Raw genomic sequence first — 57,671 nt, forward strand, 5'->3', positions numbered from 1 at the left:
TCTTCACCCACATACATGATCGGCTTCATTTTTACTTTTTGTTCATTGAGCAATTCGTAGATTATCTGTGATGACCCCACATCCAGGCCTCTGGTCGCATAAGCGGTCACCAGCAGTTTTGGTTCCAGTTCAATTTCCCGGCCCAGCAAGACCTTTTGAATATTACCGCCGGAAAGCAGACTGACAGCATGATTCTCAATCGCCGGCGTGGAAACATTCAGCCGCTCAACCAAAGCTTCAGCCTTATCCCGGGATACTTCCCGGGAAATGCCCATGCCTTTTTTGTTACGGTAATCCTTCAATAAGACATTATCGATAATATCCATGGAGGAAACCAGACCCATCCCCAGGCGGTCCTCTGGAACAAAGCTCAGGCTGATCCCCATTTGACTGATTTTCTCAGGATTCTTGCCGACGATGTTTTCGCCTTCAAAAATAATTTCGCCTGATTTAAGATGGTAGAGCCCGGCGATCCCTTCGCATAGTTCTTTCTGGCCACTGCCGGCAATTCCGGCGACGCCAAGAATTTCCCCAGCATAAAGATCAAAGCTGACATGATCCAAAATATGAACCTTGTTCCGGTCGATGGCAGTGATATCTTTAACTTCCAGACATTTTCCACCCCGCTCCACCGGAACATAGGGAACATTAAGTTCCATCATATCACCAACCATCATCCCGGCCAGTTCCTGGGGGGTGGTTTCTGCTTTGTTCACCGTCTGAATGGTGGTTCCTTTTCGCATAATCGTAATCCGGTCGCTGATTTCCATGACTTCTTCCAGTTTATGGGTAATAATTATCACCGAACAACCGGTTGCCACCATTTTTTTGACGATCTCAAAGAGGTTCTTAATTTCCTGAGGCGTCAATACCGCGGTGGGTTCATCCAAGATTAATATATCCGCACCACGATACAGAACCTTGAAAATTTCCAGGCTCTGCTTCTCCGCAACTGACATTTCGTAGACCTTTTTATTGGGATTAATATCCATTCCCAATTGAGCAATCAATTTCCCCATCTCATCTAAAATCTTTTTCTTGTTTAAAAAAGGGGTTGTTTTACGACTGCCGGCGGCAACGTTTTCCATGGCCGAAAAAACATCAACCAGTTTGTAGTGCTGCGGCAACATCCCAATACCCAAATCCAGAGCAATCTTGGGGGAACTGATGTTGACCAGCTGCCCCTTCACTTCGATCTGTCCTTCATCCGGCATATAAATGCCATTTAAGACATTCATCAGTGAACTTTTACCAGCTCCGTTTTCTCCCAATATGGCATGTACTTCTCCCTTTTTTAATGAAAATTCCACATGATCCAGGGCTTTGACTTTACCAAAAACCTTTGTGATGTTTTCCATTTTAACGACATAATCATTGTTCATGTTTTCACCTTTACTAAAAATAGCGGACAGAGCCCAAAGGCTCTGTCCGTTATACTATTTGTACTATTTTAAACTACCAACAACATTATCAACAAACCAGTCCATACTTAACAGTGCTTCATCGGTCATCTTAGTTCCGGCCGATACAATAACTGCACCAGTCTGATCTTTTAGTTCACCTGAGAAAATATTCAGCTGTCCAGATTTAATGGCGGCTTCGGCGGTGTCGACTTGTGCTTGTGCAGAGCCTGGAGCTAATGCTGTCAGGTCATCCAGTAACACAATTCCATCATTCATTCCACCCCAGTATTGCTGAGATTTCCAGGTTCCGTCAATAACAGACTGAACCGAATCGGTGTAGTAACCGCCAAAATCCCAAAGCGGTGCGGTCATATATACTTCTGGCATGGTTGTGGCCGCACTTAAATCATAACCAATGGATAATTTACCCGCTTCTTTAGCGGCTTCCATGGTTGCTGTTGAATCCTGATGCTGAGCTGTTACATCACAGCCTTGTTGGATCAACGCTTCGGCAGCTGCTTTTTCAACGGTTGGATCATACCAGGTGTTGGTCCAGGAAACATTAACAGTTGCTGCCGGATTTACTGATTTTACACCCAATGCAAAAGCGTTGATTCCACGGATAACTTCTGGAATCGGCATTGCCGCTACATAAGCTATTTTATTTGTTTTGGTTGTTAAACCAGCTACAATACCAGAAAGGTAACGGGGTTCTTCAATTTTTCCAAAGTAAGTTCCCATATTATCAGATGTCATATAACCTGAACAATGTTCAAATTTTACATCCGGGAATTCTTCAGCGGCTTCGACCATTCCATCCATGAATCCATAACTGGTTCCATAAATGATGGTACATCCCTGGTCAACCATATCTCTGATCGTCGAAACAACGGCGCTTTTTTCTTCAGGCACGTTTTCTTTAACGATGGTTTCGACTTTGCCACCCATATTTTCAACCATTTTTGCCCGACCATTGTCGTGTGCCTGTGACCAGCCACCATCATCTGCCGGTCCGACATAGATAAACCCAACCTTGGTAACCTCATCTTTTTTAGATGTCGATCCCGAACTACATCCTGCAACGCTTACAACCACTAAAATCAGTGCAAGCATCAATACTCCCAATCTTTTTTTCATTCTCTTCCTCCTATTTCTAATCTGGTTTAGCACTGTTAATAAAAACAGTCCTACCCACATTAATATTCTAACTAAAAAACAGCTAAATTGCAATCTAAAAAAAGTTGAATAAATCAGCCACCTAAACGATGTTTTTATTGCAATAAACCGGTATATTCGGTATTATTATTATGTAACCGAGGTGAACCAGATTCTTCACCCTGTTAAATGGAAGTTTGTATTGAAAGGAGTGTCATTTTGAAAAAAGAGAAGAAAAGCAAGAAACCGGATATCAAAGAAGTCAAAGATTCGAAAAAAGAGACCAAAAAGAAAAGTGCTGCTGAAGAAAAAAAAGTAGGGTCGGTTCCTAAGAAAGAAAAATCAACCATGCCGAAATTGGTTCCGCCTGATTCAGCGGTTGATCATACTGCACTTAAGAAACTGATGATCGATTCTGCTGTGCTTTATCAGAATATTCTTGTTTTGCCCCAGTCCTTTACCGTTAATGAAGCGACCTATTCTTTATATCCTTCTGAACTGAAAGCCCTTGATATGATCGGACAATTTTCAGGTATTAATCTGACCCAATTAGCCAACAAATTGGGGATTTCGAAAAGTGCCATTTCAAAGTGCACCTCCAAACTGCTGGAAAAAGAACTGATCGGAAAAGAAAAATCCCCGGTCAATGTGCGAGAAGTGGTTTTCACCCTGAGACCGGATGGGCAATCTATTTTTGACCAGCTGGAAAATGTCCACACCAATCTGTTCGAACCTTTTAACAAGTCACTGGACGGATTCTCGAATCAGGAGATCAACGACCTTCACCGCATGTTTTTAAGCATTCAATCCAGTCTCACTGAGATTATTGATAACGTCTGAATTAACACGAGCCACTTGTTGTCGCACAACTACCGTACCGACCAATTGTTAATCTGTTGTTCGCTGCGGGATCGGACAGGCTTCGCCGTGTTCGCCCCGATGCGTACAACATGATGTAACAATTGTCGGTACTACTTTATCTGTTGCGAAAACTGGTGGCTCTTTTTTTGATCCATGTGTCCCGTTTTATAATGCTTCCTGGGTTGCAATTTCTTCCTGATTGCCGAAGGTTTCGCGGGAGTATATTTTTTTCTCATAAATTTTTGTCCCCGGACGTTCCAGGGCGCCCATTAAAAATTGGTAGTAGGCCCCCGGGGTGACGATGTTTCCCGTGGCCGGTTTTTCAAAACCGGTGTTCTCAAAAAGCGAGTCGGCAACCTTGACACAATTGGTATTAAGGGCAAAGTAGGTTTTTAACGGACCCTTTTTAAATTTATAAAACCGGGCCCCAGTACCCTTATAGATAATATCTTCAACCCCGGTGTAATCATCCGCTTTCAGTAATCCCTGCTCAGCCAATTGGGTATCGCAAAACCATTCAACCATATTTTCCTGAAAGCGGCTATAATTATCCTTGATGATTGCCAGTTCTTCATCGGTGAAGGCAACCTTAAAGGAGATCAGCACCTTCCCATCATTGAGAACCGATTTTCTTAGATACCGATCCTTGTCACAGATAAAAAGCACGCCATCACTCATAGCTCCGCCTAAGCGGTAGGAGTGACCGTCAAAATTTCCATAGGAAATGGCTTCATTGCCAAAGATCAGATCCACATGCCCAAATGCTTCCATGAATTTTTTGGACAAATGAACCAGAATTTCCACGTTCATGGGATTAATTCCAGCTTTCTCGGGAATCATAATTTCCTGGGATAGAACATAGGCATTAGCATCTTCAGAAGCAATTTTATTATCATATTTTTTTAGTAAGGTCATCGGAACAAAGGCTCCCAGTAATGAAGGCAAGGCTATCCGCATTTTGCGCTGAAATTGTTTAGCTGTCTTGCTCATTTTTTCCTGTGTTTCCTGATCATTAAAAGCGTCAAAGACTAAAGTCACCCCATACCAGACCAGGTAGATTCCGGCGACTATCGCGAAACTGGCAGTCTTAAAATAGCTGTTAATAAACAGATAGATACCGAAAATAAAACTCAGCAGACCACTAATAAAGTAGAACCCGTAATTGGGAACGCCATCCCGCCAATAAGTCACTGCCGAAATTAATTTGGCAAAGCTGTTAATTAATACATAGGCGGCAAAAATATAGGGAATCAGCTCGGCGACGGTTAATCTGAAATAAAACAGCAACAGCGCAAAAATCAAATTGACCGCTGCTCCGAATATTTTCATCTTTTTGCTGTCGCCGTGAGCTTTGAAGAACACTGAAATAAGGTTAATTCCGGCAAAAACGACCAGGGCCGCCATTAACAAAACCACAATTTGTTCCACTGAGGTTCTGGGATGGATGATCATATAAATACCAATCCCCCCGACGCCAACTCCGGAAAGTGTCCCCAGAAATTTTTTTATATTTTTCTCATTCATTTTATCACCCTTCCCAGTGACTGTATTTAGTCTGCTCTCCTTGACCAGACGCAGACGACAAGATGTTTCTTGGCTGATCGGATCTTATCGGTGCCAACAGTTTTTTACTGTTGGTAAACCGCTGCATTCTGCTCATTAGCCGGGCTATCTTCCTGTATCCCGTAACTTTCCAGTTTCAGGCGCATTTGTTTTTCGTCTACCGGACCTTTTTCGATTTCATAGCTGATGACACATATCGCCGGCGAACATTGGTTTAATTCAGTGAGGAAAGCCATGAATGTTTGATCACTTCCAGAACAGACCACCGCAAATTCACAGGTCGCTAAATACTTACCGTCCGGCCCTGCAATTACTTTCTCTTCATTTGCTAAAAAACCTGCATCGATTCTCGTTCCCAGCCGATCATCAATCTGGATATCGGCTGAACCAAACTCCAGTGAAGTCAGGCCGACCTTTGCCGATTCAGCCATTTTTGCCACCGCCTCATACAAGCTGACGGTATCCAGACTTTCCGGCAGATTTCGCTGGTTATCATTCAACTGCTCACCAATTGTATTAAGCTGCTTTAAATAGGTTTCCTCAGTCATTTCGTCCGGCAATTCCAGATTATAGCGTACTTTTTCTACCAGTATCAATCTATTCTCGCGATAAGTTTCATATTTGGGGATCACCAACAAGGCGATCAGAATGACAATCAAAGCCCCAGCGACAATTGCCTTCTCAATCCTTATTTTTTTATTTTTCCGGTGATGCTCCATCGTTTTGGAGGCTTTCTGATCAAATCGCTCCATTTTCCCGCTCTCCTCTTATACCTCAGTCACTTGAATATCTAATGTAAATTCCCACACTTCTTCCCCAATTACTGGTTTATAATCAGCCGCTGTTCCCTCTTTTTTATTGGTGTTAACCATATTAATCGCTTTAAAAATATCCAGGCCAGCGAGCTTTTCTTTGAATTCCATAATCTCTTCTTGCTTTTGTGTTTCTCCCGAAATAATCAACCGCCCATCCTCAAAATTATAGTTTGAAAGTCGAACCCCAGCAGGCAGGACCTTGTGAATTTCGACCATCGTTTGCAGTGGCTGCTCTTTTCTTTTGCTGATGGATTCCAGGATAAGCTGACGATGTTCCAACACCGCTTTTTGATGCGAAAGACTGTCATAAATAACCTGATAATCCGATTTGGTTTCGATTATTGCTTCCAACTCTTCGATTTCATTCCGGCAACGCAGATCCAAATAAGCCAAAACCCCATAAATCATCAGCACTCCCAGAACTAATCCAAGAAAAATCATTTTGCCATTACTTTTGGGCTCACTTTCTCGCTTCTTTTTTCCCGGAACAACCGGCAGTAAGTTCATTTCCTGCTTCATAGTAATTTAACACGCCCACTGTTCTGAGCACTTTTTATCAACCCACATACGCAGGGTGTAATTAAACAAAGTTCGGCTTTAGAGATCAATCTGGGAAAAATCAGATCCTCGTTCTCATCCAACAGAAAATAAGTTGGTTTTATTTCTTTGTTCGTCCATCGCTTTAGATATTCCAGCACGCCACGATGCAGGCTTTCTCCCCCCATTAGATAAATGTTTCCATTTTCTTCGACTTTTTCACCGCCCAAAGGAGGCAGTAATATTTGCTTGGCCGTTTTAATAATCTGTTGCAGATAAGCTTCCCCATCCCAATCTTTTTCCAACCTGATCCGATGATTTTCGCTGAGTGAATCCCCCTGAAAATAAAAGAATCGGGTGCTTTCTTTTCCCATATCAATGATCAGCGTTTGCTGATCCGCGGTCTGATTGATCAGTATGTCAAATGTATAAAATTGAGGAATAATTGCATTTAAACCACAGCCGTTCTGTCTGAAAATTCTTGTGCAATAACCCAAAAACGTTTTTCTTACCGCCACGCCCAACACATCCAGATTTTTGTCATTCATGCCCAGGTATTCAAGCCATTGAGTACGCTCCCGGGCCAAAAAATCGATCCGCCAATATTCCATATTTTCTGATGTGAGCTGCTGCATCTGCCAAAAAATGGCATCTTCCACCTCAGCAATCGTCATCATCGGAAAGGTAAATGTTTCAACCATCATTTCCTGATGGTTGATTAATAGGATCACCTCATCGTTACGGCGATGTCCTCTTAACAGCGATCGCAAAAAACCCCTGGTTTTTGGTTTCTTATTCGAATCGACGTTAGACCAGATTTGTTCCAATGTCTTTTCAATCCGAAAATCCTTAATTTGCACCATTCCTGACTCATCTATACTCCCAACAACCATTTTTGTCAGTGCTTCACCCAGATCGACAACCCAGAGCTTTTTACTCTTTTTCAAAGGATCATACCCCTCCCAACATTTTCCAGTTAAACCTCACAATCTGACCCGACGGCGCTCCTGTCACTTCAGACCGTAATTCTATTTCACCACTAAACGCTTTTTGATAGGTCCGAAATTGACTTGCTACTTCCACAAAACGCAGCTTTTCTGATGTTTTATAAACTCGGATCTCATAATACCCCCCGTTTTCATCTAAGACCTTACCATTTGTGCCCTCATAATTGACATCTTCTTCCAACTCAGCCTGAAGAATAGCCATGGCATTTTTTCCCGTCAGAATGCATAACTCATAATCCTGATTTAAGATATTTGCCTCGAGTTCGGCCGTGCTCCAGGTTAAAATAGAACCTGCCGCTGCGGCCAGAATAGCAATGACGACCAGAACCAGAGGCAGAACAAATCCCTTTTGATTCAAGCTCAGTTTTTTCATACAAATTCCACCGTTCTCCCGTGAAAAATCGTTGTCTCCCGGCAATAGATCGTTCCATCAATGGTCAGATGATATTTTAATATGATTTCCTGATGGGGTCCCAACGTCATCGCGAAATATTGAATACCATCAGCAAATTGACTACTCTGGCCTTTTCCGATCGGATTCAAGCCATCTTTATAAACCTTGTATCGTCTTAAATAACCACTGCTGTATAGATAATAATTATAGTAAAGATCAGGGCTTTCCAGATCCTGAAGATAAACCCGGCCATTCTTAAAATAAATTTTTTCCGATTTCAGCACCTGTTTTTGAAAATACAGCTCCAAATAACGCTCGGTGTAAAATAATTTTTGGTTGGTCTCAGCCTTTTGACTGATTGTATTGGTATAGATCAAACCCGATAACAGCAAACCAAGCACCAATGAGACAACCATTAACGAAGTCAGAACTTCAATAAGCGAAAAGCCATCATTTTTTCTAAATCCCCGTTCACTCATTCGGCCTCCAAAATACCTTGATATGGAATCGTTTATCCAAACTGTTCTGACCCTGATGTGAAATCTCAAGCTTATACAAATTGATGTAACTGTCCTTACTTACTTCTTCCAGTCGATAGTCCGGATATTTGCTATTTAAGACCCGGGTCACTCTTTCTGCGAGGCTTTCAGTTGATGTCTCCTTTAAACTGAGATTAATTTCATCGGCAATGCTATTAATCTCGACTGACTGTTCGAAAATATTTTTGGATACCATCTCTGTTTTTATGGCCATTCCGTAAAGCCCCAGAATTATCGCCAGACCAAATCCGCAAACCGCAATGGCAATAATCGCTTCAATAATGGTATACCCATTTCGCGACTTTGTGATCTGCCGGAGCCCAGATTTGATACTATGGTTCATTTAAGTAAATCCTTCCATTTCCCAGTTGAACAATTATTTTTCTGATCATCCCATTATGCCCCTGTAGACTGAGCGTCCCAGCCCGGGAAACCGTTCCATGATCGTAAAAGATCAATACATCTCCGGCCGTATAATCGCCGGCAAAGGTCATTGTTTCGACCGGAATATAATCGCGATGAATCACCCCGTTGATGGTCCAGATAATCTGTATCCCTGCATCCCGAAAGCGGACCTCTCTCCGATAGCCATCCATAATCGATTCATTCTGATACTGAAGTAATGCATATAAAATCTCTTCACACTCAGCTTCATAGGCCGCCTGGCTTAAGGGATCTTGGCTCGAAAAACCAGTGCTGAGCAAGGTCAGGGTGAGCAGCGATAAAATGGCGAGTGCTACCAGTAGTTCCAGCAAGGTGTACCCTGTTTCCTTTTTTAAACACGCACGATTCAACACCGCCATAATTTTCGAAATGTGTGTACTCGTTTTCATATGAGTCAGTCTATCCCTATGAACCGGCTTCTAGCGTAATCTTTTCCGTACTGGGCGTATAGACGAAAATTTTCCCCTTGCTAGCCGGCTTCAATTCCGAATTTTTTAGATACTTGACACGATTCAATTCAGTTACCAGTTCATTAAAGGTATCTATCCCGGCAGGCAGTTCGCCTTTTTCGGCCTGATACAGCTCAACTGCACTTTCAACAATACGGATATTAGCCTGATCAGTTTTTTCCTGAGAATTTTCGAGAACACCAGTGAATCGTGGAATAGCCAACGCCGCCAGGGCACCCAAAATTGCGATCACTACAATCACTTCCATCAGCGTAAAGCCCCGAACATTAATCAGTCTGCCGATCTTTTGTTTGTCAACTGGTTTGCTTTTACTACCCACTTCCAATCTCCTATCTCTTTTTACTTGATACTATCACGATTGGAAATTAAAAAAAAGAGTAAATATTTAGATTATTTACTCTTTTTTCTTCATCGACAGTGGCTATCGCTCATAAATCCCAGGCTTCTTTTAAAATCCCGATTCCCGTATAAATCTGTTCGTCCGTTAATGAACCATAGCCCAATAATACCATGCTTTTATAATTATCGGGCAAACCATGAATAAAGTAGGGTGAAACCGGATAAACCCGGATGCCCAGTGCCAGGGCCCGGCGATACATAGCTTCTTCGGTCAGGCCATTATCAAGCTGCACCAATAAATGATGACCGGCATTTTCACCGGTTATTTTGACTCGACGGCCCCATTGTTTTAAGGCATTCATTAAGACAATGCGCTTGGCCTTATAAATCTTTCGCATTTTATTAACATGTTTTTCAAAAATCCCACTGGCTATAAAAGCGCCAATCATTTTTTGTTCCAGACTGGAAACCGGCGAGCTGATAGCATCAGCAGTTTCCCGATAAGCCCTCAGCAATGCCTCCGGTAAGACCATATAGCTAATCCGGAACGATGGGGCAATCGATTTAGAAAAAGTACCGATATAAATCACCTTGCCATTGTTGTCAATACTCTGGAGTGACGGCAGGGGCTTTTCATTGTAGCGGAATTCGCTGTCGTAATCATCCTCGATTATATAGTTTCCCGCTTCTTGATTGGCAAAATTCAGCAACCGGATTCGTCGATCGATGGGCATGCTCATGCCCAACGGAAACTGATGGGATGGCGTTACATAAACCGCCACATTGGAATAAGCTTGCATCGGTTCAATTTGAATCCCCTTTTCATCAATGTCGACCGAAATAACCGGGTTCCCCATTTTTTCAAAAATATTATATGCCTTCAGATAAACGGGATTCTCCAGCACGACTGATTTATTCCGTCCCCAGAGCAGCCCCAGGATTTGCAACAGATGATCTGTACCTGACCCGATGATAATTTGTTCTTCGGTACAGCGCACCCCCCGGGAGCGATACAGTAAGTCCACCAGAGCCTTTCTCAGCTCCATCTCACCCTGGATATCCGGTTTATTCAATAAACTGCTATCATATTCATTAAAGGTTGACTTGAATATTTTGCGAAAGGCTTCGTAGGGAAAAATACGCTGGTCAATGGCATTTGGTGAAAAATCAATGCTTATCGCTGCAGCTTTTTCTGTTTTAATAATGGGGGGAGGGGTTCGATCTTTTTGTTTTAATAAATAAGTGTCGATCTGGCAAACAAAATAGCCTCGTTTGGGAATGGCCTCAAGGTAACCTTCTGCCACCAATTGGCCATAGGCCGCATCCACCGTGTTCACACTGACCGCCAGATGACTGGCCAGACTTCGTTTGGATGGCAGCTTTTCTCCATATTTCAAGTTACCAGCAGTTATTTCCTGCTTAACAAATTCATATATCTCTACATAAAGAAAGGTATCCTTATTTTTAAACGGTATTGTAAGCATTGCTCCTCCTTATCTGAACCTATAGTTTTTCGACGAACTGACGCTTTGTATAGGTTCAATTTTAACATATAATAAGATAATTTAAAATAAGGAGATTCCAATGCAAATAAAACAAAAGCGGGTTGCCGCTATTCATGATATTTCCTGTGTCGGCCGATGTTCCCTGACCGTCGCACTGCCGATTATCTCAGCCGCCGGGTTTGATACCAGCGTTTTGCCTACCGCCGTTCTGTCAACCCATACTGGTGGTTTTGAAAATTTCACCTATCGGGATTTGACCGATGATATCCGCCCCATTTCTGATCACTGGCAATCTCTTAATCTGGAATTTGACGCTTTGTATAGCGGTTTCTTAGGCTCATTCGAACAGATTGATCTGGTTGCCCATCTCTTTGACACCTTCCAGTCAGAAAAAAATCTGACTCTAGTGGATCCGGTGATGGCCGATCACGGCGAGCTCTATTCTATTTATACCCCCGAAATGGCTAAAGGTATGACCACGCTCTGTGCCAAAGCCGATATCATCGTCCCCAACCTCACCGAGGCCGCTTTCCTGCTGGATGAACCCTACGTGGGCGAGGATTATGATCAAAACTATGTGGAAGAATTATTAGTCAAACTGTCTCAGTTGGGTTCCAAAAAAGTGGTGGTTACCGGCATTTCATTTGACCCCTCCCAATTGGGGGCTGCCACCTATGACACCGAAACGAGAATCTTTGACTATGCTTTCAATGACCGGGTATCTGATTATTTCCACGGTACCGGCGATATTTTTGGCAGCACCCTTCTTTCCGGGCTGCTAAACGACTTTAATTTAAAAGAATCCACGCAGATTGCTGTCGATTACACCAGAGAGTGTATTCTAAAAACAGTGGAATTGGGTCAGGAAAAACGCTATGGGGTCTGTTTCGAACGGGCCATTCCCTACCTGATTAAGCGGTTGGGATTGTAGGGCAAGGGGCACTGCCCCCTTCGTCATCTTAATCACCCAAACTTTTATTCATCGCCCAGCTCTTCGCGCTTCGCTTCCAGCTTTTCATTAATCAACGCATAGGAATAACCCCGGCCCATCAGGCTCTTTTTAATCTTAAACACCAACTCTTTTCCAACTGCGCCTTTATTACTGTGGGTACGCCGATATTTTTCATAATCCCGGTCAAATTTTTCGCTGAGTTTCTTTTTTTCAAATACCAGCTCATCTTCTGATAATTCCAGCGGTTCGTCTTCCAATACCAGGCTTCTAATGATCTCAAGAACCATTTCGGTAGGGTAACCCATTCGTCCCAACTTATCATACAGCTTTTTTTTCTTCTGCACTGAAGTTTGTCCCTTTAACACCCGCAGATTCTTTTTTGCTACCATCTGACAGCATTGATATTCGTCTTCCTTTGAAAAAAGATCTTCCAACGAAAGCAGCAGATCATCGCTGATCCCCCGTTTTTTTAAATCCTGAGTCATCCGCCGGGAACCATAGTAATTGAGATGACGATTGTTTTCGACATAGTTTTTTAAATAAACCACGTCATCAATATATCGGTATTCACCAAGCTTTTTCATCACATCGGTGATTATGTTATCATCAACATTCTTTTTTTTCAGATATTCAACCATTTCACTGCTGGTGCGGGACTTAAACGACAGATATTTTACCGCCATATCCATCGCTTTCTCCCGGGTGATTTCCGCCATCTACTCTTTCCTCCTAAAAAAATCACCCGCCTAAGTCAACAACTGCGGCATTGATAATGACTACCCAGTAACGACATCAGTACGGTAGTATATCGATAACCTCAATCTTGAACCGAAGCCGGTGATTGATCGTTTTTTTATTTTGTACGTGCTTTTAGGGTCGCTAGCATCGCCGCAAAGTCCTTCGTTTCGGATAGCGGCACCATTACCTCCACACATTTTAACTCGCTGATATTTTTGTTGCTATTAATATTCTGGTAAGCATCAATCAGGCCCTGAGCCTCATCCAATGATGTTACTGTCCCTAATTTTTCACCATCCATCATAATAGCGGCACCATTTACAAAAAGCTCAATACCCTTGCTGTTTAAAACATTAACGCAGGTATCAAAATCCATGGGGTTTTCGACCCGGGCCGGAATCAATTCAAACCCATCACCCAAATGAATATTGTCGTAATTGTAGCACGCCGTCAGATTGTTTTCAATCCGCTCAACCGCTGATTTAAAGACACCGGAAGTCTGGACATAGCCAAGACTTTCACCATGATAAAAAACTTCATAACCTTGAGTTTGGGCACTGACAACCCCGACTGATGTCAAAATAAACAAAATCATGATCGTGACAATACTACTACGCTGTCTTTTTCGTTTCCGCCGTATTCGTCGTTTTTCTCTTTCAATCTTTACAGTCTCATCCATTTATTTACCTCTTGTTATTATTCGTTACGTTTTCGTTACATAATGATACCATATCTAAATAAGTTCTGCAATATTTTTTGCAAAAAAAAGGCACCGTTTTTACGGTGCCTAAGACTGCGCATATAACCCAGTATCAACAATTTGCCGATCAGCCACATACATATTAGAATCTATAGATAGTCGCCGGAACTGATGTTGAAGTAATTACTGATCGGCTGGGCCTCATCATTGACCCGCACTTCAAAATGAACATGATTAGCAGTGGACGATCCGGTAGATCCCATGCCGCCGATCCGCTGACCCTGGGTAACAGTTTGGCCTTCCGATACATCCACTGAACTAAAGTGTCCATAAAGAGTCGAAAAACCGTTACCATGGTCAATGATTACGCATTTGCCATAACCACCATACCAGCTGGATAGCGTGACTGTTCCCGATGCTGCCGCATAAATAGGGGTCCCTTCGCTGTTTAAGATATCAACCGCTGCGGCCCGATAATGGTTGCTGTAATATCCGCCATCATAATCCCTGAGAATTTCTCCCACGCGACCGCTGGCCGGAAGAATAAACTGGGCCTGCGGAGTTTCCGCTGCCGGTTCTTCCGCCGGGGTTTCTACTGCAGGGACTTCAACTACTGGAGCTTCAGCTACCGGTTCTGCTGGGGTTTCCACTACAGGGGGTTCTACAGGGGGTTCTGCTGGGGTTTCCACCACTGGCGTTTCCATCACCGGTGTTTCCACCATTGGGGTTTCGTCTGTAATTTCCTCCGCCTGAACTTCCTCAATGACAGCATCTACTACAGGTGATTCAGCTGCCGGTACCTCAGTCGCCGGCGTTTCAACAGCAGCAGCCGGGATTTCTGTCACAGTATTGACCGGGGCTTCCGCCGTTTGATTCGCTGCAGCACTGGCGGTAGTTCTGACTGGCTCGTCGATGGGTTCTTCTTCGACCACGATCTCTGCCGATGCCGTTTGAATGGCATCAGTCTGAGCCACTGGTATCTCTTGCGGAGCAGCCGCAACGGATGACTCAACATTGTTAACTCTGGCTACCTGAACGTCAGGATCTTCACTCTTTTCCTGGGTTCGTATGGCAGTAATGACCTGAGTAACTTCTTCGGTTGTTAGAAAATCCGTTGATCGGGCCGCGCGTATTTCATAATCGCTGCCTTCCCTGTTTCTTCTGCCGCTTTTACCGTCATTCGTTTCGCTTACAGCCGCTTCCAATACACCCAAACAGTCCACATAGCCAATGCTGGTTCCTTTGTAAATAACCTCATAGGCCCGGGTTTGAGCATCGACAACACCTGCTCCTGCCAATACTAAAAAAGTACAAACCACCACTGCGGATCCCCGCAGTTTAAATAGCCGTCTTTTGTCTTTGTTTAAAGTTTCTCCGTGATTGACATGTTCAATCTCTACGAATTCATCATGTTCAACTTGTTGGGTCGACCAATTAAATCGGTACTTTTTTAATCTTGCTCGGATTTTTTCAAAAAAATTCTGAGTTTTTTCCATGCCTCTCCTCCTCGTTACATTTTATTTACAATTATGATACCATATGGTTTTATACTTTACAAGTAGTTTGTATTCTTAATCGCTTTTTTATCTACATATGGTATTCATTTCATAAATCAGGAAGAAAAGTAGTGTTACTAAAAGTTGCTTCAACTATTCGCCGTCATTCCAACCCAAAACTTTAATTAATCGTAATTCCGAATAACCATAGGCACTGGCCGGGTAGTTAATTCGATCCGTCGTATTGGAATTGATCAGATAATCCGCCATGTTTCCGTCGCTATCTTCAATCACATCGGTAACAATAACCGAGTGGAGCCAATCCCCATTATGGCCATATTGCAAAACATCGCCAATTGAGCCGGAAAAGATATTGTCATCAACAACCGCTGCCAGTCCATAACCGTCATTTTCACTGGCATAACTGTAAAACTCCGCCACCCCTGTCCAGGCTGGGCTCCGACCCGAGTCTGATTCGTCCAGATCGACTTCTTCGCCGTACCATTTCCATTGGGAATTGTTGTCACCATCACTATCCATGGGGATTCCTCCGGCCCAGAGGCACTGAGAGATGTAGTTATTGCAATTGCCACCGTAGCTATCATAAATACCATAGTCATCATTTCGAACGACTTCAGTCGGATCTACCCAGGACATCGCATAGTCCACCGCCGCCTCCGCATCATAGTCATTATCGGTTTCGGCTACCCAGCTTTCCCCATCACCTGAATTGAAATCGTCCTTTTCCCAGGATAATTCTTCAATAACTGCCAGGGCCTCGCTGAGCAATTCGTCAGCCACATCCTGGGGATCGTCATAGCTGTCAGCAATGGCTTCTTCTAGCATCAGAAAGCTATCTTCTTCTTTATAATGCTCAGTTATCACATAGCCATTGGCTGTTTCGGTCAGATAAAAGGTATGGGCAATCCCGGCACTGGACGAATCGACATCAGGAATAAACGCAAAATTGACCGTATGATCTTCCAGCAACACCACTTCAACCTCATCAGACTCCGCATCAACACTTGTCACGGTCAAACCACATTGATAGTCAGTCATCTGTAGATCGTTTGTCTGGTTTTGCCGCAATTGGATCAGATAATCCATAGCACTTTGGTTAATCCAGGCATTTTCGCTGGAGGGATCCGCAAATAACCCGGTGATATCGACCGTTTCCAAATTGGCCATGGCCTGAAAATAGGATTCAAAATATTCATTGATCGGTTCAAGCATGGCATCATCCAAGTTTTCATCACTATCCCGAAGTTTTATGACACTACTCGTTTTTACATTACCGCTCTCAGGTTTAGCGTCAAAAATGCTCCCGGTACTGGTGGCGATAGCATATGAATTTGCCGTTACACCCACACAAACAACTCCCATTGCCATTAGGGTCATCAGCACCAGGCCAACCATTGTTCTTCTTCGTTTGTGCCTGATGGCTTTCTTTCTTCTTATCATTTTTCGCACCTCTTCAGCATTTGTAACAATTATATATTCACAATGTGTATTTTTTGTGAACAAACCATGAAGATTTAGAACTAAAAATAATTATCTTATTGGTAATTTACCACCGAACCCTTAAACTCCGACAAAAATTCAAAAAATAAAAAAAAACAGCTTTCGCTGTCATCTTTTAAGTGGTGGTGCCCAAAGGCGGAATCGAACCACCGACACGAGGATTTTCAGTCCTCTGCTCTACCGACTGAGCTATTTGGGCATATATAATTTTTTTTAATTAAAAGCAAAAAAATATGGTGGGCCTTCAGGGGCTCGAACCCCGGACCTACCGGTTATGAGCCGGTTGCTCTAACCAACTGAGCTAAAGGCCCCCAAGTAATTTTAAAAAAAATGGTCGAGGTGAGAGGATTCGAACCTCCGGCCCCATGGTCCCAAACCATGTGCGCTACCAAACTGCGCTACACCTCGATACAATACTTGACTATTATAAATGTTTTTCTACTCGTTGTCAAGGACATTTTATCTTTTTTTCTTTCAGACACTGTTTATCTTTGACGACTTGCTTATTATAGCACGATCAAATACTCTAATGCAAGTCTTTTTTTCACAAAAGAATCAAAAATTTGATTCTTTTGTGAAAAAAGTTAAAATCCCGCTATTTTTCCAGAACGGTAGCTTTAGCAGTATTTTTTTCTTTTTCCCGGCGGTTCAGAAGACCCTCGGCCAGATTAACCGTCCCACTGAAAATTCTAAGCAGGGGATATATATCCAGGATGGTAATTCCCAGAACAATAAACATTGCAGGCAAAAAATCCTGGATCGGTGTCAGGAAAAATAAATCTTCCAGGAATAACACACAACATAAGAACGAAACGGTCATTGCAAAGAATAGTGCCCAGCGTTTATTATCCAGTGGCTGGCACACCCGAAAAAGAATAACTAAGCCAATCAAACCGGTGGAAATCACCGCCAGAGTCGAAATCTGCTGATGATCCAGGGGCAGATAAGCACCGACGATCATGATCATAACGACATTGAAGACTACTGTTAACGCGCCTGGCAGCGATTTTTTCAGAACCTTTTCCAGGAAATTTCCCGTGATCCGGTTCTTATTGGGTTCCAAAGCCAGAAAAACAGAAGGCGCACCAATGGTCAGCGCACTGATCAAGGTCAGTTGAATTGGTACAAAGGGATAGGCCTCATTGGCAATAATTACGATAATAGCCAGCATCAGCGAAAACATAGTTTTCACCAAAAACAGTGATGCTGCCCGGGTAATATTATTAATGACCCGGCGCCCTTCCATCAGAACCCGAGTAAAACTGGCAAAGTTGGAATCAAGCAAGACCAGCTGGGATACCTGACGCACCGCGTCGCTGCCTTCGGCCATGGCGATACTGCAGTCAGCTTCACGTAAGGCCAGAACATCATTGACCCCATCTCCGGTCATGGCCACGGTATGCCCCTGACTTTTAAGGGATTCAATCAAAAGACGTTTCTGTCCCGGAGTTACCCGGCCAAAAACCGAATATGCCTGGGCGGCATTGCAAACATCCTCATCATCAGTGAGAGTGGAAGCGTCGACAAAATTGTCCCAATCCAGCAACCCTGCCCGGTGAGCGACTTGGGATACCGTAACTGGATTATCACCGGAAATAACTTTGATCTCGACCCCCTGGTTCCTGAAAAACTCCAGGGTTTTTTTAGCTTCCTGGCGAATTTTATCCCCCATTGGCAGCAATGCCATGGTGCTGATATTGTCTGGCAGACTGCCATCTTCTTTAAATGGTTCCGGGGCAAAACCCAACATTAAAACCCGGTTGCCTTCGCTGGCATACCGTTCAACTTTTTCTTGAATTTCGTCGTAGCGATCTTTTAAAATAAATTCCGGTGCCCCGATTATGTAGGTTCCCTGCTCCCCAAAAAAAGCGCCGCTCCACTTCCGCTCTGACGAAAAAGGAATCACCCGATCACATTGCCATTTGGGCGCTTCGCCCTTACAGCTTTCACTGAGAGCCCGAAAGGTGGCATTATCATCTTTTAGATTGGCAATCAAAGCCCGGATCGCCTGAACGGGATTTTTGTCATGACAAATGGTTTCCATTGATAGAACTTCCATATTGCCTTCGGTGATGGTTCCGGTTTTATCCAGACAGAGCATATCCACCCGAGCCAGGGTTTCGATGCAATATAGCTCCTGAACCAGGGTCTGATGTTGTCCCAGGCGGATTACGCCAACGGCCAGCGCCACGCTGGTTAAGAGCACTAACCCCTCTGGGATCATCCCGATCAGAGCCGCCACCGTTTGGGTAACGCCCGCCTGAAGCGGCAGCCCCTGGACAATCAGTTGTTTGTAAAGCAGCAGCAGACCGAGGGGAACAATCACGATGCTGATGCTTTTCATGATAAAAGCCAGGGCATTCATAATTTCTGAATTTGGTTTTTTGGCGACCTTAACGGCTTCAACCAGTTTCGAGGCATAATTTTCCAGACCCACCTGAGTCACTTGAACCGTGGCCTGCCCAGATACCACGAAACTGCCGGAAAGAAGGGTGTCCCCAATATATTTCATAATCGAATCCGACTCACCAGTAAGCAGCGATTCATTGACTTCCAATTCCCCTTTTACCACCCGAGAATCCGAAGGGATCTGTTTGCCGGCTTTCAAAACCAAAATATCATCCATAACTATTTTTTCAAAAATGATTTCCTGAGGGTTGCCGTCCCGTAATACGGTAACATGGGGTTGCGAGATCAGTGAGAGCTTATCAATGGTTTTTTTGGCCTTAATTTCCTGAACGATGCCAATAAAAGTATTAATGATAACAATGTTAATAAACAGAAGATTTTGAAATGATTGAACAAAAATAACCATCAACGCCAGAATGATGTTAAGCATATTAAATAAGGTTAAACTATTATCTTTGATAATTCTGCCAATGGTTTTTGTTTTGGATTGGGGTTGGATATTAACCTTTCCGGCCGCTACCCTTTCTTCAACCTGGGCTTGAGTAAGTCCAATTTCTAGGTTGATATTATTTTCCATTGATTCCTCCCGGTAATTTATTCACTGGTGCGATTATATCACCACAATCTTAAAATACCTTGTAGCGACCCATGTCCTGGAATACCGATCGTGAAATATACAGCAAACGTAGTACCGACAATTGTTACATCATGATGTACGCATCGGAGCGGACACGGCGTAGCCTGTCCGATTCTGCGCGCAGGCAACGAGCCATTCACAAGCTTGCTTGTAGTTGGCGACTGCCCGCGACCAATGCGAAAGGAGCAAAGCGGATTTCGCATGGCGCAGCGAACAACAGATTAACAATTGGTCGGTACGGTGGTACGGAATCAAACCTCGGTTTTCAGACAAAAAAAGAAGCCTGCCCCAGGGGCAAACCTCTTCATATGTGTAGTATTAATATTTTTTGCTATGCCAGACTTTCTCTGACCACTTGATTAACAAGCTTTCCGTCAGCCCGACCTTTAATCTTCGGCATCAGGGCACTCATAATTTTTCCCATGTCTTTTGCGTCAACTGCGCCGGTTTCTTGAATTGTTTCAGCCACAATTACTTTGATTTCATCAACCGTTAATTGTGTAGGAAGGTAGCTCTCGATGATGGTTATTTCTTCGCGAGCCTGCTGGATTAAATCGTCTCTTTGAGCTTTCTCAAACTCAGCCAGGCCATCCCGACGTTGTTTGAGCTGTTTTGCAATAATTTCCAGAATCTGGTCATCTTCCAATTCCACTTTCTGATCCTTTTCGACTTGTAAAATAGCCGCTCGAATCATGGTAATGGTAGATTTCTTAACCTTATCCTTGTCCTTCATTGCTGTTTTTAAGTCAGCCTGTAATTGATCCTTTAATGCCAATTGGTCACATCCTATCTTTTTTTCATCTTTCTTTTTCTAGCTGCTTCTGATTTTCTTTTTCGCTTTACGCTTGGCTTTTCATAATGCTCTCTTTTGCGAATTTCAGACATAACCCCAGCCATTGCTGTTTTTCTTTTAAAACGTCGCAATGCACTTTCGAGTGTTTCATTTTCTTTGATTTTTACTTCAGACATTTTCAACCCCCCCCTCTAATCCGTTGCTAATTTCCGGTACTGTTAATCAACATGGTATGAGTCAAACTATATTATACGCATTATTTCTTGCGCTGTCAATTATTTTTCAACCGGGAGGCCATAATAATGGTCGGCCACCTAATAAATGATAGTGCAGATGGGGTACGGTTTGATTTCCGTCCTTGCCGCAATTATTCACCAGCCGAAAACCGGTTGCGGCAATCCCCGTTTTCAAGGCAATCCGATTGGCTACCGTATGGAGATGACAGATAATATCATTTCCTGCCGGAACGGATAGAATTGAATCAAAATGTTCTTTGGGAATAATAATCACATGAATCGGGGCCTGGGGGGCAATATCGTTAAAGGCGATGATCAGATCATCTTCATAAACCACATCGGCGGGAATTTCCTTATTGACGATCTTACAAAAAATACAGTCTTGGGACATATCTTCCTCCTAAATTATAGAATCTCCGATTAACTTGTCAGCATATCGACTACTATATGATACCCTAACGCTGATGATTCTACCATTGATTTTTTCGTCGGTCACGAGAAAAACCGGCACATAATTTTTGGTATGGCCTTCATAACCGGCTGCATCGTTGGTTGCTTCAAATAGAACCTCAGCAATCAGGCCATCATTTTTTTTGATAAAGGCCAGCTCCAATTCCCGGGACAATTCTGAGAGCTCATGACTGCGGGCATTCTTAAGGGTTTCATCGATCTGATCAGGGAACGCAGCGGCTTTGGTCCCGGTCCGCCGGGAGTATTTAAACACATGGATCTGGTAAAAACCTACTGCCCTGGCAAAATCCAGAGTCTCCTGAAATTCTGCTGTGGTTTCACCGGGGAAGCCCACCATCATATCGGTAGTAATGGCAGCTAATGGGAAAACCGCCCGGATTTGATTGACAATCTCCAGGTATTCAGCCGTCGTGTAACGGCGGCCCATCCGTTTCAGCACCGTATCACTGCCGCTTTGCAGGGACAGATGAAAATGGGGGCAAAAGCTTTCCAGCCCAGCCAGCCGCTTAAGCCGCTGGGGCGTAATAAATTTGGGTTCCATCGATCCCAGTCGAATCCGTTTGAGTCCTTCAATCCCATCAAGGGCTTCAATCAGGTCAATCAGGTCCGTCTTACTCACATCGGTACCTGTTTGATCCACCCCGTAAGAGGCAATGTGAATACCAGAAAGAATCACTTCCTGATAGCCCATCTCAACCACCCGGTTCACCTCGTCGATGATCTGTTGCTGGTTGCGGCTTCTGACCGGCCCTCTGGCAAAGGGGACAATACAATAGGTACAGAACTGATTGCAACCTTCCTGGATTTTGATAAAGGCCCGGGTTTTACCCTTAACCTCAGAAATCATCAGCGGTTCAAAGATCTTTTCATCCATAATATCTGAGACAAAATCCCGCTGGCTGAGATCCTGAAGGTGGGCATCAATATAGGCCAGGATATCGCCCCGATTTTTAGTGCCAATCATCAAATCCACTTCGACTATTTTTTCGACCTCATCCGGGGCTACCTGTACGTAACAACCCACCGCACAGATAATCGCATTGGGGTTGATCCGCTTGGCTTTTCGCATCATTTTCCGGGATTTCTGATCGCCCAGATGGGTCACCGTACAGGTATTGATGACATAAACATCGGCAACCTCGGAAAAATCGACAATAGTATAACCAGCTGTCTCAAAAATCTCCATCATCGCTTCACTGTCATAGGTGTTGACCTTGCAGCCCAGGGTCATAAACCCGACTTTTCTTTGCACATTATTCATCCTTCTTGTATACACCTCACTTCCAGAAATTCAATTGGCTGAGCACCACCATGCCCGCGGTTTCCGTTCGTAAGATCCGCCGGCCCAGGGTTACGCTGATCACCCCTGCTGCTTTGCAGGCCGCCACTTCCTGGGGATCGAAGCCCCCTTCGGGACCAATGATGACTCCAATTTTCAGCGGTTTATCAGCCCCCTGGCTATTTTCAAATTGTTCCAGTGCCGCCTTCAGGGTCAGCATGTTTTCATCCTCATAGGCTAAAAGCATCAAATCGTAATGGTCAACTTCCGTCAAAATAGCCATTAAGGTTTGGGGTAACCTGATCGCCGGGATAATCCCCCGCTTGGACTGTTTAGCCGCCTCGTAGGCAATTCGCTGCCAGCGTTCGATTTTTTTATCTTTTTTGTCCTTGATCTGGGAAATCGTCCGCAGCGAAGAAAAAGGCACGACCTCATAAACGCCCAGTTCCACGCCCTTCTGGATAATCACTTCCATTTTGGTGCCCTTGGGCAAGCCCTGAAAAAGCGTGATAACGAGCTCCGGTGTTTCGCCCCGGGAGGGGTATTGCCTGATAATGCTACCGGAAACCGTCTGATCTCCGGGGCTGTTCAAGACCACCTGATAGTCGGTGCCCCGGCCATCACAAACCTCAATCTGATCGTCTTTTCCTAACCGTAGGACTTTGGTGATGTGTTTAAAATCCTCCCCGGTAATAACGATGGATGCTTCTGCAATCTGATCGGGTTCCACAAAAAATCGATGCATACTAGTCCCTCTTCTGGGCGACCACCCCAACCCATTCACCCATTTGCTGAACAAAAACAATCTTGAAGTTTTCCGCTTCCAGGGCATTGAGTACATCCGCCAAGCGGTCGATGATGATTCCCGATGAAATAAAAATCCCGTTTTCTTTCAGGTAGGGTTTGATAATGCTCGACAATTCCACGATCGCGGCGGCCAGAATATTGGCCACAATGACATCGGCCTTTTCATCAATGACATCCAACAGATTTCCTTCGCGGATTTCTACCATCCCACCTAATTCATTAAGCTCGGCATTTTCCCGGGCAATTTTAACCGCCAGGGTGTCAAAGTCCACCGCTACCACTTTTTTCGCTTTCAATTTTCCGGCAATCAATGACAGCACCCCAGTACCGCAGCCGATGTCCAGCACCACATCGCCGGGTTTGATATACTCTTCCAGTTTAATGGCACAGAGTTGGGTGGTTTCGTGAGTTCCAGTGCCGAAGGCCATTCCCGGGTCAATATTGATGACAATCTCGTCACCGACTGGAACGTAGTCTTCCCAGGTCGGTTTGATGACAATGCTTTTGCCGACCTTGGTGGGTTTGTAAAACTTTTTCCAGGAGTTGGCCCAGTCTTCCTCTTCCACTTCCGTAATCATCATCTCACAGGCACCGGGATCAAGACCAAAGGTGGGCAGCATTTTTACTGAGGTAATCAGTTTATGTACCGCTTCTTCTGTATCTTCCACCTCACTGAAATATCCCCGCACAATCGAAACATTGGGATCTAATTCGAGAAGTGATTCATCCACAAAATTAACCTTGGGATCTTGTTGAATTAAAAGTGCATCCTGCAATGTCTGAATGGCCACGCCATCCGCCCCCGCTTCATAAAAAGCATTGACCACCGCTTCCTCAGCTTCCAATGTTGTTGTGATTTGAACTTCTTTCCAAAGCATTCCCTTACCTCCAGTTTAATCGTTGTGGTATTATACCACTTTTTCCGCATGTTTAACAATTGATCATTATAACTCATCTTGCTTATAAAAGAAATAGATTTTTTGAGTAATTATTGATACAGAAATTTTTTGTTAGCTTTCTGTAAAATATCGTTAATGGATGTAACGGGTTCCAGTTTAATGCTATAATGAATTTAATTAACATCAAAATACACATAGAAAAGGTGACACGATGGAAACTGAAAAAAAGAACCGCTCGATACAAGAATACGTTCCTGGCAAGCAGGTAACCCTGGCCCATATTATTGCCAAACCCAAAAATGATATCTATATTAAATTGGGCCTGGACGACGAAGCCGCTGATGCCATTGGTATCTTAACCATCACTCCCAGCGAAGCTGCCATTATCGCCGCTGACGCTGCCACTAAAGCCGCCCCGGTTGAAATCGGATTCCTGGATCGTTTCAGCGGTTCCCTGGTAATCACTGGTCGGGTCTCTGATGTGAAAGCAGCCGTCACCGAAATCCTTAATACCCTAAACCATATTTTAGGATTCGACATTCCTAAAATCACCTACTCTTAATCTATGGCAAATAATCGAAAACGGGTGGCCTTAATCGGCAAAATCGGCAGCGGAAAAACCACCCTGATGCAGCGGCTGAATGAAGAAGAACTTAAATATTCCAAAACGCAGATGGTCAGTTACTATGACGATTTTATTGACACCCCGGGAGAATTTATTGAACTCCCGTTTTTTTCGCGTCAGGCCATTAATATTACCATGGATGCCGGGCTGGTGATTCTGGTCTGTTCTTGTATGGACTCCCAAAACGCCTTCCCGCCCAATTTTATCCATACCTACAACATCCCCTCCATTGGCGTGATCACCAAAACCGATCTGCCTGAATGCAATATTAAGCGGAGTCGGAATCTGCTGATCTATGCCGGTATCAATCCCAAACACATCTATGTAGTCAGCTCCTATACCGGTGAAGGCATCACGGAATTGGAAGCCGCCATTCATCATTTTATGGATCCCCACCGCAATAAATAAATTTTAGAGACTATCGATTAAGGAAGTGAAAAAATGACCTATGACAGCTATGGCAATTTAACAGTGGCAGGCGTTGCCGACTACCTTAAAGAAAAGGAAATCTTTTCCGCCGATGCCAACCTGACTGTGGTGGATTTACACGCCGTTAAGGAAAGTATTGAAGGCTTTGTTAATTTAATCTACCACGTTTATGATCAATCCGGAAAATCTGTGATTATGAAACAAATGCTCTCGATGCCCCGATTTCGAATCGAGGACGAAAAAAACAATACCGTCGAAGACGGAACCGATGCCGGCTGGACCCTTGATCTGGGCCGGATGCGTTCCGAGATTGCGACCCTCATTTTCTGGAACTCGGTATATCCCGGTATCAGTCCCGAGATTTATCTTTTCGACGAAGCCAACCGCATCATTGTCATGGAAGATCTGATGGATTTGAGCCTGCTTCGTTTTGAGCTCTGCCGAATGGTTAAGCATCATCACTTCACCGATAAGATCGGCGCTTTTTTTGCCCGCAATCTTTTTTTCTCGTCCAACCTGCATCTCACCAATTATAAAAAATCCGAAGTTGAACGTTTTTTTGTCAACCCTGAATATACGGCCCTGGTGCCTTTCCTTTTCCATGAAAACATCGGTGTTTCCTGGGAACGGGAGATGGTTCCCGGTACCGATGAAAAAAGAGCCGAACTGGTGGATAACCCCCAGATCAAGGCTGAATTTAAGCGGCTGGAAAACAAATTTATGAACGACAAGGAATGCCTGATCCATACCGACCTTCACAGTTCCAACATCATGATCAGTGCCGCTGACGTGCGCATCATTGATGGTGAATTTGCCGGTTTCGGGCCACTGGCCCAGGATTTTGGCCGTCTCACCGCCAGCCTGACCCTGAACTATATTTCCTGGTTTGGCGATGAAACCCGAACCGCCGCCGAAAAAGCCGATTTCCAGGCCTACCTGTTGGAGACCATCGCCGATCTATATACCACCTTTCAAAATGAATTCCGCCAGCTGGTAGAAACCCATCGGGAGGAAAGCTACAGCTTAAAAACCCTTGACGTCGATGCCTATCTGATCGATCAGTTGCAGAACGCCTTGTCTTATACCGGGGTCAATGTGATGTCCCGACTGGCCAACCGGGGAATCTGTTACGATCTGCTACGGCTTCCCGAACCAAACCGACTGGTGCCCACACTGCTGGGTCTGGAGATTTCCAAACAGCTATTGCAAAACCACGGAAACTACATCAACATTACCGACTACACCCAGTTACTAAAAAAATTGGGTTAATCATTAACAACAAAAAATACCGCTGCTTTCGAAAGCTCGAAAACAGCGGTATTTTATATTTTGTCGCAAATTCGCAACTTCACTATCATCATTAAACCATCCTGATCCATTAAGATAATAATAGCGCCTTACTCCATCACCTCAATGGGATCGCCAACTTTAATGAAGCCGCCGATAATCACAGCCGTAAAAACAACCTCATTTGCCAGCAGGCACTTTCCGTTTTCATCCCCGATTTCACAGCCAAAGCATTTTTTGCCAATCTGAGAAATCTCCTGGACAGTTCCGCCAATTTTCAGCCGGGTTCCCAGGGGTAACCGAAACAGCTCGATGCCTGTGGTGGTGATATTTTCATTGAAACGTCCGGTACATAAACCGGCTCCGCCGATCTTTTGCAATTGCTCAGTGCTGTTAAGTCCAAATAAGCAGACCTGCCGTTTGTCGCGACCGCCGTGACTGTCCCCTTCAAGTCCGAACCCCGAAATAAAAAGGGCCGGCTGATCCAGGCGAATCCGCTCGCCTTTTTTAACACTCCGATAAATAGCTGTAACCTTTCCCAATGGGCTCACCTGCTTTCATCTTTTTTTATTGTCCGCTTAGTCCTGCCTAAATAAAATACTCACAGGTGCCCTTTTCATTATACGACTTCACCAGATCTGCCAGGGTAATATTATCTACCACATTCTCAACGGCATCTTTAATTTGCCGCCAGACATCAACAGTGACGCAGCGATCGGCCCGGTCACAGCTGCCCGGTTCATCTAAACAGGCCACTGGGGACAATTCCCCTTCCATCAGCCGTAAAATCATTCCAACGGTATATTCTTCGGGCGGGTTTGCCAGTTGGTAGCCCCCCTGGGATCCCCGGACGCTCCTGACGAAGCCGGCCCGGGAAATCTGGGTGATGATCTGCTCCAGATATTTTTCAGAAATCTCCTGACGCTCAGCAATCCGTTTAATCGGTATGTATTCCCCGGTATTGTTAATCGCCAGGTCCAGCATCAGACGCAAGGCATATCGTCCCTTTGTTGATATTTTCATGACGAGTATAACCCCGTTGACAGGTAGCGTTCGCCGGTATCCGGCAGCAACACGACAATGGTCTTTCCTTTGTTTTCTGGTCGTTTTGCCAGTTCCGTGGCCGCATACAGGGCTGCGCCCGACGAGATTCCCACCAGTAAGCCTTCTTTCTGGGCAACGCTTTGGGACGTTTTAAACGCATTATCATTACTGACGGTAATAATTTCATCGTAAATAGTCGTATTTAGTACCCCGGGTACAAAACCGGCGCCAATCCCCTGAATCTTATGCGGTCCCGGACTGCCGCCAGAAAGCACTGGCGACGCTTGCGGTTCGACGGCAACGATCTGAACCCCAGGTTTCTTTTCTTTGAGCACTTCGCCCACCCCGGTAATGGTACCACCGGTACCGATGCCAGCGACAAAAATATCCACGTCGCCATCCGTATCGTTCCAGATTTCAAGTGCTGTGGTTTGACGGTGAATTTCCGGATTGGCGGGATTTTCAAACTGCTGCGGAATAAAGGCATTGGGGATCGTTTCAGCCAGTTCATTGGCTTTGGCAATGGCACCTTTCATTCCGGTGGCTCCTGGCGTCAGCACCAGCTCAGCGCCCAGGGCCGACAACAGATTACGACGTTCCATACTCATCGTTTCCGGCATCGTTAAAATGATCCGATAGCCTTTGGCAGCGGCTACAAATGCCAGACCCACCCCGGTGTTACCACTGGTTGGTTCAATAATCACAGTACCTGCTTTGATCAACCCAGCCTTTTCACCCGCTTCAATCATCGCAAACCCGACACGATCCTTCACTGATGATAAGGGATTAAAATATTCCAGCTTGGCCACCAGCCGAGCTTCCAGCTCCAGGCTCTTTTCGTAGTTCGATAATTCCAGCAGGGGCGTATTACCAATCAAATCGGTTAGACTTTTTGCTATTTTAGACATCTTCCTACCTCACTTTATTCTTAAATTTTTATTTTCAATCTTATTTTTAATTAATTCATATCATTTCGATATGTTTTAATGATTTTATTATATGCCTCTGCCTTTTCTTTGTCAACAAAAAAATGCCGGATTTCTCCGGCATTTAAGACTTAAGATTAATACAAACGTAGTACGAGATAACCTAAAAATGATCAGGCGTCTTTTTTAGGATGACTTTCCTTTTCCTCAGCTTCTACCCGAGACCAGAAACGCTTTCCTTCTGGATGGGCATCCTCACCCGCCAACTTGGCATATTCATTCAAGGCATGGCGTTGCTCACGGTTAAGTTTACGTGGCACTTCCACCTTAATGGTAATAAACTGATCGCCCCGACCGCGGCCATTGACATTGGGTACCCCTTTTCCTTTTAAGCGGAAAACTTTGCCATTTTGGGTACCTTCCGGTATTTTAAGCTTGATCTTACTGTCGATGGTCGGGACCACAATACTGTCACCCAGAGCTGCCTGGGCATAGGTGATGGGCAGTTCATAATAAACATCATCGTCGCTGCGTTTAAATAGCGGATCTTCCCGGACGCTGATATAAACCAGCAGATCCCCGGTGCTACCATGATTTGGTCCGGCGTTGCCCTGACCTCTTAACGGTAAAATTGAGCCGTCATAGACGCCGGCAGGGATTTTGATACTGATGGTTCGTTCCTTGGATTCAAGTCCGGATCCATGACAGGTGTGACAGGGTTTATCAATGATTTTGCCTTCGCCATGGCATTTGTCGCAGGTATGAACCTGTTGAACTGTTCCGAACGGTGTCTGCTGCCTTACATAAACCTGACCCGAACCGCCACATTGATCACAGGTTTTTGAGGTTGATCCTTTTTCAGCACCAGTGCCACCACAGCTTGAACATTCTTCATTCCGTTTGATCTTAATTTTCTTTTCCACACCGAAAACAGCTTCATGGAAGGACAGGTTGATACTGATCTTCATGTCCGAGCCACGGTTGGATCGTCGGCCACCGCGACCGCCGCCAAATCCGCCACCGCCGCCAAAAGCGCTGAAAATATCGCCAAAGATATCCTCAAAGCCGCCAAAGCCACTGCCGCCGTAACTGCCACCACCGTAACCGCCGGCATTGGGGTCAACTCCGGCATGACCATATTGATCATAGCGGGCTTTTTTATCGGCATCGCTTAAAATTTCATAGGCTTCATTGGCTTCCTTGAATTTTTCTTCAGCCGCACTGTCCCCCGGATTTTTATCCGGATGGAATTCCATCGCCTTTTTTCGATACGCTTTTTTTATTTCATCCGGGCTGGAATCTTTACTGACCCCCAGCACCTCATAGTAATCTCTTTTTTCACTCATAAATCTATCTCACCTCTTTTGAATCCTAAACACCAACTAAACAACTATTTATTATACCTTTTTGGAGCAAAGAGTTAAAGTCTTTTTTCGTGGAGTATAGCATTCCCAAAAGTTGGAAACATACCTTAATATTAGTACCGACAATTTTTACATCATGTTGTACGCATCGGAGCGGACACGGCAAAGCCTGTCCGATTCTTCGCGAAGGCAACGAGCCAATCATAAGTTTACTTATAGTTGGCGACTGCCCGCGACCAATGTGAAAGGAGCATAGCGGATTTCGCATGGCGCGGCGAACAACAGATTAACAATTGGTCGGTACGGCACACCAAACCCACATGGCTTGTTGCCTCCACGACACTTTTCAAAACGCTCACCCGCGTTTTGAGCCGTTCGCGGGCAGTCGCCAATTGCAAGCGAGCTTGCGATTGGCTCGTTACCTCCACGAAAAAGAGTGGCAGCCTTGGCTGCCACTGGTTTTTGCCGGTTACAGGCAAATCTTACTCTTTTACTTCCTCATATTCAGCATCCACAACATCATCGTCATCATTACCCTGAGCCCCAGCTTCTTGCTCATCAGGTGCCTGTTGGGCAGCTGCTTCTTCATACATTTTCTGAGCCAATGGATAGAAGGATTCATTCAGTTCTTCAGTCGCCTTGGTAATGGCTTCCACATCTTCGCCTTCACTGACTGTTCGGAGGTTGGCAATGGCTGCTTCAACCTTGGCTTTATCCTCATCCGAAACCTTGCCTTCCATTTCTTTTAAAGACTGTTCGGTTTGGTAAATGGTCGAATCCGCAACGTTCTTGGCTTCGATTAAGGCTTTTACGCGTTTATCTTCTTCTGCGTGTTGTTCCGCTTCTTTGACAGCTTTATCAATCTCATCATCACTCATGTTGGTAGTCGATTTAATCACAACGTTCTGTGATTTGCCGGTTCCCATATCTTTGGCCGATACGTTAACAATCCCATTGGCATCAATATCAAAGGTTACTTCAATTTGGGGAATGCCACGACGTGCTGATGGTATCCCGGTTAATTGGAAACGACCCAATGTTTTGTTATCTTTGGACATTTCTCGTTCACCCTGTAAAACATGGATGTCAACTGCGGTCTGATTGTCCGCTGCAGTCGAGAATGTCTGGCTTTTCTTGGTGGGAATAGTGGTATTACGATCGATTAATCGGGTGAATACCCCACCTAATGTTTCAATCCCCAATGATAATGGAGTTACGTCAAGCAGTAATACATCATGGACTTCGCCGGCTAATACACCAGCCTGAATGGCGGCACCAATGGCAACACATTCATCAGGGTTAATGCCTTTATAAGCATCTTCACCGGTAATATTTTTAACCGCATCCTGAACTGCTGGGGTTCGGGTGGAACCACCAACCAGGATTACCTTATCCAGTTCATTTTTGGAAAGGCCGGCATCTTTCATCGCTTTTTCAACTGGGCCAATGGTACTCTTGACCAGATCAGAAGTCAGTTCATCAAATTTAGCACGGGTCAGTGATAATTCCAAATGCTGTGGACCTTCTGCCGTAGCGGTGATAAATGGCAGATTAATGTCTGATTTCATAACGGTTGATAATTCAATTTTCGCTTTTTCAGCGGCTTCTTTAAGTCTCTGAAGCGCCATTTTATCGTTTTTTAGATCAAGTCCGTGAGTTTTCTTAAACTCTGCGGCCATCCAATCGATGATTTTCTGGTCAAAGTCATCACCACCCAGGTGATTGTTTCCATTGGTTGACTTAACTTCAAAAACGCCATCACCAAGTTCCAGAATGGAGACATCAAAGGTTCCGCCCCCAAGGTCATAAACCATGATTTTGTCATTGGCATCTTTATCTAAACCATAAGCTAACGCTGCTGCGGTTGGTTCGTTGATAATTCTTAAAACTTCCAGACCGGCAATCCGTCCGGCATCTTTGGTTGCCTGTCTTTGTGCATCACTAAAGTAAGCTGGTACGGTAATAACTGCTTTGCTGACTGTTTCACCTAAATAAGCTTCAGCATCGGCTTTCAGTTTTTGCAGAATCATCGCTGAAATTTCCTGTGGGGTATAACTTTTATCATCAACGACCACTTTGCGGTCAGTACCCATGTCGCGTTTAATCGAAGAAATGGTGCGATCGGGGTTGGTCACCGCTTGTCGTTTGGCAACCTGTCCAACCAGACGTTCGCCATCTTTGGCAAAAGCGACAACTGATGGTGTCGTTCTATTTCCTTCTGCATTTGGGATAACAACGGCTTCACCGCCTTCTAAAACGGCTACACAAGAGTTTGTGGTTCCTAAGTCAATCCCGATAATTTTTTCTTTACTCATATCTATTTCCTCCTGAAATGTTTACTATTTTATTAAAATGAAAATTGTTCTGCTGGTTATCCAACTGAATTTTCAATTCTAGACTTTTTTAGTTTATATGTTTAATATTTATTTACTACAAACCTTAACCATGGCTGGTCGGATGACCTTACCCTTGAATTTGTAGCCTTTCTGGAATACATCAATAATGTCCTGGTCGTCCTTTTCGTCATCTTCGCCAACGGCAACGCCATGATGAAGATTGGGATCAAAAGGACCTTCACAAACAATTTCTTCCAGACCTTCTTCTTTGAGCACATCCTTGAGTTGCTTAAAAACCATTTCCAGTCCATCAATATAACCCTTAGCTTCCTCACTGGCATCCGATAAGGCCGCTTCAGCCCGTTCCAGATTATCCATCACTGGTAGCAGCTTGGTTGCAAAGTTTTCGGATGCAAACTGATACATTTCTGTTTTCTCTTTTTGACTTCGCTTTTTGAAATTCTCAAAATCAGCCTGAAGTCTGACCAAGCGATTCAATATGGCCTCATCCTCCTTTACGATCTCCTTTAAAACTTCATCCGGAGATACTTCTTCGACAATTTCATCAATCGATTCCTCGTCGGTTACCGTTTCTGCTTCATCTAAAAGCACTTCATCATTTTCTGCCACAGTTTCTGTTTTGATTTCCTCTTCTTTTATCATATAATCACCTATTTCATTAATAAATTTGAGATATGTAAATTTAACTCATTGCGGATGTAATTGAGAACCGACGACACATTGTCATAGTTCATCCGGGTCGGCCCGATGACTCCGAAGGCGCCCATCATTTCACCGTCCAACTCATAAGTTGATGTGATAATGCTGAAATCCTTAAGATTTTCATTGTCATTTTCGCTACCGATTTTGATTCGGATGACCTGGTTCCCATCTTTGGATGTCATCATTTCTGATAACACCTGCTTTTCCTGAACAATATTGATCAATTGCTTGATCTTGTTCACATCGCTGAATTCCGGATAATTAAAAAGATTGGTTAACCCGGTGGAATGAACTTCCGAGGCATCCTCCATCAACGCTTTTTTAAGATGAGGGATAATCTCATGGATCAGCTTACTTTCGGCTGGAGACAATTCCTGGATCTGATCAATCAGGTCTGAACTCATTTCACTGAGAATGGTGTTTTTCAGAAATCCGTTGATCACATTGGAAAGTTTCAGGGCCAGCATGGTGTCAACCTCTTGCGAAAGGGTTACCTCAATATTTTTGGCCATCCCCTCCTGGGTTACTACTACCATAAGTACCCTGTTTTTAATTAAAGAAACAATCTGGACATGCTTACAGTTAAAATTTGTTACCCGCGGGGCCAGAACCACCGCTGTGTAGTTGGTTAACTGCGACAGAACCTGAGCGGTATGCGACATCGTCGGCCCCAGTTCGGTATTGTGATCCAAAAAACCCCGATGAATATCGGTCCGGATCATTTTCTCCAGTTTTTGGATCTCCATGATTTCATCCACATAATAGCGATAAGCCTGTTGGGTTGGAATCCGTCCCGATGAGGTATGCGGTTGAACCAGAAAACCTAATTCTTCAAGATCCGCCATTTCATTTCGGATGGTGGCCGGGCTGATACCCAGGTTGCATCGTTTTGAAAGGGTTCGTGAACCAACCGGCTCGGCCGTATTGATATAATCACGGATGATCACTTCCAGTATTTTCTTTTTACGTATGTTAAGTTCCATGATTCACCTCGTTATTAGCACTCACAATAATCGAGTGCTAACATCTGAGTTAAATATAACACCCTGTCCCTACTTTGTCAACTAGTTTCTATAATAGCTTGCTCACCTTTTAAAGTTTTCTTAAGATATTTTTTTGACCTGATTTCATCTACACAAAAGCCATAAAGACACGGTTTCCAAAGTCCTGTCCCCGGTCTGTCAGTTTTAAAACCGACCCATCCCATGCCAGTAAACCATCAGCGATCAGACTCTTGATGACCTCACCATAGCGGACAAAAAAGCTTTCGCCAAAACGGGTTATAAAATCAGCATCCCTTATCCCGCTCAGTTTGCGTAAACCTAAAAACATCCATTCACTCATCATTTCGTCGGGTGCCATTACCGGTTCAAAAACCGCCGGAGATTTCCCCGCATTTAATCGCTCACCATATTGTCTGAGTTCATTGGTGTTACCATAGCGTCGGCCCTGAAAGAAACCATGAGCGCCCAGGCCAAAGCCCAGATAGGGCTCCAGTTCCCAGTATTTAACATTATGCCGGCTTTCGCAGCCGGGCCGGCAATAACTGGAAATTTCATAGTGCTCAAATCCCTGTTGCTTCAGAAAACCATCCACCGCCCAATGCATTTCCCGTTCTTCATCTTCATCCGGCAAATCCAACTGGCCTGCTTCGACCCAGTTGGCCATGGGCGTACCCGGCTCCAGAATCAGGCTGTAGCTGGACAGATGGGTGGGCGAAAATACCATCAGCGCCTCCAGGGTCTCCATCACATCGACCAGCTTTTGTCCCGGTAAGCCAACCATCACATCGACACTGAAGTTCTCAAAGCCGTTGTTTTTTAAGATTTCCATCGTTCTGATAAAATCCGCCTGATTGTGAATCCGGCCGAGGATTTTCAACAGAAAATCCTGCCAGGCCTGAAGTCCGACACTGGCCCGGTTGATTCCTGCTTTTTTGTAGCGGCGGGCCTTGTCCGCGGTCAGCGTCCCCGGATTGATTTCGATGGTGATCTCGGCGGTATCCTGAATAACAAATACTTCCTTTAATAAGGCCAGGGTCGCTTCGATCTGCCCGGCATCAACCGACGATGGCGTCCCGCCGCCGAAATAGACGGTATCAACCATCGGCAAATCTGAATTTTGATTTTCTCGGGCAAAGTTTCTGATTTCTTTGTGTAACGCTTCAAAATAATCCCGGATGTTGTCCTCACTCTGGCAGGAAAAAGAAGAAAAATCACAATAGGCACATTTCTTCAGACAAAACGGAATATGGACATAAATCCCCAGGGGATCGATCTGATTCTTTTTATTGACATTCATTTATTACACCTCATCATTTTTAAAGACTATTTTTCTTAAGTTTATGCTATAATCATAACATATAAATAGAAACTAAACGAAGTCATAGAAAGGAAATCATCAATGAAAAAAGTAACCACCATTGCCATTATCGCCGGCGCTGCTTCCTTGATCCCGGCCTATTTTCTGGCCCGCAAACTGATCCTGAAGAACCCACTGACCAAAACCGCATCGCTCCCTGACGCACCGCTTAAAGAAATTGATATCAACGAAATTCAAACCAAAGAAATCCCGTCAAAAGTGATTCAACCCGAAAACACACCGCCTCAAAACCAATCAACCACTGAATCCATCAAACCCGAGACCCTTATTAAAAGCATTCAGACGGAGGTTCAGCAAACGGTAGAACCAGATCATGATAAATCTACCTATCCGGGACTAATTGCACCAAACGGTCGCATTTTATATAACTTCAAAGATGAAAATAATCTCATCTTCTGTGAAGAAACCCAGTTGGGCAAACGTCTGATCCAACTGGAAAACTCCATTAATATCCGGGACATCGGCGGCTATACCGGCATGGATGGCCGAAAAATCAAGTGGCGAAAAGTTATCCGCAGTGAAGAACTGGCCCACTTATCTGATAAAGATGTTGACTATTTTGCCGCCTTGCGACTTAAACACGTCTTTGACTTTAGAAACAAATCCAAATCCGAACGCCAGGCCGACCGTTTACCTAAAACCGCCCAATATCATCTCATCCCGATATTTTCCAGTGCCGATATGGGACTGGATCATAAAGATTTTACCAAACCCGGGATGGTGGATGAATTCATGCGCCATATCTACAAGATCCAGACTGAAGACCGGGCCCAGTGCTTTGCAGAAGTTTTAAAATACCTGACCGAGTCCTCTGAGTATCCCATTCTTTACCACTGCACCAACGGCAAAGACCGGACCGGCTTTATGACCTATCTGATTTTAAGTATTTTAGGTGTCCCTGAAGATGTTATTCTGTCGGATTACACCCTGACCAACCTGACCTTTGACGAAAGCTATAATCTACTTGGCAATATCATGTCCGAGGAATTGGGAATTGAAAATTACCACCTCTGGGAATTCTACGGTGTCAAGCCTGATTGGTTAAAAATTTCCATGGATTACGTCAACAGCAATTTCGGAAATGTCGAAACCTATTTGATGGAAAAAACCGATTTGCGGGAAAAAGATTTCAAAAAAATCCGAGATAACTTGTTAGCAAAATAAACAACGTGGTGCGGGCGGCTTATCGTTACAGTTTGCCAATACCACCGCCCGATAGATCACAGAGACGAATTCATCACCCGGAAACTCAACCCCAAATTAAAGGAGGAAACGCCAATGCAAATGGAACAACGAGGAAAAATTGCCCGGGATGCCGGTATCCTGTTAGCCGCCACCGACGGCCAGAAGCGCAACGCCGGCCTGCGGGCCATTGCCACTGCGCTGGAAACAAACAAAGCCGCTATTGCGGCAGCTAATCAAGCAGACATGAAACGCTCTCAGGAAGAGCAGCTGGGTGCGCCCCTGCTCAAGCGCCTGACCTTCGACGCCGCTAAAATCAGCGACGTCATTCAGGGAATCCATAGCCTGATCGAGCTTACCGATCCCCTGGGGGCTACCAAATTGTCAACCCAGCTGGATGAAGGTCTGGATCTCTACAAGGTCACCTGCCCAATCGGGGTCATCGGGGTCATTTTTGAGTCCCGTCCCGATGCTTTTGTCCAGATTTCTACCCTCTGTCTCAAAAGTGGCAACGCGGTGCTTTTGAAAGGCGGCCGGGAAGCCCTGGAAACCAATCGTATCCTTGCCAAAATCATCAATGAAGCCACCACCTCAGTCGGTTTACCAGCAAACTGGATCCAGAATCTGGAAACCCGGGAAGACGTCACCGCGATGCTGTCTCTGGAGCAATACATTGATCTGATTATCCCCCGAGGCTCCAACAGCTTTGTCCAGTATATTATGAACAATTCAAACATCCCGGTGATGGGACACGCTGATGGCATCTGCCATGTTTATGTTCATGAAGATGCTGACCTTAAGCAAGCCGTGGATATCATCGTCGATTCGAAAACCCAATACGTAGCCGCCTGCAATACCTTAGAAACCCTGCTGGTCAACGAAAAAATCGCCGCAGCCCTGCTGCCATCACTGAAGGCCGCCCTGGATGCCAAAAATGTTCATATTAAAGGCGACTCCGCCACGCAAGCCATTATCGCCGTGGAAGCAGCCACCGAGATTGACTGGAAAACCGAATATCTGGATTATATCCTATCCATTAAAATTGTTCCAGATCTGGATGCCGCCATTACCCACATCAATACCTATGGCTCCGGCCATACCGATGTGATCCTGACGACTGCCGAACCCACCGCCAAAACCTTTATGACGCTGGTGGATTCGGCCGGGGTGTTCTGGAACTGCTCCACCCGCTTCAGCGATGGTTTCCGTTTTGGCTTTGGCGCCGAAGTGGGGATCAGCACCAGCAAGCTCCACGCCCGGGGTCCGGTGGGTTTGGATGGCCTGCTCAGTTATAAATTCAAACTACTGGGCCACGGCCAATGCGTGGCTGATTATGCCAGCGGAAAAAGTCAGTTTACCCATGTGAAACAGGACACCAGCTGCCCGGTATAGTTGGAGCTGATGCATTACGCTGACGTGAAAGTTTTTACTGTGCTTCTAATTCTGGTACGCAGGGACGATTACCAATCGCCTGTTAACAACCATCATAATATGACAAACGAAACGTCCCCATGTCATTATAATATGACAAACGAAACGTCCCCATGTCATTTCCCATGTCATTCGCTAACGTCTGTCCATAAAAATAAAATATAGAAAAGAGAGGTCCCCCATGAAATCAAAAAAAATTCTAATCGTTCCATTGGTCCTTGTTTCTTTAACAGTTTTCACTTTTTCCGGTTGTTCAAAACCAGCAGAAAAACCTGCTGATACGACAACTGACGATACAAAAACTGAAAATGTCGAAAGTATGCCAAATCCAGTTGTCGAACGCACATCATCAGAAGAAGTAAGTGCTGCCATCGGCTTTACCTTTGAATCCCTTCCAGCCGATATCACCGATGTAAAATACTCCACCATTTCAAACAACCTTGCTCAAGTCACCTTCACCTCCAATGGTGTAAATTATACGGCCCGAAAAGCCGATCCCAATATCGACAATGTGTCTGGCGTTTATACCGCTTTTAAGAACGGTGAAACAAGAACTACTGCTTCTGGTACTGCCGTTATTTTTCAAAGTAATGATGATGGAATGGGCCTTGCAACATGGAAAACAGACAACTTTATTTATTCTGTTTATTGTGAATCAGGATTCGATGCAGCTGCCATGGAAGCGATTGTGAATTCCATTTCCTGATAATATTTTATTCTTCACCATAAGCGGCAAGCTAAAGGATACTACGTCTGTTGCTTAACATAGTATGTCATCTGAACATCAAAATTCCACAGGAGCAACGGATCCAGCAAAGTTTTGTTTTCCAAACAAAGCACTTCCGCATTGTTCCAGTTAAAATTAAGCATTAATGATTATTATATGTCAGGTGAGAATAGTTTTCGACATACTTTCTCACGTCACTATTCCTGAGCAGTAGATCCTAAACCGATCTACTGCTTTTTAATTTTCACTAATTTTCTGGCACACAAATTGCCACACCTTGAAATTCCCTGTTATTCCCATTACAATGTTATTATAAAACGAAAGGGGAGAAAAAATGCTAAAATTATTAAAAGGTGGTATCCGGATATTGATTATTCTGATATTAATCGGTCTGATTCCGGTGTGGGTATCAGCAAAGGGACAGATTCCAGAAAAGAATTTAATTGAAACTAAGGAAAATCAGATGACCCCAACCGAGTATTATTATGATGGTTACCTCGTTGACAATGTCGTAACTAGTTATTACCCAGCGTATGGGTCTCTAGAAAACAGCTATCTGATTAACAATGGCAATAACACGAAAAGCCTGCTGGAAGCTAATGAATTTCAAAAAATAATAGATATTGAAACTTATAACGACTCGGATGAACAAATATCAGAAAAAGAAGTTGCTTTTGAACTACCTTTGTTTGGCGCATTTTATTCCGGCCTACAGTACAACTATATCGCTTATGGTCAAGAGAATAAAGAAGAAAATAACACTAAGGAAGTCATTCGAATCGTGAAATACGATAAGAGCTTCAACCGAATTGACAGTGTTTCACTATCAGGTGGCGAAACTTTTACCGTTATCCCATTTGATGCCGGACATCCTAGTATGTGTGAAAATGGCAATGAACTCGTTCTGCATACATCACGAGAACGGTACACAACATCTGATGGGTTAAATCACCAATCTCAACTCACTGTTATTGTCGATACAGCAACAATGAGCGTGACGAATTATACCGGCGAATGGCAAACAAATCATGTCAGTCATTCTTTTTCTCAATACGTCCGATTTGATGGCAACGATCATGTTTTAATTGATCATGGTGATGGTTATCCCCGATCCATTGTGTTGAATAAAGAGATGGGTTCGCATTATCTTGAAAAAAATCTATTTGAAATAGTCGGCGAAACTGGTGAAAATTACACTGGTGTTTCGCTAGGAGGATTTGAAGTTTCATCAAGTAGCTACATAGCAGCAATAAACTCATATGAGCAGTCCTCATCTTCGTATTTGGAATATATCAAAAACCAACGGGATGGTGGGGATTTGAATAGAGATATCATATTATGCGTGTTGCCCAAGAACAATTTACAGGAGGCGAGCCAAATCACGCTCGCAAAGTATATCGGCACGAATCAAAAAGGGTCAATTCCTAAACTTGTTAAAATTTCAGACAGCAAGTTGATGGTATTATGGCAGGAATTCAACATTAAAGAATTGTATCCCGGTTTTACAAACAGCGAAATTGCTGATTTAAAATATGTAATTATTGATAGTAACGGTGTTCCTGCTAGCGCTATCCAATCTGTATCAGGTTATAAACTTTCCACATCATCACCAATTATTATTGGTGATGATGTCGTTTGGTGTACTCACGAAAATGATGTGAAAAAATTTTATACCATCCCACTGTCCGGTTCACCTAAAATAAGCGTCTCATCATTCACAGCCAATAAAGAATCCGGCCAAACCGCTGGCACACCAATTGCATTAACAGCCAGAGCCATCGGCGGCACCGGTTCCTATCAATATAAATTTTATTATACAAATGAATTACAGACATCTGTAATTCAAGACTTTTCGAGTTCTGACACGGCTAACTTTGTCGCAGATACTGCAGGCAACTATACTCTTTGGGTGGATGTGAAAGATTCATCTGGTAAAACGGCAACAAAAAGCATCGAGAATTTTCAGGTAACCGAAGCCCCTAAGCCCACTGTTAAAAGCTTTGAAACTGATAAAGTATCGGGCCAGTTTGCCAAAACAAGTATTAAACTGCGTGCCGAAGGCAATAATGGCCGTACTCCCTATGAATATAAGTTCTATTACCGGTATGGTACTGAGACCATAACTATCCAAGACTTTTCGACTGCCAATACAGCAGATTTCAAACCAGCGCAAGCCGGAACCTATGCGATAACGGTTGATGTTAAGGATGCCAAGGGTGATATCGCCTCTAAAACTATTGAGAATTATCAGATTCTGGAACCGGAGCGAGAAATTTCGACCAGTTATACCACCCATGTTCAAAACGTCGGCTGGCAGGACTGGATACATGACGGCGCAGTCAGTGGAACTGTCGGACAAGGACTGCGACTGGAAGGAATCAGGATCTATTTAATAACGAAATTGAAATATGATTTGGATGTATCTTATAGCACCCACATCCAGAATATCGGTTGGCAGGAACCCAAAAATTTCGGCTTTATCAGCGGTACAACAGGACAAGGACTGCGATTAGAAGCAATAAAAATGAATTTAACCGGCTCCGATGCGGACCAATTTGATATTTATTACCAGGTCCATGCCGAGAATTTTGGCTGGTTGGACTGGGCCAAAAATGGAGAAAATTCGGGAACGGCAGGCTTCGGTTACCGTTTAGAAGGAATTCGGATTCTGGTTGTTCCTAAAGGAGATCCGGCCCCAGGTTCCACCGCCAGGCCATTTATGCAGAACTAAAAAAAGCAACGAACTTGATTAGAGTTCGTTGCTTTTTTCGTTCAATCTCATTTTATTCTTTAGCTTGCTATTGGGCTTGTTTCATTTTCAGAAAAAACACTTCTTTTTCTGAAAATACTTCTTTATGCAACACAAAATCAAGGGTATTCTTAATATCCACAAACTGTTGCTCAGTTTCGGCTTTAAACTCCGTTAAGAAAGCCGTTTGTTCATTTCCAGAAATGGTCTCACTGCTTCACCTGGGCCCGATGCACCCTTTGGCACTACAACAATTTTGATCGCTTCCAGGCGATAGCCATAACCAGCTGTTCCTGCCGAGTCACCGTTTTTCGCCCAATCGAGCCAACCGAAATTCTGGGCATGTACCTGATAATAGATGTCATATTTGTTTGCATCTTCTCCCGTTAGCCTGATTTTAATGGCTTCTAGTCTTAACCCTTGTCCGGTTGTTCCACTCATCGCACCATCTTTCACCTCATTCTGCCATCCCAAATTTTCAACATGCGTACTGTATTGGACTCCAATTTTTTTTACATCTTTAAATTTAATCTCGATTCCCTCCAGCCTCAATGCCTGACCGGAGGTACCACTCATTTCACCATTGCTTCTGAAGCCTTGCCAACCAATGTTTTGTACATGTGTTTGATAAACACACTGAATATTCTTTTTAAATGGCTTTTCCATTGATCCAGGCGCTTCACTTCCTTTTTTCTGTATCAGAATTCTTATGGCTTCGAGTCGGTAGCCATAACCTTCACTCCCAGCACTTTCACCATTCTTCGCCCAATCCAGCCAACCAAACTGCTCAGTATAAACCTGATAATACAGATCATACTGATTGGCTTCAACTCCGGTAAGTTTGATTTGAATGGCTTCCAGCCTTAAACCTTCGCCAGATGTTCCGCTCATTTCACCATTGTTTTTAAATCCCTGCCAGCCAACGTTCTGAACATGAGTTTGATAAGTAATCCCCAGTTTTTTTGGCTCATCGGTTTTTATTTTAATTCCTTCCAATCTTAGTGATTCACCAACAGTTCCACTGACTTCACCATTTTCTTTAAATTCCTGCCAGCCGACATTTTCTAGTTGGGTTTGATAGGTACAATTGATCACTGCTTCTTCTGGTTTCATAGTAGCTGAAATCACGTATTTCGAAGCGTGACTGAATTTAAATGAAACCGCGCCATTACCAACTGTCGATTGATCCTGATATTCCAGTTTTCCATTACTTTCATTGTAATAGTATAAAGATACCAGTTTTCCATTGAAGGATACATCAATCTTGTAAGTCAATCGACCTGTAAATGGGAGTGCTCCATCATGACTGATCTCAAACTGAATGGCATCCGGATCATTTGCCAAATCTGTCAACGTTTCATTCTGAATTGATTTGACACTTATATCATAGGCCGTCAACCCTTCTGGCAGATTCGTAATGCTTGTGCCACTTATTTCCCAAAAATAATCTTCAAAGTCAAACACAAGCATGATATCTTTACCTTTTGCCGCTTCCAGAATGCTGATTGGAATGGCTTCTCCATTTCTAACGCCAATTGTGATTTTAGAACCTTCATCTGCTCTTTCAATTTCATCGATGGCTTTTTTTTCATCAATGTTTGCCGCTGATCCCGGTTCCGGTACTGGTGGTGTTGTCGGTCCTGGCGATATTGGCGGTTCTGGCGGTGTTGACGGACTTGGCGGTACTATCGGTTCTGGGTTTGTATCGGGCGATGATATTGGTGGCGATCCCGAATTAACTAATACTTCATACGTAGTACTTTTTTCACTAACGGTTATCGTAATTATTTGTTTTCCTTTCAGATTTGTGTTGAAGTTGCGACACATTTCTTTTGTCATCGGAACAACTTCCTGAGTTCCATCATCATAAAACACGTTAATTTTGCCGTTACTCACATCCAAAGTTTCGCCGATTTTGTACTCCGTTTTCGGCAATTGAATTAAAGCAATTCGTTCAACCTCCTTCTGCGCAATTTTTTCAACCTGATAGGATTTTACCTGGCTGGCAAAACCTTTTTCTGTTGCAGTTTTTCTTAACAATAAATATGATTTTAAGGGTTTTTCAATCATTGCAGTGTTGTTTATTATCGTTAATTTAGCACCCTTTTCATTCATTTCCACGGTTCCATCCTCAGCTGCTAGAAAAGTATAATCGCCGTCTGAAAGGCCGCTGACCAAATATTTTCCGTCCTGATACTTCACCGTTATATCATCCCTGATCCGATTTCGACTCGGAATAATCATTTTCGTAATGTTTCCAGCTGGATTAAACATACTCGCTTTTTTTCGAACCCACAAATACCGACTTACCATAACCGGCTCCAATTTTATTTGCTTAAGCATACATGTCACCCAGTCTACTCCGTCAAAACTGTATTCATAATCCAATCCAAAACTTTCATTGGTGCTCTCATTTTCGTAATCAATAGAGACCTTTGGTGCTTCCGGAATCGTTGCGATGGTATAGGATTTATTAAACAAGGTATCTCGTTCTGACAACAGCCGATTGGAAAAATCATCGTAGTAATCATCCAAATCGGTATAATTATATGCATTATTTTGATTTTCAATTTTGTTTAACTTATTTTGATCTTTATTTATTTTTTTGACAAAATCATTTTCATTTGCATATTTTTTAGCCGATTGAATATACGCCTTTTCTCCATTTAAACGTATTTTTATCAAATATTTCAGCGATCTCAAGGAATCCAATTCTTTTCCAGGTTTAGAAAGTGCATCCACTGAAGAATAGCTGAAAGCCAACGTTAATGCGCCAAATACTCGGAGTTTTTGATATACTTCAACTTGTCCTTCCCAATCAAAAGTATAATCAAATAGATTGAAAACTAAACCCATCGCGTCATATACTGAACCTGCCTTTACATTAAAAGCCAGATCAACCACTTTAAATGCTTGATCTAATAATTCCCCACCTCCCAACTCTAAAACCGTTTTAGTTAACTCTGAACAAAAATAATCGGATTGATCAATGTATTTTGCGTTCAAGGCTCCCTTCATTTGATCAGCTTCCTGTAAAATTGCAGAGTCTAGATAATCATATTTAAGTATTGTATCCAACAGAAATTTTGATTCTTCCTGATTAGCATTAATCATAATCATTTGTTGTGTTATTTCAGCCGATTGATTCCAATCTCCAACTAATTCATCAAGTACTTTCACGACCTTACTAATATCCTTGCAGTTTTTCGCTATTTCATCGCCATACCACTCCGCTACTTCATGAGTATCATAGAATTTTCTGATTGAAATATTCAGACCTACTGAACCAGCCTGTGAACCTACTAATGCTATCAGTCGATCACAAAATCCTTTTTCACCACCACTTTTCAAGTTAGCAGCTAATTGGCGTACACTATTCCCATCATTAGCAATACTGTTAATGATTTCTAATGATGATGCATCCTCTGGACCAGATCCCAATATCCCACTAAATGTACTCAACATCGATTTTGTAATTTTTATATATGTCTCATCAATGGAGCTATTAACAACTTCACCAAAGGACTCATCAACAAGTAAATCGCAAATAATCTTCCTTGCAATCTCTTCCATTTTGTCATTGGTAAAATAATCGATATCAAAGTTAAGAACAAGATCCGTAGATCGATACAAAGCAACGTTCCATTTTTTAAAATTATCTGAATCATCTTTACATGCCTGAATCTGATAGTAAAATTCGTTATTATCAATATCGATAATTCTATTATAGATATTAAACAGATCTTGATTCATTCTTATTTTTGCTATCTTTTCTTCAGGAAGCGATAAATCAAATAAATCAAGCTGCGTATTTCTGATCTCCACCTCAAAACCCTGTTCTTTGGCAAAGGCTTCAATTGTTTTCTGCAAATAGGCAACATCATCGTATTCAATCGCATTGTAAGCCACATATTTTTTGGTATAAGTCTCACCAACATGTAAAATATCTGGGATCTGTCCAGTCCCCAGAAACTGTTGGAAACCACTGCTATTGTGCAGAGTTGAATTTAATAACTCCACCGTGACTGCCTTCTCCCGATATTTGTTGCTAATCTCAAACTGTCGGATAAGACTTTCCGTCACATCAATTGCTGGCAGATTCAAGTCGACACCATTTTTATTTTCTAAGCCCAAATTGAAATACAGGGCATCCTCCCGTATCGTCGAGTTGATCTCGGCAATCAGTTTTACTCCTGTTAATCCATAAACCTTGATCGGCTCTGCCGTTTTAAACTCAGCTTCGACAGGTTGATTAAACTGATCCAAAATACTATTGTAATTAGCTGTCAAATCATATTCGCCAGCCTGATCACCTCTTAAAACCCAGTCAATTGTCTTTTCTTCCTGTCCGGCAAACTGATCAAAGGTAACTATTTCGGCATTCTGTCGTTCCGCAGTCTTGACGATACTCATCCCAGTGGGGACATTCAATGTAATCTGATTATGACTTAAATTAAATTCCGGTGAGGCATGATTAATCAGGTGTAGTTTAACATCAAAGAACTCTTTCAAAAATGATGCTTCAACCGGAACATCCATCAATGCAATGATCACATTGTCATCATTGTCTGCACCACCACCCGAACCGCCACCTGGGATTCCCGATCCTGAGCCATTTCCATTGGAGCTGTTCATCTTAACAACTGTAGCCGTCACCTTTCTTTGACCGGCATCAGTATCGACAATAATCGTGTTATTAATATTGGTGTTGCCGCCATTGCTGATAACCGACATCTCCAAGGGCTGTGATCCATATTGAAGAAATATTCTTACCTTCATAACTTGTTGATTCGCCGGATTACTGACATCAACCCCCGCTGCTTTGATCTCATCAAGAGTCATTCGATTTATCTCAAATTGCCCCGTTACAATCGGCTGTTTAATCATTGTGACAATTAATTCTGTCTGTGTTCCCGCCCGAACAATCAAAGATTTTTTAACTGGCAGATAGCCATCTGCGTAAGCGCCAATCGATCGTTTTTCAGCCTTTGATGTAAAAACAGCTTCACCCGATGCATTTGATTGCTTTATATTTCCTTCAGTATTGTCAATATCAAAATATATGGGAATACCCGAAATCGGATTTCCGGCTACATCAACGGTTTTAACCAACACGGTTCCCAGTAACTGGGGTTCCAGAACCGATATTTCACAGCTCGTTTCTGCTGTTTCTCCATTTTTATCGGTCACTTTCAGCCGGATGGTATAATTGCCTGTATTTTGGTAATGGTGAATAATTTTGGCTGATGATTGGGTTTTTATTTCACCGTCACCGAAGTCAAATTCATAGGTAGCGATGCCCAAATCTGCAAAAGAATCCGACCCATCGATTTGATATTCCACATTAACTTCTTGTTGGCGATCACATTTAAGGGTCGCCTCCACCTGCGGAACGCCTTGAAGCCAAACGGATTTTGTCTCGATATTACTGCAATTCCCATTCTTATCAACCGCTTCAATTTTATAACTATATACCTGATTCAATTCTACCGATGAATCGATAAAAGAATACTGACTTGCTCCATTTTGAACACTTCTTTGTCCGATTAGTTTATAAGACTGCTCATCATCTTTTCGAAAGATCCGAAAACCGGCCAGATCGGGTTCATTATCGCTTGACCATGTTAATGTAATCGCATCTGATCCTTCATTAACCGATACGTTTGTCACCACCGGCGCCAGCAAATCGACAAAATAAGTTAGCTCCTGTGAAACCCTCAACCCAAATGCATCTTCAGCTTCAATCGTTAAATATAAAGTGTCCCCATTCTTAAGCTTACTCATGGGCAAATTGCAATTGATACGCTTATAATAATTATCAACATTGTCTGTTTGTGTCAATACTGATTTTTCAGCTTCATTATTAATTGCATAAGAAAGTTTGATCGATTGCAGTTTCCAGTTATCACTGACCAATGCACCAAATACACTGTTTCCTGCTCCTATCGATGATCCGTCAGCCGGAAAAATACTCTCAATCACCGGCGCTTCCGTGTCCGAGCTCATTTGTCCTGAAACAACCGTTGATTTTCCGCTTTCATTCCCGGCCAGATCTTTTACTGCCAGACAGTAGAAATAGGTTTTATCTTTTTCAATGCTTCGATCCCAATAGTTTAGCGTTTGAATATTATTGGCAATTGCCACAAAGTTCACGGCATCGAGCGAACGGTACAAAACATAGTCGCCCAGATCCTCTTCCGTCCCCATACTCCAGGCAATTTCAATTGCTCCCGTATTGACTGACACGCTGACATTTTGTGGCACTGCCGGTGCTGTCCGATCTATTGCATATTGAACATACGGCGTTTCACTGCTTGAATCGCCCTGATTCCCGGCACGATCAACGGCTATTGCCCGCACAAAGAGGTTGCCTTCTTCAAATGAAGAAATGTCCAGAGTATGCGCTACTGTTTCCGAAGTGTTGTTTCCACTAGCGGATATTTCTGCCTGATCCTGCCAACTGATGGCATCCCGGGATATCTGAATCATCACTTTCTCAAGACTTGAATCATCTTCCGCCGTGATTCTCAATGGGATTTGGTTGACATAATATCCCGGTCCCGGCAAAATTTTAGTGATCACCGGTGGGACTGAATCCATCGCCGTCACAATTGACAACAGCTCAGAATAGACGCCAATATTTCCCAGCCGATCATAAGCAGCCACCCGGTAAACATAGGTTGAATTAGGCGTTAAACCCACCACATTGGCACCCAGTGTTTTGGTAATACTCTGAACCAGACTAAAGCTTCCATCCGGGTTCTGACGTTCCAGTCGAAAACCTGCCAAATCATTGTCGACTACATCCGCCCAGCGAATTACAGCTGTCGTTGCGGTGCTGTCATAAGACAGTCCGATGACCTTCTCGGGTCCGACATTATCAATTTGATAGGTATTGGTAAAACTGCCACTTTCATTGCCTGCTGCATCATAAGCAAGCGCCTTAACCATGATTGAGGATGCCAGCACCGCTTTTGTATTCAGTCGGTATCGACAATACGATCCGTCGTTTTCAGATAACTTCACCCAGGAAACCCCGTTGTCCTCAGAAAGGTACAGCGCAATTCTTGTCACCGCCACGTTGTCAATTGCCCGCGCATACAGCTCGGTTTCGTCGCCTAGAACCATTCCTGAGGCTGGGGTCAGTTGGGCGATCTGTGGTGACTCAAGATCCTTTTCCGAAGTTACCGCAATTGTTTTTGAAGGGAGACTTTCCTGATTATAATTATTCACCCCGACAATATAGTATTCATAACGGGTATCCGTTTCGACCTGATTGTCGGTATAGGTCAGGGTGCAGCGACCTTCAATCGTCCTGATCGGTACAAATTGTTGGCTTTCCGGGGCTTTCCGATAAAGACAATACTTATCTGTGCTGATTTCATGAGCAATTGTCCATGATAATACGATCTGATTAGTATCACCAAAAGCTACCAGATTAGTAATCTGATCAGGCCGGGTATCCTCAATCGTTATTTCTTTTTGTTTGTAACTACAAGCGCCATCAACATCGGTCAACTCAAAGATCACCGCATATGTTGACGGCTCAATTTGACTCAGATCCCAATCGACATGATACAGAGCACTCCCATCGTCCTGTTTTTCATAGGCCGTCTGTGCCGCACCAATTTGCTGTTTTGCATTGTTTTGATCAACGTAGTAAAAGATCCCGGTGGTTTTCTCATCTCCCAGCGCATCCAGATTCCCGGTATCCCTGACCTTTGCAAAGAGCTGACTATCCATCACATTGACTGTAGCAGCATCGTGATTGGTTTTAATTTCCAACATTTCCGGCTCTGCTGTTGTCGCTTCAAGACTGGCCGGATTGGTTTTTTTGCCGTCAGCAGTGACACCAAGAACCGTATATTGGATTGTTTGATTGCTTTGTGGAAGCGTATCCGTGAACGTTGCTTCTTCCGTTGTGGCAATGGGTTGGTCCGAATTATTGCGATAAATCTGATAACGGATGCTCTCAATATTTGGGATCGCCTCCCAGGTTAAGACAACCCGTTTACTATAGATTTTATCTGCTTTCAGGTTCTTAATTGCCAGTGTTGTTGTATCTGGCAAAAACTTTACCGAGCTTTTGACATGTGACCGATAAGCGGATTGATAGGAATCAAGTAAGTCAGCATGGCAATAGATAATTCCAAGGTTAGCAAAAAAACCAAAAAAACTATCCGGGTAGAAAATTGATGGCGGCACTTCTCCGTTAAAAACGAGCGTTTGAATGCTGTTGCAGTAATCAAAACTGTAAGTGCCAATTGAATTTACATTTTTTCCTAAAACAACTTCTGTTATCCCTGAACAATAACGAAATGCACAATCTTTAATTTCCTTTACACTGTCGGGTACAATAAGTTTTCCTGATAAATTTGAGCACCCTAAAAATGCATTGTAATTGATTGTTTCTAAATTTTTTGATAAATATAACTGCCCATTTAATCCAGTACACTCAGAAAATGCATTCATCCCAATTTTTGTAACACTATCCGGAATGAGCAGATCCCCTGTCAGGCCAGTACAGCCTGAATAAGCGTGTTCACCAATTTCTGACAATTTAGCTGGCAACAAAAGCGTTTGATTTAAGTGCGCACAGTTCTTAAAGGCCTGATTACCAATTTTAACCAGGCTTTCCGGTAACACTATGTGCGTAATTGTCTGGTTATTTAAAAAGGCACCTTCCCCAATTTCTGTCACCCCATCTGGAATCGTTACCTCTATTGCGTCTCCCAGATAAGCACGTAATACGCCATTTTCAATAAAAAAATCGTTCTCACAGCCAATTTCTTTAATTCGGGCTGTTGCCGGCAAGTATTTTCCATAGGCTGACTGATAGACATTGTAAGTGTCTTTCGGCACCCAAACCGTTTCTAATGAAGTCATTTCATAGAAAAAATTACTATAATCATCATGCCAGTAATCCTCACCATGCTCGGGCGGGTTTTCACCCTGAAAAATAACTTCACTGATTTTTTTGCAATTGTTAAAAGCAAATTCACCAATATTGGTAACCTGTTCGGAAATAGTTAAACAACCTTGAAGATTTGAACACCCAGAAAACGCATTCATCCCGATAATTGTTATTTTATCAGATAACCTTAATTCTCCATTGAAACCACTACACCCCGAAAATGCATTACTTCCGATAAAGGTAACATCGATCGGAACTACCAGATCGCCATTCAAACCAGAACAGTTTAAAAACACACCTTCACCAATACGGGTAACCTTTTGAGGTATGGTTAAGCCCCCTTTTAAGTTCAGGCATTCTGAAAAGGCCCGATTCCCAATACTTAATAAAGATTCCGGTAAAATTAAAGCACCATCAAAACCAGTGCAACTTCGAAAGGCATCCTCCCCAATCTTAGTAACACCTTCAGGAAAAATCAGGTTTCCACTTAGTTTCGAGCAATTATAATAGGCATAGTCACCGATTTCTTCAATTCCCAGTGGAAACACTAATTCTCCTGACAGATTTGAACAATTAAAAAAAGCTCTTTGGTCAATTATTTTTAAACTAGAAGGCAAGCTGACTTGTGTAATGGTCGAATTATTTAAGAATGCCCCCGCTCCAATTTTTCTTATCCCTTCGGGTATTGTCACCTGGCCAGCTGTACCGAGGTATGCTTCAAGAACACCGTCATTAATTACAAACTCATCGGTATTTCCTGCTTCCAAAAGTCTTACCGTTTGAGGCAAGCCTTCACCAAAAGCAGCTGAATAAAGCGCATAGGTTCCTTTGGGGATCCAAACCGTTTTTAGCGCTGGCATGAACATGAATGGATTACAAAAATTATTGGCACCATCTACTGGCGGTACATTACCTGTAAAAACTACTTCCGAAATATTGTTACACGATGTAAAAGCTCCAACGCCGATAACCTGCAACTTACTCGATACTGTCAGAATCCCGCTTAATCCATAGCAGTACGAAAATGCATAGGACCCTATCTCAGTCACATTGTCAGGAATTACCAATTCCCCAGTCAGCCTCGTACACCATGCGAAGGCAAGCTCACCTATTTTATTTAAACTCTGGGGTAATATTAACTGACCACTTAAGCCAGAACAGTTATTAAAAGCCTGATATCCTATTTCTGAAAAACCTTCTGAGAATTTCAGGCTGTTTAGCGAACTACATGAACGAAAGGCGTAGTTCTTTATTACTTTAACTCCTTGAGGAATTACCAACGTTCCCCATATTTTTGAACACCTATCATAGGCCCCTTCACCAATTTCTGATAGGGTTTCTGGGAAGATGAGTTGATCGTCAAGATTCGTACAAAATTCAAAAGCACGGTCACCAATTTTAACCAAACCCGAGGGTAGCCTAACATGCGTTATCGACTGATTGTTCTGAAAAGCTTCGGCTCCAATTACGGTCACTTCTTCGGGAATGACAACCTCTGTGGCATTACCCAGGTATTTTGTCAGCACGCCGTTTTCGATGACAAAATCGCTGTCTGCTTCACTGGCGGTTAGGGACTGCACACTTCTTTGAGTATCGATTTCGGACACCGGTTTGTCTGTATTAACAGTACAATCAAACGAGGCTTTCAGCCCTGCCAGCTTACCGGTAATTTTGGCAATCCCTGGAGAAATTCCCGTGATCGTGCCACTTTCATCAACCGAAGCAAACGCCGGAGCTGATGATTCCCACTCAATCGGCTGATTTTGCAGAAATGATAGTGCGTGTACTAATTGAGCTTTCGCCGTTTCATCAGGTTTTATAACCGTTTTATCGGAACTCACCCTGATCCCATCGGTCACCACGGTTACCCAGCCATACTGTTTATCCTGCAGGTACTTGGCTATAAAACTTCCCTCATTACAATATAGGGTAAACCGCCCTTTTTCTTCAAACAGCCCCTCGCCAACATTAGTAATACTATCCGGCATCACCAACGCTTTGATAATAAGCGTTTCATCAAACGCATCACTCTTAACGGTTTCCACCCTGTAATCACAACCAAGATAGTTGACGGTTTCAGGTATGACAATCACTCCATAATTTACCTCTGTCGCCTCCCGCTCATCAAGAAAATAAATTATTTCAGCCGTTCCGGGTTTTCCATCCTGTGCATCTGTTACAACACGAAAGGTAAAACTATTTTTAACAAATTCGACTTTTTCGTTTTCAACCAGTTGCTCCAGATTATCTCCAAACGATTCCGGCAAAGTCTGAGTTTGACCTCCATCAGAATGATCCGTGGCCAGTTCTTCTGCCAATGCATTCACCGGCAACGTTGTGATCAGCATCATGATTACTAAACAAATCGATGCGATGCGTTTAATTAACACTTTTTTCATTTTCAATCTCTGTTAACGTGTTATTCCGTTAACCCCTTTTCTTATTACTTTTTATACCATCCAAATTGATAGCATTATGGATTTTGAACAATCCGTATGCGGATTGCTTCAATATGTTGATTTTTTCCGTTTGTTCCGGCCAGCTGATCATCGCCCACCCATGGCTGCCAGTCATTCTCATCGATGATCTTAACCTGATACTGTACCGAATAGTCCGGCATATCGATAAGTTTTATTTGGATTGCGTCTAAATAGCACTCCTCGACGTCTGTTCTTCCTGCCATTTCGCCTTCATTCACCCAATCCAACCAACCAAGTCCATCACCTACTTTAGCTCCCATATAAGCACGATACTGAATTGTACCACCTGCCGGGATACCCCCTTCTGACGGTTCCGGCAATTCAATTTGTACCGCCTTTATTGGGTGGTTCTGTCCCAAGGTTCCAGCCAGCTGACCTGAACTGAACCAATCCTGCCAGCCAATTGTATCAACAAAAGTCTGATACTGTACCGGCAGTATCTTTCCAACCGTCAGATAGGCACTCTTATTGATGCGAAGAATACTGCCATCATTTTTTACCAGTACCGCTTCTGCAACAATATTAAGATTACTATTTAATTGCCGGTCAGTGATTGTGACATCAAAACTACCCGTTTGAAGTGCTGCCCGTTGGGCCTCGCCCAGCTCAATTCCGAGCAGATCGGATAGTCTGATCTCTTTGCCATCATTTTCTGTAACCGTAGTGTTGTCAACATTAATGGTCTGGTTAAAAGCACTTACTGTCATCGTTTCACCTACTTCCAGTTTCCGATCCAGGGTGATAATCGCATCGGAATAGTAGTCGGCCAGGCTTTCCTGATGGCTCTGACTTAAGCCACCAAGATATGTCACTGTAAATGCCGCGCCGCTAAAATCTCCATTGACAATGACTGAATTTGTGTAAGCTCCTATATAATCCGCCGGTAATATCAGCGCCATGGTTTTTTCGGTCAGAATCCTGGGCCATACATCCGGTTTTTCCAGCATCGGTTGAACGATTAAGCCGATATCCGAGTCGAGATTATAATCCCCCACCGTGATGACATAATCGCCTGATTTTTCTGATGCAAGGTCTTCATTGGTCCTGTTTTTTTGCATCAACTCCGATAACCGGATGCCATAGATATTAAAGTTGTCTTTATCCAAATTGATTTCATCACCATCCACAAGTAGTGTCAATGTTTCATTATCAGTCAGGGGACGGTCTGGATACAGCCATTCATCCGCATAATAACCAGCGATACCGTCATTTTCTTCAGTAGTGAGATCGCCGGCATAAGCAATCGTGAATTTTTTGTTATATGCCCATACTGTCATTGAATCAAGATACGCATCGATGCACGCCCGTTTGACATACATTCCCCTTAATATTTCCAAATGGACAATATTGAAATTTGATTTTCCCGAAGACAGCGCAACGGATTTCGAATACGCTTCATACGTTTCAAACCATGGGGATATGTTAATTGAAGCCCCATTCATCGAAGCCTTGAAGAATTCCTCACTATTTCTCGTCGTGCAGGGATAGATTACCAATGTATGGTCTTCTATCAGACTTATATCTTTCAGGGTTATGGTAAACTCAACCTGATTATTTGATACCAGATTTTCCGCTCCCAGGGTAATATCCAATAATTTTGACAAAGCCACTTCATTTCCATTAAAATCATCCTTAGAAACAGTCGTGGTTTTTCCGTGTGCTGTTAATTCCAGCTCTTCACCATCCTTAAGGGGGTTCTCAAAAGAAATCAGGATGTCGCTATACAATCCCTGCAGAATCCTTTTCTGTTCAGCGGTTAGACTATTGGGATAGGTTACCTTAATGCTTTTTTCTGAGGTTTCATAGGTTGGTACATAGGCTTCCAATGCTGCCATATAGGCCCGGGCTTCTGCATCAACCTTTGCATTTGCAATCGCACCTTTTACCGCGGTCTGCACTGCAGCCTTATTTACAAAGGTATCGACCTGCAATAAAACCACGCCCACCAGATTCTTTCCAATGGCATCAAACGATCCATAGCCAGTTAGATCCAAGCCCAATCCATTCGTATTCAACAGGGCCACAAAGGCTTCACTGCTGGCGGCATTGTTAAATTGCGCCAGTAACAACTCTTCAGCCGTCGGCCCCACTGGTGGTGTCGGTGGGGTCGGTGGGGTTGGCGGAGCTGGCGGGTCGGGTTCCGGCGTAGGAGTCGGCGTTGGCGGCGGGGTTGGGGGTAACGGTGGAGTGGGCGGGGTCACAACCGGCGGCACGGTCACCGCTGGGGCAACCGTCTCTTCCACTGGTGCCTGTTCAAAGGTAATACCATCCGAATTGACATTGGCTTTCTCAATGGTACCTTCCCCCTTCATATCAACCGAAGCATTCAGATCCATATTGTTGACCGTTGTTTTCTCATCCAAGGTAATTTCAGACCCGGTGGCACCTGTGGCGACAACCATCTCTTTAATGGTTGTTTCCCCCTGGGTGGAAATCTTTACATCCGGTGCGTCAATCTGGACATTTTCAAAGGCACCTTCCAATATGATATCCTCACCACCGGCATCTTCAGAAACAACTACTTCCAGACCCTCGGCATTGGTTGCGACAATCCGCACCTGGCCGCTGGATGTCTGCTGAATGGTAATTTTATTATAGTCGCCACCGTTAATGTGAATACTATTCTTACCACCGCCCCGAACAAAGGTTTCACCATCAACGGTAATGTTGTTTAAGGTTACATCCCCTTCGCCAACACCTTCGCCGATGATTAGATTACCTTTGATATGAAGGTTTTGTAAGACAACACCGGTCACATCAATGGTGACATCTTGATCGATGACATCTAAACCGGTTTTTGGCCCGAATGTACCGGCTTTATCATAAACGGTGATTTTTGTCACCGCCACCAGTTTCTGCTGCGCATCTTTAATTGCTTTTGTTGCCAAATCAACCTTTGCCTGTTGATCGCCCATTTTTACTGCCTTGGCTTTTACCAATGCCTGGTAGGTTTTCCATGATTCGGGAGTATAGTCTGCTTCTTTGACCAGCGTTAACGCTTCATTGTAAGCGGTCAAATCGGTTGTTTTGACGATTTTAATTTGGAGTTCTTCTAACCGCAGGCCGGAACCGGTAGTACCAAGCTCTTCACCATCCTTCACCCAGCCCCACTCGCTGTCAGCTTGCGGAATATCGCCACGGTTTTCAACATGACCGCGGTAATAAACCGAGTAACCAGGAAGATTCACCAGGCTTATTTTTATGGCTTCTACCCGTTGACTTTCGCCTGCCGTTCCGGCGAACACGCCATTTTTAACAGAACCCATCCAGCCTTCATTTTCAACATGAACCGCATAGACAATACCGGCACTCTCCGGCACATCACCCGTCAGTTTAATCCAGAAGCCTTCAACCCGTAAGCCTTGCCCTCTGGTACCTAACGCATCTGGTCCGGTGACCATCGTCCCCTCCGGTTTTGGCATATTGCCCTGGTTTTGGACATGCCCCCGGTACGCTACCCCAATTTCCTCAGTTGCGGTTTTTTCCGCCGACTCGGTGGCGGCAAAAACACCAGCCGAGAAAACAATCGAAAGTAATACCATCATCAACAGCATTGTCGCTGTTAGTTTAAATCTCTTTTTCATGTCTCATTCACACTTTTCCTTTCAAATTTTATCCTCATCATGCATCAGTTTTCTACAGCTATAAACGTAATTGCCTCAAAAGATGGCGTATTATTAAAGTTTTATCCAGTTAATATCGGTTCTGGGGATATAGCTGTTAATAATGCCAAAAGCGTCTTCTTTTGTTATCTGCCGATTATTGTTGTTTGCATCGGTTAAATAATACTTCGCTATCCCGTCCTGGCCATCAAACTCAACGTTTCGGACAATATTTTGGGTATTCCCAGCAAGCTCGTAAAAATTAAAGTGCTGACTGACGGCACCACCACTGCCGCTGCATTTTATGACATTGTTCTCGCAAATCGTATAGATGGCACGGTGTCCCATGGTGAACGTACTGAATATTCGTTCCGGTTGCCCTTCAACTAAGCGGTATGTATCAATTATTCGATACATTGTCTGCGGGTCACCGTATGGACTGTTGGCATTTCTGCTATGATAGCCAGCAATTATTAATTCCGGAATTGAATCCCCAGATAAATCTTCCAACATATAGTACAACGGTTCGTCATATTCATAAGGTGAAAACGCCTGCGTCACATTTGGCAAACTTTTGATGACTGTTTTTGAAAACTTATTCGCTTCAGCAACACGATACTCCTCTAAAATTGATTCATAGGCCGCTGTCGGATTCTTGTAAAAGGGCTTTTCTTTGTTCACTTGGCCGCTTGGTGCGGCTGCGCCTTTTGCTACAATTTGAATCTTAATACCTTCTAATCGATAGCCATATCCAGCCGTCCCAGCGCTTTCACCATTTTTAGCCCAGCCCAACCAGCCCATATTCTGGGCGTGAACCTGATAGTAAATATCAAACTTTGCGGCATCCGCACCCGTCAGTTTGATTTGAATCGCTTCGAGACGGTACGATAGTCCTTCGGTGCCACTCATTGCATCGTCAGATTTCCACCCACGTGACGTTTCAGCTTCCCAACCAATATTCTGAATATGCGTCTGATAGGAAATGCCAAGATCATAGCCCTTTGTATCCAACTTGATTTTGATCCCCTCCAAACGATAGGACTTACCCGCCGTACCACTCATTGCACCATTACTTTTGTAGTCCTGCCAACCCTCATTTTGTACATGGGTACTGTAACTGACACTTGGTGTTTCCGTCGCCAATGCAGCGGCTGGCATCATTACACCAGTAAGCAGCAGCAGGGTCGATAAGAATACTGACCTTTTTATAATCATCTTTTTCATGACACATTCTCCTTAAAAATAATTCGATTTACGACGATCCTTTACCAGAATAGTTAAACGAGGCAATTGTTTTGTATGCTTTTAGATAAACACACCACAAGTATTGTTACCTGCAGGGTGCTTATATTCGTCATTTATTTTATTTGTTTCACCAACTACCTCGGCTTAGTTATTTGATCCGCCGCTTCTCTTCCTTGTTATCCTTCATAGAGTACGACAGCAGAAGCCTCTCCTCGTCTCCTTCATTTATAAAGCTCGCTCGACAATGTGCTTCCC

General features: G+C 43.6%; 44 protein-coding genes and 3 tRNA genes (2 of these 47 only partly in view). 9 read left to right on the forward strand and 38 right to left on the reverse strand.

All coding sequences use genetic code 11. The features are described 5' to 3' along the window. A protein-coding gene (locus A3KS_RS0118085) for an ABC transporter ATP-binding protein (RefSeq protein WP_026396090.1) crosses the window boundary here: on the reverse strand, window positions 1–1,382 show its 5' portion. 157 nt of this gene lie to the left of the window's left edge; the window shows 1,382 of its 1,539 coding nt (coding positions 1–1,382); its start codon is at window positions 1,380–1,382; the stop codon falls past the left edge of the window. A 63-nt stretch (window positions 1,383–1,445) separates the two neighbouring features. Next, on the reverse strand, window positions 1,446–2,540 hold the full coding sequence (locus A3KS_RS0118090) for a BMP family ABC transporter substrate-binding protein (protein ID WP_026396091.1): 1,095 nt from the start codon (window positions 2,538–2,540) through the stop codon (window positions 1,446–1,448). Between the two features lie 237 nt (window positions 2,541–2,777). Between A3KS_RS0118090 and A3KS_RS22945 the strand changes: the two genes are divergently transcribed. Further along, on the forward strand, window positions 2,778–3,398 hold the full coding sequence (locus A3KS_RS22945; RefSeq protein WP_051355988.1) for a MarR family transcriptional regulator: 621 nt from the start codon (window positions 2,778–2,780) through the stop codon (window positions 3,396–3,398). A gap of 186 nt (window positions 3,399–3,584) precedes the next feature. Here the strand turns inward: A3KS_RS22945 and A3KS_RS0118100 are convergent, their stop codons facing one another. From A3KS_RS0118100 to pdxR, 10 genes are all read right to left on the reverse strand, one after another. Beyond that, complete coding sequence (locus A3KS_RS0118100) at window positions 3,585–4,943, reverse strand: HdeD family acid-resistance protein (protein WP_026396092.1); 1,359 nt, start codon at window positions 4,941–4,943, stop codon at window positions 3,585–3,587. A gap of 104 nt (window positions 4,944–5,047) precedes the next feature. Beyond that, window positions 5,048–5,734, reverse strand: coding sequence for a hypothetical protein (locus tag A3KS_RS0118105; protein WP_026396093.1), 687 nt, complete (start codon window positions 5,732–5,734; stop codon window positions 5,048–5,050). Window positions 5,735–5,749: 15 nt separating this feature from the next. Beyond that, the gene (locus tag A3KS_RS0118110; RefSeq protein WP_026396094.1) at window positions 5,750–6,304 is read right to left on the reverse strand and encodes a PilN domain-containing protein; all 555 of its coding nucleotides are present in this window, start codon (window positions 6,302–6,304) and stop codon (window positions 5,750–5,752) included. Window positions 6,305–6,312: 8 nt separating this feature from the next. Then, entirely contained in the window at window positions 6,313–7,281 is a 969-nt protein-coding gene (locus A3KS_RS0118115; RefSeq protein ID WP_026396095.1) for a type IV pilus biogenesis protein PilM, read from the reverse strand. A gap of 4 nt (window positions 7,282–7,285) precedes the next feature. Then, a complete protein-coding gene (locus A3KS_RS0118120) occupies window positions 7,286–7,714 on the reverse strand; it encodes a hypothetical protein (RefSeq protein ID WP_026396096.1) in 429 nt (142 codons plus the stop codon). Then, a complete protein-coding gene (locus A3KS_RS0118125) occupies window positions 7,711–8,214 on the reverse strand; it encodes a prepilin-type N-terminal cleavage/methylation domain-containing protein (protein WP_026396097.1) in 504 nt (167 codons plus the stop codon). The genes A3KS_RS0118120 and A3KS_RS0118125 overlap by 4 nt, the downstream gene beginning before the upstream one ends. Further along, complete coding sequence (locus tag A3KS_RS0118130) at window positions 8,207–8,617, reverse strand: prepilin-type N-terminal cleavage/methylation domain-containing protein (RefSeq protein ID WP_026396098.1); 411 nt, start codon at window positions 8,615–8,617, stop codon at window positions 8,207–8,209. The genes A3KS_RS0118125 and A3KS_RS0118130 overlap by 8 nt, the downstream gene beginning before the upstream one ends. Continuing rightward, window positions 8,607–9,107, reverse strand: a complete 501-nt coding sequence (locus A3KS_RS21955; protein ID WP_035356728.1) for a prepilin-type N-terminal cleavage/methylation domain-containing protein — start codon at window positions 9,105–9,107, stop codon at window positions 8,607–8,609. The genes A3KS_RS0118130 and A3KS_RS21955 overlap by 11 nt, the downstream gene beginning before the upstream one ends. A 16-nt stretch (window positions 9,108–9,123) precedes the next feature. Next, window positions 9,124–9,507 (reverse strand): competence type IV pilus major pilin ComGC, encoded by a 384-nt coding sequence (locus tag A3KS_RS21960; RefSeq protein ID WP_051355990.1) that lies wholly within the window; start codon window positions 9,505–9,507, stop codon window positions 9,124–9,126. 109 nt (window positions 9,508–9,616) lie between these two features. Further along, window positions 9,617–11,011 (reverse strand): MocR-like pyridoxine biosynthesis transcription factor PdxR, encoded by a 1,395-nt coding sequence (gene pdxR / locus A3KS_RS0118145; protein ID WP_026396099.1) that lies wholly within the window; start codon window positions 11,009–11,011, stop codon window positions 9,617–9,619. 100 nt (window positions 11,012–11,111) lie between these two features. Between pdxR and A3KS_RS0118150 the strand changes: the two genes are divergently transcribed. Next, a complete protein-coding gene (locus A3KS_RS0118150; protein ID WP_035356730.1) occupies window positions 11,112–11,963 on the forward strand; it encodes a pyridoxamine kinase in 852 nt (283 codons plus the stop codon). Window positions 11,964–12,007: 44 nt separating this feature from the next. Here A3KS_RS0118150 and A3KS_RS0118155 read toward each other — a convergent pair whose 3' ends face one another. From A3KS_RS0118155 to prmA, 14 genes are all read right to left on the reverse strand, one after another. Then, window positions 12,008–12,700, reverse strand: coding sequence for a regulatory protein RecX (locus A3KS_RS0118155; RefSeq protein WP_026396101.1), 693 nt, complete (start codon window positions 12,698–12,700; stop codon window positions 12,008–12,010). A gap of 137 nt (window positions 12,701–12,837) precedes the next feature. Beyond that, window positions 12,838–13,401 carry a hypothetical protein gene (locus A3KS_RS0118160; RefSeq protein WP_026396102.1) on the reverse strand — a complete coding sequence of 188 codons (564 nt, stop codon included), beginning with the start codon at window positions 13,399–13,401 and terminating at the stop codon, window positions 12,838–12,840. A gap of 170 nt (window positions 13,402–13,571) precedes the next feature. Next, window positions 13,572–14,918, reverse strand: a complete 1,347-nt coding sequence (locus A3KS_RS23960; RefSeq protein ID WP_026396103.1) for a M23 family metallopeptidase — start codon at window positions 14,916–14,918, stop codon at window positions 13,572–13,574. A gap of 153 nt (window positions 14,919–15,071) precedes the next feature. Then, window positions 15,072–16,379, reverse strand: a complete 1,308-nt coding sequence (locus A3KS_RS22950) for an amidase domain-containing protein (protein WP_084505075.1) — start codon at window positions 16,377–16,379, stop codon at window positions 15,072–15,074. A 183-nt stretch (window positions 16,380–16,562) separates the two neighbouring features. Further along, a tRNA-Phe gene (locus A3KS_RS0118175) sits at window positions 16,563–16,638 on the reverse strand. 35 nt (window positions 16,639–16,673) lie between these two features. Then, window positions 16,674–16,750: transfer RNA gene (locus tag A3KS_RS0118180), tRNA-Ile, on the reverse strand. Between the two features lie 20 nt (window positions 16,751–16,770). After that, window positions 16,771–16,847 (reverse strand) — tRNA-Pro (locus A3KS_RS0118185). 187 nt (window positions 16,848–17,034) lie between these two features. Then, window positions 17,035–19,425 (reverse strand): cation-translocating P-type ATPase, encoded by a 2,391-nt coding sequence (locus A3KS_RS0118190; RefSeq protein WP_026396104.1) that lies wholly within the window; start codon window positions 19,423–19,425, stop codon window positions 17,035–17,037. A gap of 391 nt (window positions 19,426–19,816) precedes the next feature. After that, window positions 19,817–20,260 (reverse strand): GatB/YqeY domain-containing protein, encoded by a 444-nt coding sequence (locus A3KS_RS0118195; protein ID WP_026396105.1) that lies wholly within the window; start codon window positions 20,258–20,260, stop codon window positions 19,817–19,819. An 11-nt stretch (window positions 20,261–20,271) separates the two neighbouring features. Continuing rightward, on the reverse strand, window positions 20,272–20,454 hold the full coding sequence (rpsU, locus tag A3KS_RS0118200) for a 30S ribosomal protein S21 (protein WP_013379247.1): 183 nt from the start codon (window positions 20,452–20,454) through the stop codon (window positions 20,272–20,274). A 106-nt stretch (window positions 20,455–20,560) separates the two neighbouring features. Further along, entirely contained in the window at window positions 20,561–20,905 is a 345-nt protein-coding gene (locus A3KS_RS0118205) for a histidine triad nucleotide-binding protein (protein ID WP_026396106.1), read from the reverse strand. A 9-nt stretch (window positions 20,906–20,914) separates the two neighbouring features. After that, window positions 20,915–22,246 carry a tRNA (N(6)-L-threonylcarbamoyladenosine(37)-C(2))-methylthiotransferase MtaB gene (gene mtaB / locus A3KS_RS0118210; protein WP_026396107.1) on the reverse strand — a complete coding sequence of 444 codons (1,332 nt, stop codon included), beginning with the start codon at window positions 22,244–22,246 and terminating at the stop codon, window positions 20,915–20,917. Between the two features lie 16 nt (window positions 22,247–22,262). Beyond that, window positions 22,263–23,009, reverse strand: a complete 747-nt coding sequence (locus A3KS_RS0118215; RefSeq protein WP_026396108.1) for an RsmE family RNA methyltransferase — start codon at window positions 23,007–23,009, stop codon at window positions 22,263–22,265. A gap of 1 nt (window position 23,010) precedes the next feature. Then, window positions 23,011–23,949: a 50S ribosomal protein L11 methyltransferase gene (gene prmA / locus A3KS_RS0118220; RefSeq protein WP_026396109.1), complete on the reverse strand. Its 939-nt coding sequence runs from the start codon at window positions 23,947–23,949 to the stop codon at window positions 23,011–23,013. 232 nt (window positions 23,950–24,181) lie between these two features. Here prmA and A3KS_RS0118225 point away from each other — a divergent pair, with 232 nt between their 5' ends. Genes A3KS_RS0118225 through A3KS_RS0118235 form a run of 3 tightly spaced genes read left to right on the forward strand, consistent with a single transcriptional unit; the run spans window position 24,182 to window position 26,293 of the window. Continuing rightward, window positions 24,182–24,532 carry a BMC domain-containing protein gene (locus tag A3KS_RS0118225; protein WP_026396110.1) on the forward strand — a complete coding sequence of 117 codons (351 nt, stop codon included), beginning with the start codon at window positions 24,182–24,184 and terminating at the stop codon, window positions 24,530–24,532. Window positions 24,533–24,535: 3 nt separating this feature from the next. After that, window positions 24,536–25,003 (forward strand): EutP/PduV family microcompartment system protein, encoded by a 468-nt coding sequence (locus tag A3KS_RS0118230; protein ID WP_026396111.1) that lies wholly within the window; start codon window positions 24,536–24,538, stop codon window positions 25,001–25,003. Between the two features lie 33 nt (window positions 25,004–25,036). Continuing rightward, the gene (locus tag A3KS_RS0118235; RefSeq protein WP_026396112.1) at window positions 25,037–26,293 is read left to right on the forward strand and encodes an S-methyl-5-thioribose kinase; all 1,257 of its coding nucleotides are present in this window, start codon (window positions 25,037–25,039) and stop codon (window positions 26,291–26,293) included. Window positions 26,294–26,421: 128 nt separating this feature from the next. On the opposite strand, the gene A3KS_RS0118240 is transcribed toward A3KS_RS0118235, so the two are convergent. The 8 genes from A3KS_RS0118240 to hemW all read right to left on the reverse strand — a co-directional run bounded on the left by A3KS_RS0118240 (window position 26,422) and on the right by hemW (window position 35,005). Next, the gene (locus A3KS_RS0118240; protein WP_242834794.1) at window positions 26,422–26,862 is read right to left on the reverse strand and encodes an MOSC domain-containing protein; all 441 of its coding nucleotides are present in this window, start codon (window positions 26,860–26,862) and stop codon (window positions 26,422–26,424) included. Window positions 26,863–26,899: 37 nt separating this feature from the next. Next, the gene (locus A3KS_RS0118245) at window positions 26,900–27,334 is read right to left on the reverse strand and encodes an RrF2 family transcriptional regulator (protein ID WP_026396114.1); all 435 of its coding nucleotides are present in this window, start codon (window positions 27,332–27,334) and stop codon (window positions 26,900–26,902) included. Continuing rightward, window positions 27,331–28,263 (reverse strand): cysteine synthase A, encoded by a 933-nt coding sequence (gene cysK, locus A3KS_RS0118250; protein WP_026396115.1) that lies wholly within the window; start codon window positions 28,261–28,263, stop codon window positions 27,331–27,333. Before cysK ends, A3KS_RS0118245 begins: the two co-directional genes overlap by 4 nt. A gap of 191 nt (window positions 28,264–28,454) precedes the next feature. Continuing rightward, window positions 28,455–29,627: a molecular chaperone DnaJ gene (gene dnaJ / locus A3KS_RS0118255; RefSeq protein ID WP_026396116.1), complete on the reverse strand. Its 1,173-nt coding sequence runs from the start codon at window positions 29,625–29,627 to the stop codon at window positions 28,455–28,457. Between the two features lie 500 nt (window positions 29,628–30,127). Then, window positions 30,128–31,960, reverse strand: coding sequence for a molecular chaperone DnaK (dnaK, locus tag A3KS_RS0118260; RefSeq protein ID WP_026396117.1), 1,833 nt, complete (start codon window positions 31,958–31,960; stop codon window positions 30,128–30,130). Window positions 31,961–32,068: 108 nt separating this feature from the next. Continuing rightward, on the reverse strand, window positions 32,069–32,644 hold the full coding sequence (grpE, locus tag A3KS_RS0118265; protein ID WP_026396118.1) for a nucleotide exchange factor GrpE: 576 nt from the start codon (window positions 32,642–32,644) through the stop codon (window positions 32,069–32,071). Window positions 32,645–32,652: 8 nt separating this feature from the next. Further along, the gene (gene hrcA, locus A3KS_RS0118270; RefSeq protein ID WP_026396119.1) at window positions 32,653–33,687 is read right to left on the reverse strand and encodes a heat-inducible transcriptional repressor HrcA; all 1,035 of its coding nucleotides are present in this window, start codon (window positions 33,685–33,687) and stop codon (window positions 32,653–32,655) included. Window positions 33,688–33,835: 148 nt separating this feature from the next. Then, window positions 33,836–35,005 (reverse strand): radical SAM family heme chaperone HemW, encoded by a 1,170-nt coding sequence (hemW, locus tag A3KS_RS0118275; protein ID WP_026396120.1) that lies wholly within the window; start codon window positions 35,003–35,005, stop codon window positions 33,836–33,838. 102 nt (window positions 35,006–35,107) lie between these two features. On the opposite strand from hemW, the gene A3KS_RS0118280 reads away from it, so the two are divergent. From A3KS_RS0118280 to A3KS_RS22955, 4 genes are all read left to right on the forward strand, one after another. Continuing rightward, complete coding sequence (locus tag A3KS_RS0118280) at window positions 35,108–36,250, forward strand: tyrosine-protein phosphatase (RefSeq protein WP_026396121.1); 1,143 nt, start codon at window positions 35,108–35,110, stop codon at window positions 36,248–36,250. Between the two features lie 72 nt (window positions 36,251–36,322). Then, the gene (locus tag A3KS_RS0118285) at window positions 36,323–37,660 is read left to right on the forward strand and encodes a glutamate-5-semialdehyde dehydrogenase (RefSeq protein ID WP_278247327.1); all 1,338 of its coding nucleotides are present in this window, start codon (window positions 36,323–36,325) and stop codon (window positions 37,658–37,660) included. A 220-nt stretch (window positions 37,661–37,880) separates the two neighbouring features. Further along, window positions 37,881–38,405 carry a hypothetical protein gene (locus A3KS_RS0118290; protein ID WP_026396123.1) on the forward strand — a complete coding sequence of 175 codons (525 nt, stop codon included), beginning with the start codon at window positions 37,881–37,883 and terminating at the stop codon, window positions 38,403–38,405. Between the two features lie 355 nt (window positions 38,406–38,760). Next, on the forward strand, window positions 38,761–41,157 hold the full coding sequence (locus A3KS_RS22955; RefSeq protein ID WP_051355992.1) for a hypothetical protein: 2,397 nt from the start codon (window positions 38,761–38,763) through the stop codon (window positions 41,155–41,157). Window positions 41,158–41,349: 192 nt separating this feature from the next. On the opposite strand, the gene A3KS_RS21980 is transcribed toward A3KS_RS22955, so the two are convergent. The 4 genes from A3KS_RS21980 to A3KS_RS0118315 form a co-directional block, all read right to left on the reverse strand. Next, entirely contained in the window at window positions 41,350–52,488 is an 11,139-nt protein-coding gene (locus tag A3KS_RS21980; RefSeq protein WP_035356734.1) for a leucine-rich repeat protein, read from the reverse strand. A 74-nt stretch (window positions 52,489–52,562) separates the two neighbouring features. Beyond that, the gene (locus tag A3KS_RS0118305) at window positions 52,563–56,153 is read right to left on the reverse strand and encodes an Ig domain-containing protein (RefSeq protein ID WP_026396124.1); all 3,591 of its coding nucleotides are present in this window, start codon (window positions 56,151–56,153) and stop codon (window positions 52,563–52,565) included. A gap of 93 nt (window positions 56,154–56,246) precedes the next feature. Beyond that, complete coding sequence (locus A3KS_RS22960; protein WP_051355993.1) at window positions 56,247–57,395, reverse strand: hypothetical protein; 1,149 nt, start codon at window positions 57,393–57,395, stop codon at window positions 56,247–56,249. 246 nt (window positions 57,396–57,641) lie between these two features. Beyond that, window positions 57,642–57,671, reverse strand: partial view of a transposase gene (locus A3KS_RS0118315; protein ID WP_026396125.1) — the 3' portion only. Its footprint extends 726 nt past the window's final position; the window shows 30 of its 756 coding nt (coding positions 727–756); the start codon falls outside the window, past its right edge — the gene reads right to left on this strand; its stop codon occupies window positions 57,642–57,644.

It is taken from the genome of Acetobacterium malicum subsp. dehalogenans DSM 11527 (assembly GCF_000472665.1).
In the GTDB taxonomy this organism is placed as follows: Bacteria; Bacillota; Clostridia; order Eubacteriales; family Eubacteriaceae; genus Acetobacterium; species Acetobacterium malicum.

Excerpts from the sequence above, each read along its gene's own strand:
- A3KS_RS0118225 (WP_026396110.1), top strand. The coding sequence starts at position 24,182 with ATGGAAACTGAAAAAAAGAACCGCTCGATACAAGAATACGTTCCTGGC.
- A3KS_RS0118125 (WP_026396097.1), bottom strand. The coding sequence starts at position 8,214 with ATGAGTGAACGGGGATTTAGAAAAAATGATGGCTTTTCGCTTATTGAA.
- A3KS_RS0118205 (WP_026396106.1), bottom strand. The coding sequence starts at position 20,905 with ATGTCCCAAGACTGTATTTTTTGTAAGATCGTCAATAAGGAAATTCCC.
- A3KS_RS0118105 (WP_026396093.1), bottom strand. The coding sequence starts at position 5,734 with ATGGAGCGATTTGATCAGAAAGCCTCCAAAACGATGGAGCATCACCGG.
- cysK (WP_026396115.1), bottom strand. The coding sequence starts at position 28,263 with ATGTCTAAAATAGCAAAAAGTCTAACCGATTTGATTGGTAATACGCCC.
- A3KS_RS0118280 (WP_026396121.1), top strand. The coding sequence starts at position 35,108 with ATGAAAAAAGTAACCACCATTGCCATTATCGCCGGCGCTGCTTCCTTG.
- A3KS_RS0118130 (WP_026396098.1), bottom strand. The coding sequence starts at position 8,617 with ATGAACCATAGTATCAAATCTGGGCTCCGGCAGATCACAAAGTCGCGA.
- mtaB (WP_026396107.1), bottom strand. The coding sequence starts at position 22,246 with ATGAATAATGTGCAAAGAAAAGTCGGGTTTATGACCCTGGGCTGCAAG.
- A3KS_RS22950 (WP_084505075.1), bottom strand. The coding sequence starts at position 16,379 with ATGATAAGAAGAAAGAAAGCCATCAGGCACAAACGAAGAAGAACAATG.
- A3KS_RS0118290 (WP_026396123.1), top strand. The coding sequence starts at position 37,881 with ATGAAATCAAAAAAAATTCTAATCGTTCCATTGGTCCTTGTTTCTTTA.
- A3KS_RS0118160 (WP_026396102.1), bottom strand. The coding sequence starts at position 13,401 with ATGGATGAGACTGTAAAGATTGAAAGAGAAAAACGACGAATACGGCGG.
- A3KS_RS0118110 (WP_026396094.1), bottom strand. The coding sequence starts at position 6,304 with ATGAACTTACTGCCGGTTGTTCCGGGAAAAAAGAAGCGAGAAAGTGAG.
- pdxR (WP_026396099.1), bottom strand. The coding sequence starts at position 11,011 with ATGCTTACAATACCGTTTAAAAATAAGGATACCTTTCTTTATGTAGAG.
- A3KS_RS0118190 (WP_026396104.1), bottom strand. The coding sequence starts at position 19,425 with ATGGAAAATAATATCAACCTAGAAATTGGACTTACTCAAGCCCAGGTT.
- rpsU (WP_013379247.1), bottom strand. The coding sequence starts at position 20,454 with ATGTCTGAAGTAAAAATCAAAGAAAATGAAACACTCGAAAGTGCATTG.
- A3KS_RS0118090 (WP_026396091.1), bottom strand. The coding sequence starts at position 2,540 with ATGAAAAAAAGATTGGGAGTATTGATGCTTGCACTGATTTTAGTGGTT.
- A3KS_RS0118305 (WP_026396124.1), bottom strand. The coding sequence starts at position 56,153 with ATGAAAAAGAGATTTAAACTAACAGCGACAATGCTGTTGATGATGGTA.
- A3KS_RS22955 (WP_051355992.1), top strand. The coding sequence starts at position 38,761 with ATGCTAAAATTATTAAAAGGTGGTATCCGGATATTGATTATTCTGATA.
- A3KS_RS0118215 (WP_026396108.1), bottom strand. The coding sequence starts at position 23,009 with ATGCATCGATTTTTTGTGGAACCCGATCAGATTGCAGAAGCATCCATC.
- A3KS_RS0118230 (WP_026396111.1), top strand. The coding sequence starts at position 24,536 with ATGGCAAATAATCGAAAACGGGTGGCCTTAATCGGCAAAATCGGCAGC.
- dnaJ (WP_026396116.1), bottom strand. The coding sequence starts at position 29,627 with ATGAGTGAAAAAAGAGATTACTATGAGGTGCTGGGGGTCAGTAAAGAT.
- A3KS_RS22960 (WP_051355993.1), bottom strand. The coding sequence starts at position 57,395 with ATGAAAAAGATGATTATAAAAAGGTCAGTATTCTTATCGACCCTGCTG.
- A3KS_RS0118120 (WP_026396096.1), bottom strand. The coding sequence starts at position 7,714 with ATGAAAAAACTGAGCTTGAATCAAAAGGGATTTGTTCTGCCTCTGGTT.
- A3KS_RS21955 (WP_035356728.1), bottom strand. The coding sequence starts at position 9,107 with ATGAAAACGAGTACACACATTTCGAAAATTATGGCGGTGTTGAATCGT.
- A3KS_RS21980 (WP_035356734.1), bottom strand. The coding sequence starts at position 52,488 with ATGAAAAAAGTGTTAATTAAACGCATCGCATCGATTTGTTTAGTAATC.
- A3KS_RS0118155 (WP_026396101.1), bottom strand. The coding sequence starts at position 12,700 with ATGGCGGAAATCACCCGGGAGAAAGCGATGGATATGGCGGTAAAATAT.
- A3KS_RS23960 (WP_026396103.1), bottom strand. The coding sequence starts at position 14,918 with ATGGAAAAAACTCAGAATTTTTTTGAAAAAATCCGAGCAAGATTAAAA.
- hrcA (WP_026396119.1), bottom strand. The coding sequence starts at position 33,687 with ATGGAACTTAACATACGTAAAAAGAAAATACTGGAAGTGATCATCCGT.
- A3KS_RS0118235 (WP_026396112.1), top strand. The coding sequence starts at position 25,037 with ATGACCTATGACAGCTATGGCAATTTAACAGTGGCAGGCGTTGCCGAC.
- A3KS_RS0118150 (WP_035356730.1), top strand. The coding sequence starts at position 11,112 with ATGCAAATAAAACAAAAGCGGGTTGCCGCTATTCATGATATTTCCTGT.
- prmA (WP_026396109.1), bottom strand. The coding sequence starts at position 23,949 with ATGCTTTGGAAAGAAGTTCAAATCACAACAACATTGGAAGCTGAGGAA.
- hemW (WP_026396120.1), bottom strand. The coding sequence starts at position 35,005 with ATGAATGTCAATAAAAAGAATCAGATCGATCCCCTGGGGATTTATGTC.
- A3KS_RS0118245 (WP_026396114.1), bottom strand. The coding sequence starts at position 27,334 with ATGAAAATATCAACAAAGGGACGATATGCCTTGCGTCTGATGCTGGAC.
- dnaK (WP_026396117.1), bottom strand. The coding sequence starts at position 31,960 with ATGAGTAAAGAAAAAATTATCGGGATTGACTTAGGAACCACAAACTCT.
- grpE (WP_026396118.1), bottom strand. The coding sequence starts at position 32,644 with ATGATAAAAGAAGAGGAAATCAAAACAGAAACTGTGGCAGAAAATGAT.
- A3KS_RS0118100 (WP_026396092.1), bottom strand. The coding sequence starts at position 4,943 with ATGAATGAGAAAAATATAAAAAAATTTCTGGGGACACTTTCCGGAGTT.